This window comes from Streptomyces sp. NPDC002809 (genome assembly GCF_040295435.1).
GTDB lineage: Bacteria > Actinomycetota > Actinomycetes > Streptomycetales > Streptomycetaceae > Streptomyces.
Genome location: NZ_JBEOVJ010000028.1, coordinates 1 through 51700 on the forward strand (window position 1 = coordinate 1; position 51700 = coordinate 51700).

A 51700-nucleotide genomic window follows, 5' to 3' on the forward strand; every position below is an offset into this window, starting at 1 on the left:
ATACATCCAGTATGCGGACGCTCCTCCGCCTTGCGATGCACCGCATCTGACGCCGCGCGCTGATCCACCACGGATTACGGGACAGCCCTTAGGTCCATGAAGACCTCCCACAGTGCGCGTGCTGCAAGATTTGCGGCGATGCGGCGTACGAACGATTCCTTCGGCTGCTGCTCTGGCTTTCTCAAGCATGAGCCCCCCTTTCCTCTGAAGTACCCCGAGTTATCGAGGCCTTATGGCCTCTATCCAGCGGGTTCCCTCTGAGGAAGGTGATGCGAGGTAGAGAGTATCCGGATGTCGTCTGTGGCGGGAGGGGTTGTCGACAGGCGGTCAGGGGAGGTTGCCCGTACCGTCGGTGTGGGTGCCCTGACAGGACGGTGCTCGTGCGGCCTCGCGGCTCATTCGCACGTTTCGCGGGGCCGTCGCTCTGCCCGGCCTACTGAGCTGTTTTGCAGACTACGTTGCCTTCGCTGTCAGCAAGGCGATCCACCTGCGGGAAGGTCGTGGGCTGCAATTTTGGTCCACAGTTGGTCTTGAAGCCGCCGTAGTTGGACTCGTAGATGACGGGGTCACCACCGCCCAGGCCGCAAGTGGCGTGCACCTCGGCTGACGCTGATGGCCATTCTCCCGTGCACGCCTCCTCCGAGATGGTCCATGTGAAGGCCGTCTTCGGGGTGCTGGTGGGCGGCGCGTCAGCGGGCGTCTCGTCGCTGTCCCTCCAGACGGTGTTGCCGAGGATGAGGATGAGTAGCCACCCCACGCCAAGGGTTCCGGCCATTGCGATGCCGAGGCCATTCCCTATGAAGCTGATCACGCGCCTGGTTCGTCCCACGGTGCGACGGGGTTCGGTGGGGGTGGGTCTCGGGGTGTCCATGTGGTCTCTCTCGGTCCGGGGCGTGACGGGATCATCCCAGGTGCGGCTGCTGGTTCAGGTGCCGGGTATGGCGTCTTGGTCTATGTCGCGCGCTGGGGCGGGTTGTGGCCGGCGGGTGGGGTCGCAGTCGGGCCCGAAGCCTCGGCGGCGCGACCCCGGGGCCGTGAGTGGTTTCCCGCACTTCCGGCAGTACCGGTGCCGATAGCCGTTGTCCGGGGGCCCGGTGAGGGCTTGTTGCTGGTTCCGGTCGTCTCGGTCCATGTGGCCAGTGTCCTGGAAGTGGTGGCGGTGCCGGGTGGGATGGATCTACAATCACCGTTATCTGACGGGTACGCCCGCAGGAAAGGCCACCAGCCCGGTACGGGGCACGGTGGCCTTCGGTGTTTCTGGGGTCAGAGGGCTCCGAAGCGGTTCCGCTGCATGTTCCTTCGGACATGCTCGGGGAAGGGCTTGCCGTTCCGCAGCGCGCGCAGCGCATCCACCGTGTTGGCGTGCAGGCTTTCCATCTCGCCCCTGATCCCGCTCCAGTTTGCGATGGAGTCTTCGGCGCCGTGGAGAGTCAGGCCGCCGTCACTGGCATCGGCAAGTAGTCGAGCGGCCTCGGAAGGGTTCAGCTCACCGGCATCCACGGCCCGGCCGTAGAACTCGATGTCGTCCATGAGCGCCATGTCTTGAGTGTCCTTGTCTGCATTGAAAGTGGCCAGGGCTAGGCGACAAGCGCCGCGTCGGACTGGATAAGCGTACGGGGGGTGTAGTCGGCGTCGTCCTGGTCGCGGGCGAGCTCGTAGAAGAACAGGGCCTGCGCGTCGGTGGCGGGCGCCGGGGCCGGGCGGTCGTACTTAGTGGGGGCGGGGCGGTCCAGGACGTACGCCATGCGGTGGACCGTGTAGGCGCGAATCCCGGAGACCGCGAACTGGCGCTCGTCTCCGCGCAGTCGGCACATGGCAACGATGACGATGGAGCCGGCCTTCGTGGTGCGGATCTCGTGAATCTCGATGGTGCGAACGGTGGGCTCGGTGTCGCCGGGGGCGAGGTAGGTGATGGTCACGGCGTTGGCGTGATCCAGGGCCCGGTAGAGGTCGGCGAGGGTCTTGGTGGTGGTCTGCTTCGCCGTGTTCTTCATCCTGTGCCCCCGCGGTGTCGTCTTGGCGTTGATGTCACCTTGCCACAAAACACCTTGCGTACGCAATAGAATTACAGGTATTGTGGTCCCCATCGGGACGGACCCGGTAGCGGACACCCCATACCTGTATGGCGTCTGCGATACGAATGGAGGAAACTGGCGTGGCTACAGCCCCCAACACGCGCCCGCCGAACAACCGGTCCAGCGGGCGCTCCCCGAGAGGACCCCGCCCCGTGCCGACCAGCCCCGACCTGCGCAACCAGCTCAAGGCAGCCGCTTCCCTCCTCCGGGCCGGCGGTGACCCCAGCCCCGAACTCGCCAAGGCCGTCCGCCAGGTGCTGCTCCCCGGTGGGTGGAAGGAACTCCGCGACACCGACACGGCCAGCTCCGAGGCCAACCTCCCCATCCAGCTTTCGGAGCAGTACCGAACCCAGGTCGTTGACGCCGCCGAGAATGAGCTCATCACCGTCACGTCCGTGGTGAACGAGGGCTTCGAGAAGTTCCTGGCCGGCGAGTTCGAACCCCGCCCTCGCGTCCAGGGCCGGCGGGCTACGGGCGAGAAGAAGGTCAACCTGAACGTGCGCCCCAAGGCCGCCCTGCTCGCAAAGGTCCGCGAGTCCGGTGTCCTTCCCATGCACGTCGCAGGCGACTACCTGATGTACCGGTTCGAGGTCGGCCCGTACGCACCCGGGTACGTGGAGCCGCTCCGGTCCGGCGCCGACCGTGCCCCGTCCATCCCCCGCGCAGTCCGTGACCGGATCCGGGACAAGGCTGCCGAGCTCGGCCACGTGGTCCACCAGGACATGGATGAGGGCTTCCAGAAGTACCTGGCCGGCCAGTACACACCGGTCGCGCCGGAGTGGCCGAAGGGCGTCGACATGGCGCCGTTGAAGGTCCGCCCGAACGACGACTTGTTCGATCAGGTGAAGGTCGCAGCCCGGACGAAGTCGCCTGGCATGCGCCCGATCCAAATCGGCCTGGCCTACGTGATGGACAAGTACGGCATCGACCCGGCCGACATCGCCGAGTAGCCCCCGGCGGGTGCGCGGTCTACACGCCGACAACTAGGCCGCGCACCGGCCAGTACCTCGTGACAACCCCATAGGAGAGACCTCTCGTGACTGCCGTCACCGAGGCCCCCGCCAGCACGACGGCGGAGGGCCCCACCTCGCACACCCAAAACCAGCCCAGCCCCCGCCCGGAAAACACCTTCGGATACACCCGGGCCGAGCAGATCGACGCCCTCCACAAGCTCAGGGAGCAGTTCCTCCCCAAGGAAGTCCGACACCTGCCACGCGTGTGGTGCCAGGCATGCAAGAACTCCCGCGGCAAGGGCTGCCAGAACCACGCGATCGTCAAGTGCGAGAAGTGCAATCAGAAGATGCCCAGGAACGGGCACATCGACCTCGCCTACGTCGGTCACGCCGAGGCGACTAACCGGCTGCTGAACGTGGACCCGTTCTGGGACTGGGAGCCCCTGACCGTTGATGAGCGGGGTCTTCCGCAGGTCGACGGGTACTGCGGGCTGTGGATCCGCCTGACGGTGTGCGGCATGTCCCGGTTGGGCTACGGGCACGCTGGCGACAAGACGGGCGGCGACGCGGTGAAGGAGGTCATCGGCGACGCGATCCGGAACGCCGGAATGCGCTTCGGGATGGCGCTGGACCTGTGGACGTCGTCCGACCTGGAGATCGTCGAGTCCGGTGGTTCCGCCCTCGACTCCGAGGAGAAGCCCGCAGCGCCAGCGTCGCAGACGACAGTTGCACCGCCTCAGGGGCTGCACGTCGAACGCCTCGTTGACCAGGCCAAAAACTGCTGGGACAACGCCATCGCGCTGACGCGGGTCCTGGGTGACGCAGCCAAGCACAACGTCGCGGACGAGCAGGTCAATGGCCCCAACGGGTGGCAGTCGCTGCGCGAGTTGCTGAACGACCGAATCACCGAGCTGAACACCCCCGCCCCGGAGAGGAGCGTCGCCTGATGGCTGCCGTGGTCAAGGAGAAGGGCCGTACCGCCACGCACAGGCCGGCCGCCAGGAAGCGTCGCTTCCGGCACGACGACCTCATCGCCGTCGACCTGTTCTCCGGCTTCGGGGGCCTCACTGAGGGGATCAAGCGGGCCGGGTTCACCACGATCATGGCGGCGAACCACAACAGCTACAAGGTCGAGGTCCACGAGGCGAACCACCCGGAGGCCGAGCACTGGATCGCTGACCTGATCAACCCTGAAGCCGCGGACTACCACTCCGCCCGGGAACTCCCCGAAGCCGACCTCCTCGTCGCGGGTGTCAGCTGCGTCAACCACTCGCTGGCGAACACGACGAAGGCCTACGAGCAGGGCGGGACCCTGTTCGAGCTGGAGGACCCCGACTACGAGGCCCGCGTCACCAGGTCCGAGCGGGACCGGGCAACCGCGAACTGTGTCCTGCACTACGCCGAGCGGCACCGCCCGCGGCTCATCCTCGTCGAGTGCACCACCCAGCTCACCTCCTGGGGGCCTGCGCTGCCCGGCCGTCCGAAGGTTGGGGACGGGTCGACCTACCGGTGGTGGGTCAAGCAGTTCGAATCGCTCGACTACCGCCCGCCCAAGGTGCTCTACCTGAACAGCCAGTTCTTCGGGGTTCCGCAGTCGAGGGATCGCGGCTACTGGGTGTTCGTCCACAAGTCCCTGCCGATGCCGGACCTGGAGCACCGCCCGGTGTCCCGGTGCGGGGGCTGCGACAAGGACGTCGAAGCGGTGTGGACGTGGAAGACGGGCATCCCCGCAACTGGAACGGTGATGTATGGCAAGCAGTACGAGTACCGGTGCCCGTCCTGCCGCCGCCCTGTCGTTCCGCCGATGACGCCGTCGCTGGCCGCGCTCGACCTCACCAATCTCGGCACGCGCATCGGCGACAAGCCGGTCAAGACGTTCAAGGATGGGTTTGTCGGGCCGCTCGCCCGGTCGTCGATGGCCCGGGCGGAGCGGTGCCGTCAGCGGTTCGCTGACTTCCCGGCGATCCTCATGCCGGCGAAGGGTGTGCACGGCTCGGAGCGGCTGTTGCGGCAGCCGATGGCGACGCAGACCAGCCAGCAGGAGACCGCGATCCTGTCGACCGGGCCCGTCGTCGAGCCGCTGTGGGTACCCGGCGCCGCGGCTGCCGCACCGGCGATGGCGCTCGCCGTGGACAACTACCAGGGGGCCGCGCGCGGCGCCGGAGAACCGCTGCCTACGCAGGTCGGGTCGGAGACCCTCGCCGTACTGTCATCCGGCGTCATTCCGTACCGGAAGAACACGCTGCCCACGGTGCACAGTGAGGCGATGCCCACCTTCACCTCGGAGCAGATCCCGGCGGTCCTGACGGCAGCCGGCTGGTACAAGCAGAACGGAACCAGCCCCGAGCACGGGACCGCGCCGCACCCGCTCACCGACCCGCTCGGCACCCTCACCACCACCGACACCACGGCACTGCTCATGGCCCAGTGGAAGGCATCGCTCGCCGAGCTGCCGCTGGACGACTGCTTCTACCGAATGATGGCGGCGCACGAGATTGGCCGCGGGTGCGGCTTCGACGTCGACTTCAACGACTACCGCGGCACCTTCACCGTCTGGGGCTCGGCCCGCAACCAGGTCGACGGCTTCGGAAACGCCGTAAGCCCCCAGGTCGGCACGTGGATCGGGACCCGGCTCCGGGCTGTCATCCACACCGCACAGGACGACCTGACAACCGCCGCGTAGTCGCCGCCTGGTTCATCTGCACCACCGGCCGGTCCCGATCTGGGGCCGGCCGCAGTCTTCTCCACCCCTTGTTGGGAGGCCCGCCATGGGCGCCGTTGTTTTGCTGTGCCTGGCCCCGAGTGCTGCCGCTGTCGCTGTCGCCGCGTTGCGGTGCCGCCCGGCCCACCCGCGCCGCCTGCCCGAACCGTACGTCCGGTACCGGCCCGAGCTGCACCCCGCGGTCGTTCTCGCCGAACTCGAAGTCCGGCAGACCTACGCCGGCCTGGCCGAGCTGTACGACACCCCCACCCTGTCCGGGCCGCCCGCCCGGTGAACCCACCCATCCAGCAGTTCCGGCGCCCCAAGGAGGCGATGACCGTGTACCCGATAGCCGAGGCCATGGTGGCCGCCCTGGTGGTGGCCAGCGGTGTGACGTGGTGGAGGCTGCGCCGCCTGCAGCACCTGGTGAGCCGGGAGCGGGCCGCGGTGCGGCTGACGGACGCCGCCCACCACCGCGACACCGAAGCGTTCCAGGCCCGGATCCGGGCCGCGGCCGCCGAGCACCGCGCCGCTGAAGCCGTCAACCGGCTGCTCGCCGAAGCCGAAGCCATCGTCACCGCCGAGTTGGCACGCACCACCCATCACAACCCGCAGGAGGGGGACACACCATGACAGACCCGAAGACAGCCCGGCAGGACCTGGTCGATCACCGGCACTACCGGTACCGCGGCTGCGCCCCCGACCCCGACGACCCCGGTATGGCCACGGCCGGCGGGATGAAGAAGGTGCCGCTGGATGTGTGGGGCCCGTACACCGACGACGGCGCGGAGCCGCAGAAGGTTCGTATCGACCGGGAACGCCTCGCCAAGACCGTGTGCGGCCGCTGCCCGGTTCTGGCCGCGTGCCGCATCTACGCCAACACCACGGCAGTGGACTCGGACGGGGTGGAGCACCTGGTGGAGCCGGAGGGGGTGATGGGTGGGGAGCTGGCCCTGACCCGACACCGGGCGCTCATTGCCCGCCGGCACGCCACCACCACAGGCACCCTGGCTGCCGCACCCGGCAACACCGAGGCCGCCACGCCTCCCGTAGGCCCCGCCGCACCACCGGTCCGGGACATGGCCGAGGGCCGCACCGCGCAGAAGCGCGCCGTCCTGGACGCCCTCGCCCGCGAGACCGACCCGGAACTCGTCGCAGCCCGGGCCGGGATGGACGTACGGACCGCGAACTGGCACCGCTCCGCCCTGGTCACCCTGCTCGGTCTCGACAAGGAACGGGCGACCCGCGACCAGCTGCTCGCCGCCGCAGTCGACCAGGGCCTGCTGCCTCCCTCGACCCGGATCCGCCCCGACGGCCGGTGGGCGTACGCCGCGGCGCCGACAACGGACGGGGCACGGCAGCGCCGCATCGCCCCCGGCCGCCCCGTACAGCTGCTCCTGCCCGGCCTGGAGCACATGCCGCGCACCCGCCGACCCCTCACCCGGCCCGGGCGGCCGCCATACGGGCGCGGCCCGGCACGGCTCCTCGGGCAACGCACCCGCCTCCGGCACCTGGCCGCCGTCCGCACCCTCACACCACCCCTCATTCCGACAACCGTGCTGGAGCCTGCCGCATGACCACCCACCACACCCCAGCACCCACCCCGGCCGTCGGCACAGGCGCGGACGCCTCCACGGACCGGACTGCGGCCGCCGACCAAGCCCTCGCCAACCGGTGCCAGACCTCCGGGGACTACCTCGCCGGCCTCATCACCAAGGGCATGCTCGACGCCGTCAGCCGCCCCAACAAGCTGCCGGAGCTGATGTTCCCCGACAGCGACCCCGCCGTGGTGCGGGCCGTGTGGGAGGCGGCGTTGGCGGTCGGGTACCGGGCCGGGAAGGAAGCCGCCCGCCCGACATGGACACCGGATGCGCTCCGCCACCTCCGCGCCGAACTGGATACGGCCGGGTTCGTGTCCATGGGGCGCCTCGCCGGCAGGTCTGCGTCCCTCCACTCACCCCGGCACCCCGCCGACACCGATGTGCCCGCCCAGCCCGGCCCGGTGGTGCGGGGTGGTGGTCACCCGTGACTGGACGCCCGCCCCTGTTCGACGAGACCGTGCGGCAGCGGTACCTCGCCCACGTCGCTACCGGCCTCACCCTCGCCCAGGCCGCCGCAGCCACCCCCATCCACCACAACGTCCCACCCCGTCACGCCCGCACCGACCCGGCGTTCGGCCGGGCCCTCGCCGACGCGAAGGCCGAGGGGAAGAAGGTGCGGCAGGAGAACATCCCGCACGGCGAGTACCGGTACAACTGCCTCCAGTGCCGGTGTGACGTGTGTTGCATCGCGGCGACGAAGGGCCGCGCCGGCCGCCGCGCCGCCGCCGAACAGGCCGAGAGTGAGGGGCAGTCGACACCCCCGGGCCAGGTCCACGAGATCCGGCCCGAGCCCAAGTCCCTTCCATCCTTTTTGCTGGCCAGGGCGTCTTGAGGGGTGCCAGGCCAGCCGCGCAAGATCATGTTACTTCGTGTGAATTTTTATAGGACAGAGATCAACTCCCGCACGGCTGTGCGATGAGCTGCCTATCTGATGACAAGTCGGATCTTCGACACGATGACCGAGGGGACAGACAAGTGGTGACCCGAACGAGTAAGCTGCGCTTGGCGCCAGACGGCTACTCAGGAATGGGATCGGCCGGCCGGTATCCCAAGACAAAGGGAAAGGCCCCGCTGCTGGGTGTGCAACCACCCAGACCACCAGCGAGGCCGGGCCGACACACAACACTCACGAAGGTGCCGACCGATGGCTAAGAGTACCCGGGGATCTTCCCCCCGCGACAGTAGGACCTCACGATCCGGCGTGAAGATCACACCGCCGACGCAGCGAGGCCCTGTCACCGCTACTTCACTCATCGCGTGACCGCCCAGGGCGAGCGGACCGCTCCCCGCTCGTACTACAGCGACGACATCGTCACGCTGCTGCTCGGCGACTCCCTTGCCCAGTTGCGCACCCTCGGCGACGAGTCCATCAACTGCATCGTCACCAGTCCGCCCTACTTCGGACTCCGCAACTACGAAGCTGACGGCCAATACGGTCTCGAGCAGACACCTGCCGAGTACGTGGAGACAATGCAATCCGTCTTTTCCGAAGCCCGCCGGGTCCTCACGAACGACGGAACCCTGTGGCTCAACCTCGGCGACAGCTACTCCGGCTCCTGGGGCAACCAGGGCCGCGGGGAGCCGCGCCCCATGAAGCAGCAGGTGCACGACGGCCGCTACCCCAACAAGGGAACGCACACGGGATCCATCCGCCCCGGACAGCCGCCCGCTAAGAACCTGCTCGGCATGCCATGGCGTACCGCGTTCGCACTTCAGGACGACGGCTGGATCCTGCGCAACGAGATCGTGTGGCACAAGCCGAACGCCATGCCGGAGTCCGTTCAGGATCGCCTCAGCAGCAGGCACGAGCACCTGTTCATGTTCTCCAAGCAGCCGCAGTACTGGTTCGACTTGGACAGCGTTCGCGAACCGCACAAGGCTCCCTCACGGAAGGCTGGAGCGCGCGCTTTCCGTGCCCGCGACCTCAACCACCAGCGGACTGCCACGGGCTCCTACGAGGGCCCTGACAGTCGCGGCCGCAATCCTGGTGACGTCTGGGAGATCGCTACTCGCCCATACCCGGAGGCGCACTTTGCGACGTTCCCAATCGACCTGCCGCTGCGCTGCATCAAGGCTGGCTGCCGACCGGGCGGAACCGTGCTCGACCCGTTCTCGGGATCAGGCACCACGGGCGACGCGGCGCGCAGGCTCGGCCGGAAGTACGTCGGCATAGACCTCAACGCCTCGTACCACGACCTCGCCGTGCAGCGTTTCGCGCAGGGCGTCCTCGACTTTGGGCCCGCAGCATGAGCGCGGCCCAGCACGCAATCGAAAGGACCGGGATGACGTAGCGACTTCCTAAGCGGGAGGTCCTGGGCCCCTTGGCGGGGGCGCTTCCTCTACCGCTGGCCGCTGATGTTGGCGCATCGTGCGCGGCCACTTCCTACGGCTCGGTTTGGCGACCGAGCTAAGGCCCGACTCTCAGATCCGGTTTGGCGACCGGGGCCGAGCAGGTCGAGCGACTTTCAGGTTCTTCCGGAACCAGCACCCACCGAAGCGGGCTTTTTCGTGTCCGCAGAACGGAACGAGGTCCATAGTGCCGTACGCGCACAGCGCTTGTCAGCTTCCGCACGCCCGGACGGGCGATTCGCGGCAAAAGTCCCCCGATCAGGGCGGCATCCCGTGCCAGCAAACTCCTAGCGACACGATCACCCCACATGACACGTTCGAACACGTGTACGAGTACAGTGACGCTCCCGGTCGTGGGGGAGCCCTGGGAGTGCTCGCAGCCGCTCAGTGGGTCTCCACCACGACCGGCCGCATCGCCCCGGACCCCTACTCCTGGATGCAGTCCGTCCACTGGGTAGGCGGCTCCGGCCTGTACACCCCGTCGCGCAGCTACGGACCGAAGTGGGGGCCCACCACCGTGCTCATCGCACAGGAGCTGTCCGCCCTCACCGAGTGCCGGCCCGGGGTCGAGTACCTCGCCCGGAAGTTGAAGCTGTCCAGGCGAACGGTGCAGTACCACCTCGACATGCTCCGGGAGGCCGGACTCCTCGTGTACCGGTCCAAGGGCACCCGGCTCACCGGGCACATCCGTCAGGCGTCCGTGTACGAGCGGGTCATCCCGGCCGCGTTCGACGAGGCCCTCGGGATCCGTACGGTGCAGCGCGACGAGACCGCACCCGCGTACACCCGCGTCCCCGTCGGGATCGCCGAGGAGGGCCGGAAGCTCATCGGGAAGCTCGCGAAGAAGGCCGCCCGGAAGGTGCGCCGCCGTCGCAGCAGGACCCGTGTTTCGGGTCGGGGGCGTTGCACCCCAATGCAGGTAGGTACCTCAGCGCTCTCCTCTACCGGTGCTTCCACATCTCCCTCTGAGACAAAGCTCGCCAGCGGGAGCGACATTCACCCCACCCAGAAGAAGGCCCACCGCGGGCCGCAGAAGCTGAACCGGGTCGGGCGCCGCTACCAGCTCGCCCAGGAGCTCATCACCAACGTGCCCTGGCTCGCCGCTGCCTCCGCGCCCCGCATCTCGTGGATTGCCCGGCACTGCGCCGACGCCGGCTGGACATGGCGCGAGGTTCAGGCAGCTGCCGAGGAGCACAACCCCATCGACCCGGCAGATGCCCGCCGCCCGTCGGGTCTCCTCGCCCACCGCCTCAAGGGTGTTCACCGCCTGTACGCCGCCCCGGCCAGCCGCGCCCTGATGGTTACCGCGTGGGAGGACTCCCGGGCACAGGAGCACTTCCGGCACAGCTGCTACGACCAGCCCGCCCCCGTCACCGTTCCGACCCGCCACACCGCGGACCAGGCCATGCGCACCATCCACGCCGTGCTGTCGCAGCCCTCCACCGAGGACGTCACCCTCCACGCCGGAGGCAGCATCGACATCACCGCCCTGACCCGCGAAGAAGTCCTGCAGCACCGGGCGAACGCCCTGAACGACCCCGGCTACATCGAAGGGATGCTCGTCATCCTCGGCGACCGCGACACCCGCCGCCTCCTGACGAACCGACTCGTCGACCAGGCCCTCACCCTGCTGCGCCTGAACACCCCGACCTTCGCCAACGCCTTCTGATCGGAGAACGCCATGACCAGCAAGCAGCGCAACACCAGCAGCAGAACCGCGAAGCTCCGACACCAGGCCAAGGCGCGCGCCGAACGCAGCACCCACACGCCCTCTCCGAAGCTCGCCAGCTTCCCGGCCACCCTCGAAGCTTTCAAGGTGGGCCTCGCCATCGGCCACCTGCCCGTGCTGTGCTCTGACGGGCAGGTACGGCAGCTCACCTACGACAGACTCCGCGACCACCTCAACGCCGTGTTCACCAGCGAGGGCGAACCGCCGCTGAGCGCAGGAGAGCTGACCCGCTTCCTTGCCGACAGCCTGGCGTCCGGGGAGATGGGGATGCGCACTGACGGTGTGTGGTTCACCTCCGAGGACTTCTTTGCCACGCCGGGGGTCCAGTCGTGACCACCGAAGCGTCCGGCCAGGACCTCGCCCGCCTCGCCCTCGCCCAGTACAAGGCCAGCACCAAGAACCAACCCCCACAGCCCGCCAGACCACCCGGCGCCAACTCCGCAGCGTCCGCACCGGAGACTGACGAGCCCCCTCCGGCCTCGGCAACGTCCTCACACAACTCGCCGGCGACCTTGGCTGGCAGCAAGGCGTCCAGGGCGGCAACATCCTCGACCGGTGGGCCGAGCTGTGCCCCCAGTACGTCGGCCGTATCCAGCCCGTCCACTACGACGCGGAGCGCCGCGTCCTCGAGCTCCGCCCCTGCTCCCCGGCATACGCCGCCCAGCTACGACTCCTCGGCGGACAGCTCGCGAAACAGATCAACGACAAGGTCGGGTCCGAAGTCGTCCGCGCGATCAAGCCGCTGCCGGTTGGTGCTGTGACTGCCGGGTCCTCGAGCCGACCCGTACCCGCCTCAGAATCAGCAGTCCCGGCCGAGGCCCCGGCGAAGACCCGCGACACCGCCAGCACGGGCTACCAGGCCGCGCTGGCCGCAGTACGGCCGAAGGCGGCAACGGCGGTCGACACTCTCGTTGCCGCAGCCATCGACCGGCAGACCCGTACCGCCGCCCGCGAACCCGAGACCGTGCACGCCAACGCCATAGACGCACTCGCAGCCCTCCACGCCGGCCAAGAACTCAGCCGATCCGAAGAAGTCCACCAGGCCGCACTCCAGCGCAAGCACGGCGGAGACCGCCCCGTACGGACCGCGTTCGACATCGCATGACCACCTAGCGCGGGCTTTACCGCGGTAAAGAATCCATCGACCAGGGAGCACGTATGACGGAACAGCACACACCGGTCCGAGCCATCACGGAGTGGCCGAAGCCGGCGTTGATCTACACGGGCCTGTTTCGAGAGCCGGCCTTCCTGGTCGAGGTTGGCGCTACCGAGGCAGAGGTTGAAGACGGTGCGCTCGGGGGCTTTACCGCGGTAAAGCCCCCGCCGACACGCGCGGGATGCAACTAACGCCTCAATGCCTCAATAGATCATGGACGTTAGTAGGGTGTCCCCATGAGCTCTCCAGCCGGCGACCGCGAGAAGGTCGTATCGAAGCTGCCCGGATCCCTCCGGCAGACCCTCAAAGTGCGCGCTGCCCAGCACGGCATCGAGATTCAGGCCGCAGTCGAGCAAGGCATCACCACCTGGTGCAACCTCGCTTCCAGCCTCAACCCCGTCGATACGCGCGGCGCCGACTCCTTCGCCACGTTCCTTCCCAGCGGCCAGTGGGACGCCTTCCGCCAAACCGTTGCCGACCGCGGAGTCTCGCTTATCCAAGGACTTGCCCAGTCTGTACAACTGTGGCTCGACACCAACCCCGCCCCCCACATTGCACGCCCCGACATCACACGCCGGTTCATCGTCTGCAACCAGAAGGGCGGTGTGGGGAAAACCGCGATCACCGCAGGCACCGGCGAAGCGCTGGCGGAGGACCCCAACTCCCTCTACCCCGTACGCATCGCCAAACAGCTTGCCGCTGCCTCCGGCGAGGAGAGCCCCCTCGACGTTGAGAACCTTCCCGGGATCGGACTGCGAGTCCTACTTGTCGACTTCGACCCCCAGTGCCACCTCACCAACCAGCTCGGCGCCACCCCTCTCCCCATGACCGGGGACAGCCTCACCAACCACATGGCCGGCGACCCCAAGGGCGACCTGCGTGATCTCGTCGTATCCATTGAAGACGACACGTTCGGGGGGCGCCTGCACTTGCTGCCCGCGTGCAACGACGCCTTCCTGCTCGACGTACGCCTGTCCGCGGTCCGCGCCCGCGAAGCCGCCCTCGAGAGGGCACTCGCCCCGCTGGAAGGGGACTACGACGTCATCATCGTCGACTGCCCGCCCAGCCTCGGGCTCAGCATGGATGCCGCCGCGTACTACGGCCGCCGCCGCGACGGCGAAGCCCCAGGCCAGTCCGGCGCCCTCATCGTCGTTCAGGCCGAAGACAGCAGCGCCGACGCGTACGAGCTGCTCACCTCGCAGTTCGAAGACCTCCGGGGCGACCTCGCTATCGTCATCGACTACCTCGGCATCGTCGTCAACCTCTACGACGGGCGCCGCGGGTACATCGCCACGTCCTCCCTGCAAGGCTGGGTCGACATAAAGGATCCGCGCGTCGTCGGCCTCATCGGAGACCTGAAAGAGCAGAAGGAAGCGGTCCGCGTGAAGCGCCCACTTCTCTCCTACGCGCCACGCAGCCAGCAATCCGTTGCCATGCGGGCACTCGCACGGGAGATCTCATGAGCAAGGCCGACCAGCTTGGCGCAGGACGCTTCGGCGCCACCCAGGGCGTCAGCGCGCGCCGGCAGGCCGTTGCTGACGCCACCGCTAAGGCCACCGGAACCGCCACTGTCGGAGCCCCCGATAGCCGACTACAGACCATCCCCCTGGAGCAATTGGTCCCCACCAGGTTCAACCCGCGCAAGAACTTCGGCAGCGACCAGGACTTGCTCGAGTTCGGGCTCAAGGTCAAGAAGAAGCAGCTGGCACCAGCTGTTGCTGTCACGCGCGACGCATACCTGCGCCTATGGAAGGAGGAGGCCGACAGCGTAGGAACAGCCCGCTACGTCATCGCCAACGGGGAGAGGCGCTTCCGCGGCTCCAAAGAGGCTGGTAGCGCCACCCTCGAAGTCATCATCGACGACACCCACGCAAAGACCCGCGCGACCTTCCTGGACGCTGTCCTCTCAGAGAACAACGACCGGGAGGACCTTGACCCGATCGAACGGGCCCTGGGCATTCAGACCATGGTCGAGCAGCTCGGTGGCAAGTCCGAGGTCGCTAAGCACTACGACAAGTCCGGCGGCTGGGTCACCCAGCAGATGTACCTCCTCAGCCTCGCTCCGGAACTGCAGGCTCTGGTGAGCAGCGGAGACCTTCCCGTTCGCGAGACGCGGACCCTGGTGAAGCTGCCACACAACGAGCAGCTGAACGCCTGGCGGGACCGGGAGCGGGAGCGGGAAGAGGAGAAGGAACGCCCCAGGACCCGTCGCCCCTCCCCCACCGAGCAACAGCCCGCGGCGCCCCAGACGGCTGGAGGCTTTACCGCGGTAAAGCCCGAGATCGAACCGGGACTGCGGGGCGACAAGAGGAAGCCGGCAGGAAGCGCTGCCCCCCAAGCCACGGAGGAGAGCAGTCCGCAGAGCCCGCCCTTCAGTGCGCCAACCACGGGGGAGCGTCCGGAAGAAGGCGAGGCGACTCTGCCGGAACCTCGCCGAGGCCGCATCGACAACTCACCGACAACCGGCGGGCAGGCACCGGAGGAGGGTACTGAGGCTGACGATGCTCGTCCTGGTGCTACGTGGTTGCTGCCACCTGGCGGTTGGGAGGCAACGTTCAATGCGGTGGTTGCGCAGATGGGGGAGTTCGATCGACACATGCTGACTACCGCACTGAACAAGCGCCGGGACGAGGAGCTGGGCACGGCTGGCGGCTCGCCGAAGAACCCATCCGCCTGACAGCAGCACCGCGGCCCCGCCTCTCACCTTCACGGGTGGGGCGGGGCCGCTTTCGTGTGTGCGGTCGGATTCGGTCGAAAAGCTGCGCCTTGCCGGGGTTTTTCGGTCACACGACCGAGTGATAACCGGTCGCACCCCTTCCGTATGCGGTGACCACGGACTTGGTTGGGAGTGCCGTCGCCCTGCCGGGGGTGCCGGACCGCAGGGGCGGAGGTCTCCCACCCCGGGATCGCAGCGCCTCTGCCCCTGCACCCACACCCACCACCCACGATTCCCCCAACCACTCCCCCACCCAGGACCCGCCGGGCTACAATCACCGTCATCTGGCGGGTGTGTCCCGTGAGGTCTCAAGCCCCCACCGGGCACCGGGTTGTTGTCGGCAAAACTCCGGCCCTGAACGGTGGGGGCTTCCTCATGCCCAGTTCGTGTCCCCGTGCGAGGTTGGCCGGGACCCTACCCCCGCCAGGGTCACAGCGGTATCAAAACTCAGGCACCGCTTACCTGTGCGGCCGAAACGGTGTCACAGTGGCCTTCCCTGGTAGGCCCACCGGCAGCCGAACCGGGGGAGGCAGGGCACCGCGAATGCCCTGCCGCCCTTCCCGATGCCGGAGGAGCGGAGACGCCCCATGCCGTCATCAGCAGAACCCACACACCCCGCAGAGCCCACAGGGCCACCAGGCCGGGTCCTCAGCTTCGACCGCCGCAACCGCCGCCGGCCCGCCGCTGTACCGGCACACCTTCAAACCGGGCACCCTTCGGAACCGAGCGCGGAACAGCTGCTCGCCGAAACGATGGAAGCCCTGTTCCTGAAGCACGGGCACACCCTGTCCGACGATGCCACCGCGGACATCTACCGCACCACCCTCGACGCGCTGCAGATGATGCTCGACGGGTCGAAGGCGACGGGGAAGGTGGGGGAGGAGGAGCACCGGCACCTGTCGGGCATGGTCGCGGGGATGCGCGGATCACCTGACGAGTTGTGAATATGCCGGTTGGCAATGCGGGTTGATCTGTGACGAATCGACAACAGTCACACACGTACCGTTGATCAACTGCAACTTTCTGTTCAATGCGGGACATATTCGTGCCACACTGGGCGTCCGGAACTACCCGGAGTGACAGCCTCCGGCCACCGGCGCGCGCCCCGGCCCACACCGCACCGCTCCGCGCCCCCTGGCCGGCCACCGGAACGGGGACAGCATGCTGGGAGACGACACCACCGCACAGCGACTCCGCCTCCTCCAGGCGGAGTTCACCCAGCACGTAAGGACCGGACCCGGCGACGGACGCACAGCCACCCGCACCGAGGCACCCGCACCCATCGACCTCGACGTCGTCGACCGCATCCGCGCCGCCGTCTACGAGCTCGAAACCCACACCCGCGCCGCCGACTGGACCGCCGCGGCCGGCCCCGTCCCCGCCGACCCGGCCGACGTCTACGACTGGGCCCGCCAGCACACCGCCCACCTCGACCCCGAACGCCAACAGGCCCGCGAAGCGATCATCTACCGGCAGGGCCTCGAGCACGCCATCGCCATGGGCGACACCACCGCCATCCGCAAACACCCCTGCCCCGAGTGCGGGTGCTGGGGCCTGTACTGGCGGCCCGCAGCCCGGCGCGCGGTCTGCGTGAATCACTACTGCACCGACGACAACGGCGTCGCGAACACCTGGTCACTGGCCCGCCTCGCCCGCCAGCACGTCGCCGCGAAGGAAAGTACGGCCCGGCACGCAACCTGACCGCCTCATCAACGGTCTACTCATTGCCAGCACAACTCCATCACGAAACACCCCCAACCGGATTCACTGAGTCCGAACCCCTGTATCGGCCGCCGGAGCTGCGAACGACGGCCAAGCCGAGACCGGGAGCAGCCCGTGGCCATACAAACGATCACCCCGTACCCGGTCGCCAGCGACATGACGGACCTCAAAGAGATCCGCGACCAGCTCAAGGACACCGGGCACCCCATCTCGCTCGACGACATCAGGCGCTGGATTCAGGACCAGGACCTGTACACCGAGCGGTACCGCGGGAAGACCTACGTCAGCTACAGCGACATCCTGATGGCCCACCAGGAAGCCGTCACTGGGCGCAGTTGACCCGGCCGGCCGCCAGCACAGAGCAGGCCCTCACCTCGAGCGGGTGGGGGCCTTCCTCGTGCCCATCCCAGTTTTCTATTGCACGTGCACTAGAAATATGGGTACTCTGGCATAGCCGACAACAACCCGAGCACCACCGGGCCGAAGCACCCACCACCAGGAGTCCGCCATGGGCCACGCCGTGATGACGCACACCAAAAACCCGAACAGCGTCAGCCACTCCAGCCTTGAACAGGACCGGCGGGACCGCTTCGACAAGGCGATGGATGAGGCGGACAACACCGCTGACGCCCTCACCTACCACGCGCTCATGTGCGTCCTGATCGTCTTCGCCGGATTCACCGACCCCCGCGTCAAAGAAGTCCTCAAGTGCGCCTGCCAGGCCTGCTACTGCGACCTCATCTTCGACGCTGAAGCCCCTGGCGCCCTCGTCACCGAAGCGCCCACTGGCTACAACCTCGGCCGCCTCCAGTGCCCAGACTGCGCCGACGACCACCCCCGCCCCGTCGAAGACTGACCCCCAACTCCCGGTCCTGCCATTTGCGACGTGGCAGGACCGGGCCCCGGCCCCGAGTCGAGCACCACACCTGATGGGTGCGCAGTAGCTCCCGGGGCCGGGTGAACAACCCCTCCCACACCACCACCCGACCACCCGGGAGCCCGCCATGAACCTGCCCCGCACCAGCACCGGCACCATCCTCGACGTCGCCGGCCAGCTCCTCAGCTACTTCAGCCTTGAGCGCACCACCCTCATCAACACCGGCCGGGAAGCACTCAGCATCGAAGCCGCCGTATTCAGGGCCGTCACCGGACGCATCCCCAACGCCTTCACCCGCGACCCCAAGACCGCCGAGCTCCTCCTCGAGACGAACGAGCCCACGCAGGAAGCCCTCGCCTGGATCTCCGCCGTCCTGCCGACCGACTCCCCGTACGACGAGAACACCGACATCGACGACCACCTCGAGCACATCCGCACCTGGGTCAGCACCCCGGACTTCTTCACCGGCGCCCTCCCGGAGCCGTTCGAAGTCATCCGAGTCCTCCAGTGCGCCAAGCAGGCCGCCGAGGCCCTCGCCGCCGTACCCGCCCAGCGCACCGCCGCCTGACCCCCGCCGTCCGCCCCAACACGCAGAACGGACCCACGCCATGACGACCATGACCCTCGGCTCCGCCCTCACCGGCGGCCAGGACCCCGACTACTACGCGGGCCGCGCCGACGCCTACGACGACTCCAACACCCTCACCCTCGACCACCTCACCGTCCGCGCCGGCATCCACGCCGACTACGCCCACCTCCCCTACGCCCTCGGCTACATGGATCGCGTCCTCGAACTCCGCATGGAACACGACGCCGTCACCGCCGCCGAGACCGAGCTCGCCCACACCGATCTGGTCGACGCCCGATGAACGCCCGCGACGAGCTGTACGCGTTCGCCACCGCCGCCTTCAAAGACGCAGGCGTTCCGCCGCTGGTCGATGAGCTGCTGAACAAGCTCCTCGACAACACCCGCTCCGAGTCAATCGCCGAGCGGGACGCGCAGATCATCGCGTGGCTGAAGAAGAAGGCGGGCGAGGAGGGGACCAGTAACAAGGAGTCCCGCGCCCGCTCTGCCGCCATCGGGCGGATGGCGGACAAGTTGTCGCGGGGCGCGGTTCGACCGCCGCTGTCGAGCGACGCGATCAGGAACAAGCTGCGCGCCGAGGGTCTGGCCGAGGCCGCAGACGCGGTGGCCGACCTCCTCAAGGACACGCCCGAGTACGGCGAGTTCGTCGCCGACTTCCTCCGACGCCGAGCTCGCGAGGCCGCCGACCAGTGACCTGGCCGACCGTACCCGAAGTCATCGCCCTCGTGCTGGGAGCCGTAGCCGCCGCCATGATCTGCGCTTCCCAGCACGGCCCCGGCACCACCAACCCGCAGGACCCTCCGGACGGAGACGAACCGTGAGCCGCAAGACCGCCACCAAGAAGCGCCCCACCACCCGCACCACGGCCACCCCCACGCTGACCGCCGCCCGCGCAGCACTCCCCGTCCGGCCCCACCCCGGCCCCGAGTTCATCACCCAGCAACAGATGGCCGCCGCGTACGCCGCCCGCCTCGCCAACCTCCCCCTCATACCCATAACCGCCTGGCAGCCGCAGCCCGACGGCACGGTCTGCGCCACGTTCCCCGGCGGCGCCACCCTCACCCGGACCGCAGACAGCACCGGGTTTGACGCCCTCACCCCCTGCGCCCAAGGCGCCCACCACCACAACCGAGTCACCACCGGCACCCAGCTCCGCCACGCAGCCACAGCCGCCGACCAGTGCACCAACCTCCACGGCCGGCCCCGCACCCTCACCCTCCACCAAGCCGCCACCACCGCCGCCGACACCCAAGCCCTCACCCGCAACGACATCGACACCGGACTCGCCCAGCGCACCGCCGATACCGAGACACCGAAGGAGCACCCCCAGCCGTGAGCACGAACCGAGAATTCTGGATCCGTATCAACCCGGCAGGCTGCGTCACCGGCTCCGTCCTCGCTGGCTACGTCGGCCTGCTCGCCGAAGACGCCCACAAGGAGTTCACCCCGCGCATCGCTGACCGGCGCAAGGAAGCCGCCGCTGGCTGGCGACACGAACTCATCAGCCACGACGAGTGGACCAGCCGAGCCCAGCCGAGCCTCACCGGCCACTGCGACCACCCGCGCCGCGCCGCAACCACGGCAGCGGCCTCGTGACCGCCACCGACCAGACCTACCTCGTCGTCCTCGGCGCCGGCGTCCTCCAAGCCAGCCACAACGCCCGCATCCTCGCCCAGCACGGAGACAACCAGCTCGGACGGCCCTGGTCCGCCCGCCCCGGCCTCCGCATCTGGAACGGCAACCTCACCCGCATCGGCCACCACGACCAGGCCGCCTTCGCCACCGAGGCCAACACCCTCCTCCCCGCCCACATGTCCGTCGAAATCGCCGACCACCGGCACGCCCGCCTCGACGACCACGGCACCTGGACCCGATGCCCCGCCACCGCCACCGCCGACGGCGCCGTCCCCATCACCGTCGCCCTCGCCGCCATCCACAACCAGACGACGGAGACGTGATGGCCAACACCCGGCACTCCAAGCACAAGCGGACCGGCCACGCCAAGACCAGCCTCTCCACCCCCGAGAAGTACCGACTCCTCATCGTCTTCCCCGGACAAACCCGCACCCGCCACTTCACCACCAGCGACCTCCCCCGAGCCCGAGCCGTCGCCCGCCGCAACGCCCAACTCGGCGCCACCGTCACCCTGCAAGACCACGAGGGATGGGGCCGCTACACCACCACAACCACCTACACCCCATGACCGAGTACGAAATCGCCTGCCTCGGCAAGAAACCGTTCCCCAGCCGCGCCAGCGCCCGACGCCGCGCCCGACAGATACGCGGCGAAGGCGGCCCCGCCTTCCGCGACTACCGCTGCCAGTTCTGCTGGACCGTCCACCTCGGCCACACAGCCGGCCACGCAACCTACCTCCGCGCCGGACGACACGGCCCCATACCCGTACAGGAGTACGCAGCATGACCCTCTCCCTCTGCAAGCACCGCTTCCCCCTCATCGCACCCGGCGGATCCTTCTTCCACCCCGGAGACTGCGACCGCTGCGGCCTCACCTGGGCCGCTGGTCAGGCCGAACTGGACAGGCAGACCGAGCAGATCCGCCTCAACACCGCCCACGAAGGCAACTGCGAGTACTGCACCAAGCGAGCCGTCATCTTCCAGTTCCAGCGCGAGTCCATGCCGTGGGACGAAGCCGACCCGCCCGTGCACTGGCTCTGCCCAGGCTGCTGGAGCGGCGCCTCCGAAGTCGCGGACGGTCTCACATACAGCGAAATCTCCGCAGCCCTCGACAGCCCGCACGGCACCTCCCTCGAACGCTTCGTCTTCGGAGGGGCCAAGTGACCACTGCCCCCACCCTCACCGGCGCCTACCTCTGGAACCCCAACCCACGCCTCTGCATCGCCGTCCACGGCCTCGCGGGACCCCAAGGCAGCAAATCCCCCGTGGGGTGGGGGAAGAGCCGCAAGACCGGCAAGGCAATCCCCCTCATGCGGGAGTCCTCCCTCAAGGTCAAGCCCTGGCGCGACAAGGTCACCGCCTCGATCCAGGCCGCGCTCCTCGCCGGGGAAGCCCAGCACCTAGCCGGCCCCGTACGCGCCGACATCACCTTCACCATGCCCAAGCCCACAAGCGCCCCCAAGCGCCGCCGCACCTACCCCGCCGTCAGCCCCGACATCGACAAGTTGGAGCGCAGCACGTACGACGCCATTACGACGTCAGGGGTCTGGGAAGACGACGGCCGCGTCATCGAATCCCACACCCGCAAGGTCTACCCCGGCGAACACCCCGACGCCCTGGACCAGCCCGGCGCCATCATCCGCCTCTACACCCTCGGAGACCCGACATGACCATCACCGCGCCGGAGACGCGCCGCCCCACAACAAAGGCCGTAAGCCCCCGCGAGCCCGGTAACTGGAGGCTCAGCAGCGCATGCCGTGACGAGGACCCCGACCTGTTCTTCCCGCAGGGCGGCCGCGCGGCGGTTCGTGTCCAGGTGGAGCAGGCGAAGCAGGTCTGCGCCCGCTGCCCGGTTGTCGAGCAGTGCCTGCAGTGGGCCCTGTCGGCCAGGGAGAAGCCTGGGGTGTGGGGTGGAACGTCGGAGAGTCAGCGTCGTCGTATGCGGCTCAGGTCGGCCGGTGTCACCCAGACCGTTGAGGCGGAGGGGTGGACCGTGAACCCGGCCGCGGTCGAGGCGTACCTGGCGGGCACGTTGAAGGACGCGCGGGCCGTGGACCGGGTGACGGCCATCGGCGCTGGTGTGGCGCAGGGGATGCGGCTCCGGGAGTTCGACAAGCTGTACGGCTTGGCGCCGGACACGACGTCGTCGTTCGTGGCGCGGATGCGAAACCTGTTCGCGGATCACGGCATGGTGTTCCCAGTGCGGGAGATCAACCCATCGAATCAGCGGGCGTTCAGTCCGGATGAGGTGGTGAAGATCCGTGAGCGGGCCGCTGCTGGTGGGGAGACGGACGTGCAGCTGGCTGCGGTGTTCGGTGTCCACAAGAAGACGATGGCGTCTCTGCTGACGGGGAAGTCCTATCGGGGTGCTGGTGGGCCTGTGCGTGCCCGGAAGGGTGCAGCGCCCCAGGAGCTGCGGCCGCTGCCCGTTCAGGGCGACATGGGGGTGGCGGCGTGAAGGGCGACTCGATGGCTGTGCGGGCTGCGTCCGCACGGTGGCAGACCCGGCGCCGACAGCTGGTCGCCGCCGGCCAGTGGGAGCCGTTCGTTGACGCGGAGCCGGTCCGTGAGCACCTGCGGAACGTGAACGCTGCGGGCATGCCGTACATGGCGATCTGTGAGCGTCTGGGGCTCGCGCAGAACTCTTCTCTGCAGCACGTGATGTGGGGGCGCGGGAAGTACGGGCCGGGGCAGCAGGTTCGCCGGGAGACAGCGGAGCTGGTCATGTCGTACTGGCCGTCGCTGGCCGACTTCCCGGACGGGGCACGGATCGACGCTACGGGGACACGCCGTCGGGTTGAGGCGCTGGCGGTACGTGGGTGGCCGCGTCACATGATGGCTGAGCGAGTCGGAGTGGACGAGTCGCACTTCCGGAAGGCAGTCGGGCGGGTGCGGGTGACTGCACGCCTGGCCCGCGGTGTGGCTGCCGTGTACGACGCGTGGTGGGACCAGGACCCGCTGGAGCACGGTGTGTCGCAGCATGCGGTGTCCCGTGTGCTGGCCGATGCGTCACGGCTGGGGTTCCAGCCGGCGCAGGCGTGGGATGACGACACGATCGACGACCCGGCCGCGGTACCCCTTACCAGCGTGGCGCCGGCTGGCTTCACCGAGGGCGACGACGTGGCGGCCCGGTTCCTGATGGGTGAGTCCGTGATCCTCAACAGGGAGGGTCGGCATGAGGTCATCACCCACCTCATGGAGTGGACGCAGTACTCCCTGGAGGAGATCGCGGAGCGGTTGGAAATGTCCCCGGACGCGGTGTCGCGGACGTGGGAGCGCATCAAGCGCAAGGCCCGTGACGAGGGCCGCAAAGCACCATGGCGGCGCGTGTACGTACCGCTGCGGGACCTGAACCTGAACCAAGACGACATGAGGAGTGCGGCCTGATGGCTGGCGAGACGGTAATCACTGTGTGCGGGAATCTGGTCGACGATCCCGAGCTCCGCTTCACCCCGAACGGTGCCGCTGTGGCGAAGTTCAGGGTGGCGTCGGTGCCGCGGGTGCTGAACAAGGAGACGCAGCAGTGGGAGGACGCGAAGGACGGGCTGTTCCTGACGTGCTCGGTGTGGCGCCAGGCCGCTGAGAACGCCGCTGAGAGTCTGACGCGCGGTATGCGGGTCATCGTGCAGGGCCGGCTGAAGCAGCGGTCGTACGAGGACGGGCAAGGCGTCAAGCGGACGGTGTACGAGCTGGATGTCGACGAGGTCGGGCCGAGTCTGAAGAACGCGACGGCGAAGGTAACGAAGGCGTCGGGTGGTCAGCGGCCGGAGGTGCAGCAGGCGGCCCGTCAGCAGGGTGCAGCGTCTGCGGGGGATCCGTGGGCGCAGAACACGCCGGGGGCGGGTCGGTCTGCCGGTGGCGGGTGGGGGAGTGGAGGGGATGAGCCCCCGCCGTTCTGACGTAGCGGCGTGCGGTTGAGGGTCCGGTCCTTCGGGGTCGGGCCCTTTGTCGTGCCCGGGGTTCACCCACTTCTGTCATTCATATTGCACGTGCACTAGAAATGTGGGTATTCTGGCATAGCCGACAACAACCCACGCACAACGGGTCGCAGCGAACAAGGGAACTCACATGGCCGCGAAGAAGCCCACCAAGCGCTACCCCTTCACCGTCTGGGTCGGGCGCTTCCCGCACTACTTCAACCTTCTGGAGAAGGCAGAGTCTTGCGCCCGCCTCTACGGCGTGAGCGTCACCGTGAACAAGGTCTCCGCGAAGTGAACTGCGACTGCGGAACCTGCTGCGATACCTGCGGACACGACACCAACTGCACCTCCCAGCAGACCCAGGCGTCCGACCCCAGCGACGACTACCACCACTGACCACCCCTCACGGTCTCCCCACCCCCTGGGAGACCACCGGGGCCGCGCCTCACCACCCCCACCGGGGCGCGGCCCCCTCCCGGACCTGAGACCTCGTGGAGATCCGTGATGAAGATCCGTGCCGACATTGCCGCCCTCATTCGTGAAGGCCACACCAACGACGCCATCGCTCACCGCCTCAGCTGCGACCGCACCACCGTGGCCAAGGCCCGGCAGGCGCTGCGCTTCCCGCCCGCGGACCTCCTCGGCCGCCTCTACGCCGAGGCTGTGCCCACGGGCCAGGTTCGTGACTACCAGCCGCCGTCGGGGCTCATGCCGTTGGCGCCGGCACGGCAGGCCGCGAACCGGGCGCAGCTCCTCGCCGCACTCCGTGGAGAAGCGGCGTGAAACCCCGTCCCTGGAGCAGCGCGCCGACATCCGCGCCCTGCTCGCCGAACGCCGCATCCGCCTCTACGCCCAGGCCCGGTTCACCGCAGCCGGCCGCCGCGCCGCCTGGCGCACCATCCACCAGCAGAAGGACAGTTCGTGAGCACGGAGACCCTGACCCGATTCCGATGCGACGCCCCGCACTGCGATGCGAACGACATCGGCTCCAGCAACATCGCCCCGCCTGACGGATGGACGGTCCTCAAGTCCACCGCCCACATCCCTGTCACGAAGGACTTCCTCGCCCCGCCACGTCGCCGATCGCGAGCTTTGTCGTACAGCGAGCGCTGCTACGGCGGGTTCTCCGTCCACCTGTGCCCCGAGCACCCGGAGGCGTTCAACGCCCACCATCCGATCACCAACGGGTACGGATACAAGTCGAACGTGGCGGTGTCCTGCTCCTGCGGGACGAACCTCGGTACGGCTGCGGCCGTCACGATGGTCGGCCAGTACCCGTCCCACGCACCCGAGAAGACCTGGTTCCGGCACCTTCCGGCCGATCTCCGCTGGTACCTGTGGCGCGGCGAACGCCAGTGGGCGACGCAGACCACGAACCACGGCTTCACCAGTACCCAGCAGTACGCCAGCGAGGAACGGGCCCGGGGCCGGGCGGACGGCGGCGCGTCGATGCACGGGCCTCCAGTGCTCGTGTTTCGGGATGCTGAGGGCGACGAGTGGAGCACGGCATGACCGCCCGCACTCCGTCGCCGAATGCCTGCCGTCACTGCGGGCTCGACCTGCGCGGCCACGCGCGGCAGTGGAAGACCGGGGTCGGCTGGCACAAGTGGACGCCGCCCACCCAGGACCAGATCAAGACCCGCATGCGTGCCCGGCGCTTCGCCCACAACAGTGCGCTCCCGACCGAGTACCACGCCACCACGGCTGAGTACACCGAGTGGAACTACGCCTGCGACACCCCGGACACCACCGAGTACTGCGCCGACTGCGGTGATCCCGAGTGCCCTCGGTGGGGCCGGATCCAGGACCGCCTCGAACAGCAGAGCTTCGACCGCATGATGGCCCGCTTCAACGCTCGGAAGGACACCCGATGACCACTGCCCTGCACCCCGACGCCGGCGCAGCGAAGTTCCAGGCGTTGAAGGACTGGCGTGACACCCACCCCAACCGGGCCTGCCGCATCGAGGAGCTGACGTGCTGGGAGACGGTCCGTCTCGACAACGGAGCGCTGCTGGTGTCGGCCCGCATCACGGGTCCTGACCCGGCCACTGCTCTGCGGGAGTTCGGTGTCCGGCAGCAGGAACGCCTCGGGCATCGTGTCGACCCGACCGCGGGGGATCAACCAGCGTTCCTCGACCTGTCCGTCCCGGATCGGACGGCGTTCTCGTGGCGGTTGGGCGGGGTGTGGGTGGAGGTGTGGCACCCGAACACCCCTGCACCGGTTCCGGCCCCGCCCCGGGCTGCACAGCCGGTTCCCCGGCCCGTCCAGCGCCCCGCCACTGGCACCCCACCGTCCGGGCGGCTCCCCCTCAGCCGCCTCACCCGCATCCGCCGCACCCTCACCACGAAGGAGAACTGACGATGCTCGTCTTCGAGCCCGTCGACCCGACCCACGTCGACAACGACGTCCCGGACGACGCGTACGCCACCTGCCAGTGCCCCAACCCGGACGACCAGTACTTGATGGAGATCGACGCCGGATCGGTAGGCCTGCGACACACCGCATGCGGGCGCCCTGCCGGCGACTGGACGGACGACGCGTACTCCATGGAGGCCGTCCCCGTGACCCTCCACTGGCACGTCGACAAGGACTACTGGACCAACGAAGTCGACGCATACGGCGACATCACCATCAACGCCCTGCCCGCCACAAAGGAGAACTGACCATGCCCAACACTCTGGAAGCGCAGGCGGTTGTCGGCCGCCGTGTCGAGTTCGCGTACTACCGGGACCAGGACACCTACCTCCCCGGCATCATCACCGCGATCACGGAGGACCCGGCAAGTCTCCGGGTCCGGCTCGACGGCGCCCGTTCCAACCTGGCGTGCCGGCCGGAGTACGACGGAATCCGGTACCTCGACGAGGTCGTACCCGTCCCGGACCTGCCGATGGGCCGCTTCACCCCGACCGCCGCGGACTTCGACGGCAAGTACGCCAGCATCCCCGTCGTTCAGTTCGAAGAGGGCGACATCGTCCTGCTCACTACGGACAACATCAAGGCGCGTGAGGCCCTGGCCGAGTTCGCCGAAGACATGCAGATCGCCCCGGACTACGCGGACCCGGCAGACCTGGTGACCCGCTCGGTGGTCTTCGAGTGGCAGCCCGAGGACGCCGAATGCCCGTGGCTCATGGACTTCGCTGCCCCGGACGCCGACCACGCCGTCCGCATCCACTACCTGCCGGCCTGAGAAGGAGACCCGAGCATGCCGATGCCGCAGCAGCCAACCATGTTCGCCTGGTGCTTCTCCCACGGCACCCTCCACCGGTTCGACCCCAGGAATCCCTGGTGCACCGCCACCTGGATCGCGTTCACAGCTGCCACCGAAGAAGACGCCCTCGCGGCCAAGAAGCAGGCATACGGCGACGCCCAGTTCCTCCATCACCTTCCGGCGGAGCAGCAGTTGGAAGTCATCGAGGCAACCAAGGCGCGCCCATGACCGCCCCCGTGCGGGTGGGCCCGTCGCCGGTTGGTGGCGGGCCCGCGGTCTCTCTCACCGCCCACGAACTCCGCGTCCTCGAGCTTGTCGCCCACGGCCACACGCAGGAAGAGATCGCCCGGCAGCTGTTCACCACGCCGAAGGGCATCACGCCGACGGTGAACCGGGCGATGCGGAAGCTTGGCGCAGCGAATGCCCCGCACGCTGTGCTGCTGGCCTGCCAGGCCGGGCTGTTGGACGGGCGGCCGCGCCGGCACGGGGACCATGCCGGGTTCGCCGCGCACGTGTATCGGGGTGAGGAGCCGTGCGAGCGGTGCTGGGAGGGCGAGCGGGCGTACCGGAGGGGCCGGAAGGTCGCCCGGGAGGCCGCGAAAGTCCACGCAGCGTAACGGAAGTCTCAACCACCCCTGGGCCGGTAACTACCCACCGTCACATCGCTGCCTTTGGAGGGCTCATGTTCCGTGAGAAGTTCAGCACCGCCCTGATCGTCATGTGGCTCGCCGCCGGCGCCGTGTTCGGTGGCATCTGGTACCTGGCCACCGGCCACCTGCCGCCCCTGTGGGTGCGCATAGCCGCCCCTATCGTCCTGTTGCCCATCCTGACGCCGCTGGAGGCCGCCCTGGCCCGACGCAACCGGCACCGCGGAACTGTGTCGTGACGCGCCGCGCGGATTGCCGGTACTGCCCGCAGCGCGTAGCCGTCACCCAGGACGGCCGACTCTGGGCCCACGGCCCCCGCACCGATCGCTGCCGGGGCTCCCAGCGGTGGCCCGCCACCCACGACCAGCCCCGCCACTACTGGCCGACCCGGCACCACGGCCGGCGCGTGACCACCATCCCCGGACCCGACACCTGGAACCCGACCGAAGGGGCAGCGGCATGACCGAGCAGGAGACGCATCAGGGCCCTGGCGTGTACGGCGGCCTGGAAACGCACCGAGGACAACGGCACGAGTGCCCAGCCCCGGACTGTGGCCCGCAAGGGGTTCACATCACCCCGAACCCCGACGGTGAGGACAGCGCCCTCATCCACTTCCCTGAGGTGGACTACGTGGACACGCAGACCTGGTGTGTGGACATCGGCATCAGCGCGGATGCGTTGCGGGAACTCCGGGACGCCATCGACAAGCACCTCGCCGCGAAGGAGACCACAGCATGACGGAGAAGACCCCGGAGGAGTTGCGGTCCCAGCGGGCGCAGCTCATCGCCTCGACCGGCATGACCGAGACGGTGCTGCGGGAGCGTGCGGCAGCGTTCCAGCTGTACCCGGAGCACGCCGACGTGTGGGCGACCGTGGAGGGCATCGACTACCTCCTCGATGGCGTCAGTCCGGAAGCGGGTGCCGTTCCCACCCAGGCCGGGGAGACGCTTCGGGAGTTGGCCCCGATGTTTGAGGGCCTGGCCCGGCTTCTGTCCACCAGCTCTCGCGACTGGGGCGAGTACCGGGTCGACGCGTGGCTGTGGGCAGTGCTGCTCGGCTGGGACTGCGAGCGGGATACCCACGACGAGACGTGTGTCCACGGGACGATGGCAGAGATGCAGCGGCTCCACGGCTGGGACGACGCCGCTGTCGCGAAGGCCCGCCGGTACAGGGCCGCTGTACAGGCGGTCATGGAACTCAACGAGGGGAAGATGGCATGACCGAGACCGTGGAGGACCGGGACCGCCGGTATCTGGTGCCCGTGGCCCGGCTGAACCTGCCGGACCAGCCGGACGAGATCCACCTGTCCGTGTACCGGTGGCTGCCTGAGTTCGACGCGTGGGCGACGGGGATGGCGATCTGCGGTTGCTCGACGCAGCAGGGGCCGCTCCCGAAGGCGACGGTGACGTGCCCGGAGTGTGTGGCGTACCGGCCGCGGTACGAGCGGATGCTCGCGCCCGGGTACCGGCCCGAGGACGACGACCCGGACATGCTGCGTGAGAGGGCTGAACGCGCTGAACGGCAGGTGGAGCAGGCCAAGGTGTTGGCGATGAAGTGGCACGAGGCTGCCGCGGTGAAGAGCGACGCGGTGATCCTGGCCGGGGTTGCTGGGGATGTTCTCCTGGCTGCTCTGAACGGTCACCTCGGGCCGGCTGGGGAGGTCGACCGGTGAGCGCGCAGAACTCGGCGGCTGCGAAGGCCGCAGCGATACGAGCCAACGCCCGGAAGGGGCTGTGGCGGCGTCTCCTGGCCGCCCTGGGCTTGGGTGGCGCGCGGGTGCGGTGTGCTGACGCTGCGGCAGCCCGGTGGGCGCACGGGGCCGCGGGGGAGGACGTCACCGCAGGGCTGCTGACCGCGCTCGAAGCCCGCGGGTGGGCGATACGGCACGACGTCCGATTACGGGGCCGGCGATTCAACGTCGACCATGTCCTCGGGTCGCCGTGCGGGACCGCAGTCGTGGCGGTGGAGACGAAGAACTGGCACCGCGGCCGCACCACCACGGTGCGGTCGGGGCGGGTGTTCTGCGGGGGCGAGGACCGGCACGACCAGGTCGAGAAGGCGGTGAAGTACGCGCGGCTCATTGAGGCGGCGCTGGGCATGCCGGGGGTGACGGTGCTGCCTGTGATGGTGGTCCACGGCTCCCCGGTGGCCGGCGGGTTCCTCGACGCGCGGGTGCAGGGCTGGGAGGGTCCGGTGTACGTGCTGGGCCCGGACCGGCTGCTCCCCACCCTGGCCGCCGCCCCGAAGATGACGAACCCCGCGCGCGCGGCTGCGGTCGCGGCGAGGATGGATTCGGTGCTTTCGCCGTACACGGAGCAGCCCTGAGTCGTACGGTGCAGGTAGAAGGTGCCGCCTGAACGAGTGGCCCGTTGTCCCTGGGGGGACGGCGGGCCACTTTCGTGTGTTCAGCGCAGGACGTTCGGGGTCGGTCCGGATTCCTCGTCCTCGTAGCCGGGGAGGGGGCGGTGGCCTTCGCTCCAGGGGTTGGACCATCCGCACAGGCCGCAGGCGTAGCGGCCGTCGAGGCCGTGGACTTCGGCGTCGCAGCCGCGGCAGCGGGTCGTGGTGATTTCCGGGGTGGCGGGGGTGACACCGGACGACCAGCCGCATTGGTTGTTGCAGGTCCAGGAGCCGTCGGGGCCTTGGGTTGCTCCGGCGCCGCAGTTTCCGCATTGCATGGCAGGCCTCCCCAGGGGTGGTGGCCTCGCCGACGGGGGTGGCGGCGAGGCCGGTTTCAGCATGGCAGGGGGTGGTGGGGGTGGGTAGGTGTTTCGCCGGGTGGGTGACGTGTCGGCGTGCCGTTCGCATCCGATATTCGAACAGACGTAGCATTGGTGCGTGCCGAAAACGTACCCCTTCCCGCAAGACCTCCTCGACGCCCAGGCCTCCCTCGCTGAGACCCGTGCCGCATCCGAGGAGTACGCCAAGACGCTGCCGTGGTCGGCCGTACCGATGCCCGGGTGGGAGGCGAACAAGCAGCTCCACAGCAACTACATCTCCTCGAAGCCCGACAGCCCCGGGTACACGGACGAGCAGGCCGCTGAGGTGGCCCGGTTCCGGGCCCGGCTGCTGGAGCTGTCCACCACGGTGATGACTCACCCGTTCTGGGCCACGGTCGGTGACGACGTCGTCAAGGCCCGGATGGCTCTGCAGCACGCCCACGAGCAGCCGGCCGAGGCCGGGGCGTAGCCGTGCCCGCTGACCCGTCGCAGGTGTCCGACCTGGAGAAGAACCGGATCCTTGCCGAGTGGCTGCGCTGGCAGCTGCGGCAGACGGAGAACCGGATCCGTGAGCTTGAGATCGCGGAGGAGCAGGAGCGGCGCCGGCGGGAGCGGGCTCGAGCTGAGATGTCGTGGAAAATCCAGCCTCAGCGGGCGGGGCGTCCGGCGATGCTGCACCGCGGGGGCTGCACTCTGTCTGCCGGTGAGCATGGGCTGATCAACCGCGAGGAAGCGATGATCGCGTTGGCTGAGCCGGATATTGAGGCGTGTGAGGTCTGTCGGCCGGAGACTGGGCTGGCGGGCGGGTAGCGGGTGGGGCGGGCTGGGCTTTTCTGGTGCCGCTCACTCTTTTGGGTGATACCCCTTGCCACTATGACTCACGTGAGTCATAGTGGAGTCATCGCCAAAGGGGAGGGAAACCCGATGAACACCACCACCGCCGCCAACACCGCCAAGGTCACCGTCGCCACCATCCGCGACTGGGCCCGCCGCGGCATCATCGCCGCCACCAAGGTCGCCGGCCGGTGGGTCATCGACACCAACTCCCTCACCCACCGCATCAACATCGGCGCCATGCGCACCAGGAAGACAGCACCCGTGATCAACCTCGGCGCCACCTACTCCTACACCCCCGTCGGCAACGACACCCCCCGCGCCATCACCCCGGTCGTGAAGCGCCGCATGAACGGGCGCGGCATCAACATCATCTCGGTATCCAACCTCACCGCCCTCTTCGCTGACCGGTTCGACGCCATCACCGACGAGGGCGACCGCCTCCACGCCCTGACCGTCTTCGCTGGCGCCACCATCGCCATCTGGGAGAACGGGGAGCTGCGCACCACCTACCGCGGCGGCGCTGCTGGCATCACCGTCGATGACGTCCTGGGCCTCGCCGCCAAGCTCCGCACGCAGCTCGCCGCCTGACCCTCACCTCACCCGGTACCTGAAGGAGCCCCACCATGGCCGTCACCACCACCTACGGCAGCTGGCTGAACAAGACAGGCGAACTGACCATCGGCCACACCATCCAGGCCGCGGTCGGCGAATACGCCGACGATTTCGACCTGGATGCCATCAAGGACGACTATGTCACCGCGATCAACGCCGCCCTTCCCGACGGGGTGTTTCTGGCCGGTGACGAGTTCCACGGCCCGTACTACGACGCCGACGCCGACTTCGACGGGTACGACCTGGACGAGGACGGCCGGCTCGACATCAAGGCGATCGTCGCCGCCGTCGACCTGATGCCGATCGTTGAGGCGAACGAGGTGTGGACGATCGACAGGGTCGCGGAAGAGCTGGGCTTCAAGGGCGACTCGGCGAAGGGGACCGCCCGCAAGACGCTGTCGCGGTGGGGTGTGGAGCGGCACGACATGGTCGACCACCCCGACAGCGGCCGCCCGCAGGCCCGGTACAAGGCCGCCGACGTGAAGGCCGCCCAGGCCGCCGCCCCGCGCCGCAGGGTCCGGCCCTGACGCAGCCCCCGGTGTCGGCCGCTTTGTGCGGCTGGCACCTACTCGTTCCTGATCGTTGCCACTGGAGAAGAACGCGTGATACCGACTGCATGCAAATCCCCTCGTGCAAGTTGCGGTACCCCGTCAGGGTGGCGGGCCGGCGGGCGCTGCCCCCAGTGCCGTTCCGCGCACAATCAGGCCGATGCCGCCCGCCGTGGCCTGAGCGACGAACAGCGGACCCGGGCCCTGAGCGTGCTTCGGCGCCCCGACGGAACGCCAGAGAAGGCTGCCGAGGCGGCCGGGGTGAGCCCACGATCGCTGTCGCAGGCGGCCAGGGCGGACGGAGAGCTGCGTGCGGCACTCGACGGGATGCCTGAGGCCGTCCAGGTCATCGCCCGGCAGGGGGACTGGCTGGCGGCACTCACACGCTTGGGCGGAGACCAGAAGGCGGCGGCCTTAGCTATCGGGATCAACCCCAACGCACCCAACAATTGGCGGCAGCGCGACCCGGAGTTCGATGCTGTGGTTGTTGCCGTTCTCGCGTGGGTTGATTCGGCGAACGCCCGCGTAATCAAGCGACGCCGCGTCGATGGGCGGCCCCGAGCCGTCACTATCGATCAGCTCGATGCGGCCGCCGCCCAGTTGGAGCAGGGCGCGAGCATCGCGGCGGCAAGTCGGCTTGCGGGGATGTCGAGGCCTACCCTCATAAGTCGGGCTTCGGACAGTCCTCGTCTGAGTGCCGCTCTGGCGGCTTACAGGAACAGGCTCCACGGCCGTTCCTGACCTCTGCAACGCAGGGCCAGGGGCAACCCGGGCCACCGCCCGTACTCCGATCCTCACGCCAGAGTGCGGCTCCCGCATCTGAGCTGGGCGGTGGAGGCCGTCGCTACTGTGCGACTTCGTACTTCACGACGGTGTCGGGGCAGTCTGCTGCCAGCTTGTCCAGAGCGGCCCGCTCCTTGCCGTCCGCGGCCAGCTTCCACCGCAGCTTTGTTCCGACCCAGTCGGCGCCGTAGGTGCACTGGGCGGAGGCGGCCGGCGGGAGCCACTCGGCCGGATCCCGGTCGGCCTTCTGTCGATTCGTCCGTGCGGTGACAGCGACCAGCGACCGGTCGGCGTCGAGGTCGTTGGCGTACCGCTCGCGCCGGTCCGCGTCCCACTGGGATGCCCCGGAATCCCAGGCTTCGGCGAGCGGCACGACGTGGTCGATGTCGAGCTTCGTGGCGGCGTCCACGGTGACCTCGTCGTAGTACGACAGCCACTCGCCAGCGGTCAGGGCACACCGGGCTCCTTGCTCGGGTGCTTTGACGGCCTCGGCGAGCAAGACTTCCTTGCGGGTGTCGCAGCCGTCCTTGTCGGCATCAACCCACAGGTGGAAGCTGTCGCGCTCGTACCCGGTGCGGTTCTCGGTGCCGTTGGGGATCTTCGCGATGGCGTCGGCCAGAGACAGGTCACTCCCTCCAGCCGGGGCGCCGGGGGCGGCCGACGCCTTCCCAGGCGCCGGCGAGGAAGCGGCGGCCGAAGGCTTCGAGTCGGCCTCCGATTGCGCTGCTCCGGGGTTACACCCGACGAGAGACGCGATGAGAAGAGCGGTGGCAATCGGGGCGGCGGCGGTGAGACGGTGCGCTGTCACAGCGGAACTCCGGCTGATCAGAGGCTGACGGGCCCTCATAATCGCAGGCCAGGCGCCCCGGTGACAGGGGGTCATGTGTGCAGGTGGTACGCCTTGCCGCCCGGTGATGGCATCGGCTTCGAGGTGAGGACACCACCGGGCGCGTACAGCGTGGCACGAGGCACTGACAACGCCGCGGTGGTCAGGACTCTTCCGCCGCTTGCGGTAGAGAAGTCGACCGGTGCAGGGGCGTGGTGGCGATGTCGCCGGCCGCGGTCTGCTCGGACAGCAGGTAGTACGTCTTCCCGCCGTCGGTGGAGAACGCTTCGGAGTTGCGGATGGATTGCCACAGGGGGAGTGGCGTCATCCCTTCGGCGTGCCGGTCCAGCCATTCCGCAGGGTTGTCGGTGAGGTCGGTGAGGGGCTGGTACCGGAGGAGGCGTTCAAGGTAGGCGATGGCGTGCGGGGCGCTGCCGCCGCTGTGGCCCATGTCGGCGAACGCCTGGACGACTTTGCAGAGGCCGCGGATGGTGTCGCGGTCTTCGCCGAGGATGCGGAGTTCGCGGCGGGCGTGCGCGACGAGGTTCGACTCGGTGCTGGCGCGGCGCCGTGTCGGCTTGGCCTGCCGTGCAGATTCAAGGGCGCCGGGGATGGCGGGGGCTTCGCTTTCGGGGCAGGAAGGGGTCATGTCTTCCATGCTGCGCCCGGCATGGCGGTTCGTTGCCCCCGGTCGGGTGCGGGCCGACGCGGGGGCTGGTGGCGCGGTGGGTGGGGTCAGTCCTGCCATTCGCCGCGGAGCGCGGACAGGGTGAACCCGGGCCCGAACGCGGCGGCGACGCCGAGGGCCCCACCGTGGGGTGGGGTTGTGTGGGTGCGGGCGAGGATGTCGAGGACGCTGGCCCCACCCAGGTTTCCGTTCTCCGACAGGGAGGCGTAGGAGTGGTGGGCGTCCACGTCGTCGAGCCCGAGCGCTTGGGCGACGTCGCGGATGATGCTGGGCCCGCCGGGGTGGATGACGGCCCAGTCGACGATGTCCTGGCCGAGCCATTCGCGGAGGGCGGGCATGGTCTGGCCGGCGGAAGCGGGGGCTTGGCGTGTGCTGTCGAAGTGCATGCCGGTCGCGTCGAGGCGGCCGGCGTACCGGTCGAGGCTGTCGGGGAGCCAGTATTCGAGGGTGTCGTCGATGCGGAGCCCGGGCTGCAGCGGGGTGGCGGTGACGATGGTTGCGGCCGCGGAGTCGGCGAACAGCGCCTTGTAGATCATGCTGGGGATGCTGGTGTCGGCGTGATTGTACGACGTGGACAGGGCTTCGGTGGCGACGACGAGGACGCGGTCGGTGGGGCGGGCGGTGACGTAGTCGTGTGCGCGGATGAGGGTGTGGACCCCGCCGGCGCACGCGAGGGTCGTCATGGGGAGGCGCCGCGTGGTGGGGGGTAGGCCGAGGGCGTTGATGAGGTGCACGTCGAGGTTGGGGACGCTGTACCCGGTGGCGTGGGAGGTGATGACCGCGTCGATGTCGGAGGGGTGGAGGCCGGCCGCGGTGATGGCGCGGGTCGCGGCGTTGGTGGCCATGGTGACGGCGTCATCGAACGCAACCTGTGTGCGGGCGGCCACCCCGGCGGTTCCGGCGACGGTGGGGGACTGCAGGGGGCGGGTGAAGTGCCGGGTGGACACCCCACAGTTGCCTATCGCCCGGAGGATGACACCGAGCCTCGGGTGGTCGTGGTGGCGGGACCGGATGTCGTCGAGGATTTCAGCGGTCGTGACCTTGTGGGCGGGAAGGGTGACCTGCGGGGCGGTGACATAGGCGGGCACGGGTCCTCCACGGGCTCGGGGCAGTCCGCCCAACCTACGGCCGGGTGGCTGAATCATTGCCCCTGGCTGATTCTGGTGGTGCTGGTGTGGCGGGTGGGAACTACGGCCGCCAGTCGTCGCGGTAGTCGGCGTACGACAGGGCGAGCAGGCGCAGCGCGAACCGCCAGGAATCTACCTTGGCTCCCGAGACGTCCCGCTGGTCTTCGTGGGGCGCGGTGCGCTCGCCGTGGGTGGCCACGTCGTAGGCGTGAAGCATCCGCTTTCCCGCCTCGACTTCGCGGAGGACGCGGGCCGGGTCATGGCGGGCGATGTGGCGGCTGTCCTCGGGCGGGACGAACGCGATCTGCTGCTCGGGGTCGTAGTCGTACCAGCCGGAGCCTGCCGCACGAGCGATCCGCTCGTCTTCGTCGAGGCGGTCGCGGAGGAACTGCACCAGGTCGTCGGTCATCAGGGTCTCCACTCAGTTGCGGTTGGTGTCGGGGGCGGCGTGTCCGGGTGCGCGGAGTGGGGGCCGTGCCGTGGCGTGGCATTCCCCGGCCCAGAACAGCAGGATCATGAGGCGGGCGCCGGGGCTGCTGTCCGGGGAGGCTGAACACATGGTGACCCAGCCAGGACCGTGGATGGGGTGGCGCAGGGGCCGTTCGTCGCCGTCGGGGTGGTTCACGACACCGGGCGCCTGGTAGAGGGGGCCGACGATGGGGTCGGCGAGGACATCGGTTTCGAGCTGCTTGAGGGTGGGGTCGCGGCGTGCGGCCAGCGCGGCCCGGAGCTGGGGGAGGATGCGTGGCGCCCATGCCGTTTCCCAGTCGGTGAGAACGGTGCGGGCTTCGTCGGCCAGGCACATCCATCGCAGGACGTTGGCGGGGACCTGCCGGGAGGGGAACATGCCTGTGAACTGTGGGTTGTGGGTCAGGACGTTCCACGCGGCGTCGCACACGTACGCCATGTGGTCCATGCCCTCGACGGCGTCCGCCCACGTGCCGAGGACCTGGTATCCGGTGTCGGGGTTGAGGGGGCCTGGGGGTTCCTGCTCGCGGGCGTACCGGTGGAGCATCACCCACTCGTCCTCGGTGAGGCGGAGGAGTTTCCCGAGGTCACGGAGGAGGTCGGTGGGTGGGTTGGGGTACTTCCCGGCTTCGAGGCGGTGGCAGGTGTGGATGCCGCGGCCGAGCAGTTGGTCGACTTGCTGTTGTGACAGGCCGTCGGCTCGCCGGCCTTGCTTCGCGGGGCGGGACAGTCCGACTGTTTCTGGATTAATTCGGGCGCGGCGTTCGCTGAGGAACTGGCGCAGCGACTCTTTGTGCATGTGCTGATTCCCCCGTGCTGATGTTCGTGTTGACGGTGACGAAGTCTAAATAGTCATCAGTTGTTTTGTAATAAAAATTGGCCGAAGAAAAACGGGTGCTGGTCCGGCATGATGTGCGAAGCGGGGCTACGACCAGCACATTTGATGGTCCGTCACCTTGCTGGATGCGCCGCCGATCGGGATCCCACACAGCCCGGCGGCCAGGTACGGGGAGAGCGTAGAACTGGGTTCGTATTCCGGTGTGTGGTACCGGAAAGCTTCGCAGCACGACCCCGATTTCTACGCTCTCCCTACTCTTTCCCCGACTTTCTTTGGGGTGAAGTTCACTGCGTGTCAGATTCCGTGGTGAGTCCGGCCGGGCGGTGGGTCAGGCGGTGGGCCGTTCGGGGTGGTGCCGGATGAGGTGCTTGGTCCAGTGCGTGGACGGGATGGGTGCCGCGTCCGGGCCGCAGTGGGGGCAGGAGACCGGGGGCCCGATGGTGGTGAACAGCCCGGCGCGTACTTCGTCCGGTGTGGGTCCGTGGCGGTCGCCGAACGGTGCGGCCTCCGTGGTGGTGGTCTGCTGCTCGTCGAGGGCGGTGGTGATGTCGCTGAGGGCTTCGCGGTAGCCGTTGCCGAACTCGCTGCGGGCGGTGACGGGCTCTCCGGCGATCCAGGCACGCACGCGTTCGATGGCGGCCTCGGCGGTCCAGGCGGCCTGGATGGCTCCCTTGTAGGCGCGCTTGTTGCTCTCGCAGACAGCGCGCAGCGTGTCCCGCTCGGCCTGCATCTGCCGGATGAGGGCTCGGAGGTGGTCTTGCTCGCCGTGGAGGATGACGCCGTCGAAGGATCGGGTGAGGAGGTGGTGGATCATCTCGTCGTCGGTCATCGCGTCGGCTCCTCGGTGGCGTCGGCTGTGGTGGCGGGGAGTTCGAGGCGGGCCGTGATGATCAGCCGCGTCCCGGGCGGGTAGTCGGCGGCGATGGCGCGGAAGCCGGGGCCCTGGACGATGCCGTGGTTGCCCTTCTCGGCGCCTTCCGGCCCCCAGAAGTGGCCGATCAGCTTGGGCGGGTCGTCGCGCGTGTAGCCGGTGACGTAGCTGGGGTGCAGTGCGAGGACTGCGGTCGTCTGGGCGTTGTCGACGGACAGGACCTCGTCCGGCTTGGAGTGGCGGTAGCACTGCCACTTGGCGGGGAGGTCGGCGATATCGCGGCGGGCGATGTACTCGACGAAGCTGGTTTCCCGGCACCCGGTGGTGGCGCAGGTGCGGGTGATGGTTCGGCGGCGGGTCATGTCGTGCTCCTTGATGGCGTCTCGGTCGTGCTGTGCGGTGCCGATGTGCTGGCTGTGTGGCCGCTGTTGCCCGTGTCCGGGCTTGCGGCGTCCTCGGTGGCCCTCCCGGAGCAGCAGGACCGTGCAGGCGGTCAGTGCGGCCAGGAGAGCCACCGCGGGGGCGGCATGGGCCAGGGTCACGGGAGCAGTGGGGCCCACGTGTCGCGGAGCGTGGCCGCGCACGAGATGAGCCAGGAGCGGACCGCGTCTTCGTCAGCCTCGGTGATCGGCATCTCGGCCGAGCAGGCAATGGCCTTCCGCTGGAGGATGAAGAACAGCTTCAGCGTCTCCGGCGCGTCCTTCTCCCAATCCCAGCGGTAGAGCAGATTCATGTCCCGGTCGCCGCTGTAGAACGTCGTCTCGGTGAACTCGGCCCATGACGAGAACAGGTTGTGCAGCCCGCCCTTGTAGAAGTTGCCCTCGGCTGCGTAGTACGGGTGCTCGGTCTCCCAGAGGGGCACGACGGTGCTCGGCTGCTGCGTCACTTCGCCGCCTCGGTCTCGGTGTCCGGCCGGTCGGCGGCGGGCTTGAACCCGTTGCGCGTCACCGCCCTGCGGACCGCCTTGGCCTGGTGCTCCCAGTACGAGCGCTGGTCGTCGTCGAGGTTGCCCCAGACCGTGGGCCCGGTCACCGCGAACCGCTGGTGCAGCCACGCGGGGAGGGTGTCGGCACCCGCCTCGGTCTTGGGTAGGTCCAGCCCTCCGTTGCGGCCGGTACGCTCGCGCTCCTCGTAGCTGAACGGGTCCACCACCTCGGGCTGCTGCGCCTCGTCGGCCATGCGGCGGAGGCCGTCAGCCTCGTCGCGGTCTGGGCGGGGCCCGGCCAAGTCGTCGGTGATCGCCTGGTAGTAGGCGTAGCCGGTAGCGCCCTGGTCCTTCAGGGTCCTGATCGTCGAGCGGATGCGGCGGAGCGTGGACGTGGCCTCATTGACCTTGGCGAGCAGGCCGTCCGGGTCGTCGGCGGCCTCCCGCAGCACGGCGGACCGGTCGACGGACGCGGGCAGGACGGCCAGGACGGCGTCGGCACGCTGGTGGTAGTCCTCAATGAGGCCGCTGTGCAGGCTGTTGCGGCCCGGTCCCCAGATGATGCCGTCCGCCGTGGCCAGCACCTCGGCGATGCGGTTACGCAGGTCGGTGTCGACGGGCGTGGTCTCGGGCTGCTGGTCGGTGGTGCCGAGGACCTGCCGGGCCGTCAGCGCGGTAGTGAGTCGCGTCCGCAGCTGGCAGCCGCCGCAGGTGAGGTCCATACCGACGGTGTCGTGACGTCCCGCGTGGTCATGAGTGACAGTCAGGTACGTCTCCGCCTGCCGAAGCAGTGTGCGGTGGTCGGTGGTGGGTGTGGTGTCGAGCATGCGGGGTCTCCTGGGTGCGGGCCGGCCGGAACCGGATCTGCGGGCGTGGGTGGTTAGGCGGCGTCGCCGAAGAACGACGGGGTGTGGTGCAACTCGTCGAGCCAGGCGAGGAGTGGCGGCAGGTTGGTGTCGGGACCGAACGCCAGGTAGGTGCCGTCGGCGGTGTCGCAGCCGAACCACTCGGCTATGCCGAGGCGGCGGGCGGAGTTGACCCGGCCCATGTGGACTTGCTTGCCGCGGGTCTTGGCTTCCCGGGCCAGGGCCTCGGCTGCGGGGCCGATCTTCCATTCGGTGGATCCGGCAATGAACAGGACGTCGAGCTCATCCCAGGGGACAAGGCCGTGTTCGCATCCGTCTTGTGCGGCAAACGCGGCGGGGATTCCCAGCTGCCGGATGCGGGGAAGCCAGGGCAGGGACTCGGTCAGGGTTCCGGCTGCGTCGAACGGGACGTCGGGGGCAACGGCCCACAGGCACCGGTCCGCGCCGTACCGGGCGACGGTGTTCTCCAGCCAGTCGAACCACCGCTCGGCTCCGGGCCAGCCCTTGCCGAACTTCCCGTTGTCCGCGGCGTACAGGGCGCCGTCGGGGATGCGGTTGCCTTGGGCGGGGGTGGTCATGCAGCCGAGGAGTCCGGCCGTCATGGCGGCGCGCACGTCAGGCCCCGAGGGCGTGGCCAGGTACAGCACGGCGCCACCTCCTGACGGTGACGACCGCAGCGACGGGGAGGAGCGTGGCCCAGGCGAGTTTCCCGACGAGTTGCCCGCCGACGGTGGCCGCGGTGATGGGGAACCCAGCCAGCAGCAGGAACAGCAGGGTGTCGACGACCGCCCCGACCGCGTTCGAGGCGAGGACGGCGCGGGCCCAGCCACGGTGGCGGAGCGGGGTGTACACGCCCATGTCGGCGAGCTCGGCGGCGAGGAACGCGGTGGCGGAGGCGACGGCCAGGGCGGGGCTGGTAGCCCACGTGAGGGCGGCGCCCGTAGTGATCCCGGCGAGGACCCAGCCGCGGCCCAACAGGTCTTGCACGGTGTCGCGGAGGAGGAGCGCGGCCCCGGCGGCGAACGTGCCGGCGGTGGTGAGCAGGCCGGCACCGACGGGAACCATGCCGTATCGGGCGGTCAGCCAGTTCGCTGCGGTGATTGCCCCGACGTATCCGGTGAGTGCGGCTGGTCCAGTGATGCGAGCGGTCATGAAGGGCTCCAGGGAATGGGTACGGTGTCGGGGCGCCCCGGCCGGCTATGACCCGGCCGGGGCGTACTGCGTGTCACGGGGTCACGCGGCGTGGCCGGAGCGGCAGGACCAGGGCGAGCAGCCGTCCGGGTCGCCTTCCTCCAGCTCGGCGTCGGCGATCTGTCCGAACACGTCGGTCTGCTGCTTGGCCCACTCGAACGCGGTAACCCTGCCGATGGGGGCTTGGTCGAGCGGGAGCCGGGAGCGGTGGAGGTATGCCTCGCCCAGCAGGGGTTTGCCGTTGGCGTTGCCGCGGGCGTTGCCAGCGCGGATCGCAGCGTCGAACTCCACGGCGTCGGCCCACTCCTCGGGGTTGCCATCTCGGAGGGCGCGCCACTGGGCGTTGCCGTGGAAGGGGCAGCCGATGCAGGCGGACTTGGGCGTGGTGGCCCAGCCGTTGGCGTTGAGGTAGCGGGTGCAGTCGTCGCGGGTCCAGCCCTCGCGGCCGTCGGCGGCGCCGTCCATGTCGAGGAGCGGGAACGCGGACCGGAGGTAGTTGATGCCGGAGTCCTTGGCGCGGCCGATCTCGTCGCGGCTGATCCCGATCCACTGCTCGGCATACAGGCCGCGCGGGACGGGGCTGGGGTGCGGGTAGCCGAGGAGCTCCCGAACCTGGCGCTTGATGGGCTTCAGCTTGTACTCCGACGTGCACTGGCGCCGGGTCATTCCGTCGCCGCCGTCGGGGTTCTTGATGAAGAGCGGCATCGAGGCGAACCGGTGCTCGGGGTCGAGAGCGTCGTCGCGGATGTTGCCGGCCGAGACCCGGTGCAGCGGGATCCCGGCGGGGATGAGGACTTCGCGTTCGAGGCGGTCGAGGTGGGTGTAGACGGCGCGCGGCTCCCAGCCGGTGTCGGCGAAGATCGCAGCGTCGAGGCGGGGCAGGTCTCCAGCCGCAGACAGCAGGACCACGGTGGTGGACTGCACCCCGGCTCCGAGGGAGAGAACCCGCAGCGCGGGTTTGGTGTCGGCCATCAGACGCTCCCCTCAGTCTCGGAATGCTGCGCCTTGGCGGCCTGCGGGCAGTCGGCGTAGTGACCCGCCGGGACGAAGGCGTCGCCCGCGTCTCCGCAGGTGCACCGCTCGTGCTCGAACTCGCAGGGCAGGTCGTGGTCATCAACGGCGCGGGTGCACTGCCCGTACAGGGCGTCGGTGTGCGCGCACCGGCGGGGCTTCGTCGCCTCGGTCTCGGTGTCCGGCCGGTCGGCGGCGGGGCGGTGGTTGAGCAGGGTCAGGGCGTGCGCCATGTCGGCTTCCGTGGGGTGGGGCTCGCGTCGCTCGTCCGGGGTCCGCTTCGTGCCGCAGGTGCCGCAGTGCGTCCGGGTGTGGCCGTGCTCGTCGAGGGCCGGGAGGTCGTCGCCGTCGAGGGCGGTCACCCACGTGTGCTGGTGCGCCTCGGTGTCCGGCTGGTCGGCGGTGGGCTGTCCGGTGCAGGGGCAGCGCGCCAGGTCGAGCGCGGTGGCGCTGAGGATCGCGTTGCAGGGGGTGCGGTCGCGGCAGCTGATGTGACGGCAGTGGGGGCACGGGCCACCCGCCTCGGTCTCGGGCTGCTGCGCCTCGTCGGCCAGGCGGCGGAGGTGGTCGACGGCGGCCCACAGTCCGGCCCGCCACGTGCTGGTGAGGCTGCTCATCTCGGCGCAGTCGGGGGTGGGCATGGTGAGTGCGGCGTCGGCGGCTTCGCGCAGCACGGCGGCCCGGTCGGCGGGCACGGCCTCGGTGCCGTCCAGCCCGGCAGCGGTATGAATCGCGTCGATCAGAGTTCGGGCGTCCGGCCACGAGTCGGGGAGGATCATCGGCGCGCCATCCACCTCGATCCACACGCAGTCCTTCTGCCGCTCGGCAACCCGGTCCCGGATTACCTCGGCGGTCGTGGGCGTGGTTTCGGGCTGCTGGTCGGTGGTGCCCTCCAGCGCGTCCATCACCCGCAGACCCGTCTCGGCGAGTAGCCCGCCCGCCGCTTCCCTGATCTGCTCCACGGCCGCGTCGTGGCGAAACTGCCGGTACTCGGTCGGGGCCATGTCGAGGGCGGCAGCCTTGTCGGCGGTCGTGGGCTGCTGGTCGGTGGTGCCGGGAACCTGCCGGGCCGTCAGCGCGGTAGTGAGTCGCGTCCGCAGCTGGCAGCCGCCGCAGGTGAGGTCCATGCCGATGGTGTCGTGACGTCCCGCGTGGTCGTGCGTGACAGTCAGGTACGTCTCCGCCTGCCGGAGCAGCGCACGGTGGTCGGTGGTGGGTGTGGTGTCGAGCATGCAGGTCTCCTGGGTCTCATGCGGGTCACATGCGGGCCGCATGTGGGTCTCCTGCGTCCGGGCCGGCCGGAACCGGATCTGCGGGCGTGGGAAGGTGGCGGGGCGCCCCGGCCGGCTAGTCCCCGGCCGGGGCGTACTGCGTGTCACGGGGTGGGCTGCCACAGCGGGCAGTTCTGGACGGGGAACCGGTAGTCCTCGGGCCCGTCGGGGTGGGTGCAGGCCTCGTCCCAGTCGTTGCACCCGCAGTGGTAGCCGGGGTGGCACTGGTGGCCGTAGTCGGTGGACTCCTGCTGGTGGTGTTCGCAGGTCCCGCAGTTGCGGGCGGCCGTGCTCTTCAGGCAGCGGGCCATGTGCCACTCGACGCGGGCGGGGTCGGCCCGGGTGTAGCGGCGGCAGTGCGGGCACTGGTGCCGGGTGACGACGATGGGGGCGGGGAGATCAATGGCGGGCATGTGGCGGCTCCTGGGGGAGGGGGCTGTTTTCAGGGTGGCGCCGGATCGGGCCAACGCTCCCGCCGGTCTGCTGGGGGTTGGTTCAGCCTACCCTGAAATACATTGCACGTGCCATAGGAAAATGGGTATTGAGTGTCACGGTTCGGCCATCAACCCCCCACCCGCACAGGGCCAGTCCCGTCCGAACCGTCCCCGAGCAGCCCCACCGCGCCTACGCTGAACCCGGGGCACACCCCGCCGCCCCGCGCACCCCTGGGAGACCTCGTGGCACAGCCCGTGGAAGCCGGCCCGACCCCGCCGTCGTTCCCGCCGAAGACCCCACCGCCGCCGAAGAAGCCGCCGTCGCCTCCCCGCCCGAATCCGCAGGACCCGTCACAGACGCGAGGGACCGCCGAGGATGGCCCGGGCGCGGCCGCGGGTGCGGGCACGGTGATGCCGACCGCACGGCGCGGTGTGGGCATGCGGAACCGGCGCGGGAGGAACTGGGTGCTCGAGTCCGCCCCGTGGGCGGCAGGCAAGGCCCGGGCCGCGGTCGTCGAGCAGTTGGGGAAGTGGGACTACCGGCCGGCCCCGGCTGTGCTGGACGCGGTCGAGGAGGTCACAACACTCCTCGTGCAGGCCGCGGTCGCTGACGGCGGGTCTGCGGTGTCAGTGCACCTGTCGGACCAGGACGGGCAGGCCTGCATCCTCGCCCTCTCCCACCACGTCGGACTGACCGCCGGGCTCGACGACACGGGTGGGGACGTCCTCCACCGCATCACGAAGCACAAGCCCGTCACCGGGTGCGGCACCGATGCTGGGCCCGACGGGCGCCGCATCTGGGCGGTCATCACCCTCTGACCCAGACCAGGATCAGAACTCGGCCCGGTACAGCCTGATGAAGTCGTTGGCGGCCTTGTGGTCAGCAAGGATCGTCCGGACGCGAGCAGCCTCCTCGGGCGGGCTCTCCTGCGCGTAGGGCTCCATGAGGCGCAGGATGGTCTGGAACCTTCGTCCCCGCGCTGGCCCGGGGGAAGTTCCCCACCACGCCTCGATCGCGGCGACAAGCTCACGTTGCACCGGCGTCGGGCAGGCGGATTGCGTGATGAGGGTGTGGCATTCGTCGATGTCCGCCCAGATGTCCGCAGCCGACGGCGGAAGTTTGCCGGGGCTGGGACGGTCGGGCTGGCCGCCTGGCGGTCCGATGTGCGTCATGCCTGAGTAACGGCATCCGGCCGGGGCGGTCACTGCCTGGCTTGCTGCGCTAGGCGTTCCGGGCCCGGTTCTCCGCGTGGCTGAGCTGGCCCGGTTCCGTGCGGGGCGCCGTCTCGTACCAGCAGAACGGGCGGATCGTGTCCGCGGCCGCCAACACTCGGGTTGCTGCGCCGACCACACTGCCGGGCTCGACATGGGCCTCGTCGATCGAGGCGAGCATTCGGGCCCCGTGGTGCTCGCACCCGGCTGCGGCACCGCCCTGCCCGTCGAGGATCGTCACCGCGTCACGCGGTCCAGCGCACGACGTCCGGTCATCTGTGTGGGCGGCAGAGCAGCGGCCGGGGTCGAACACAGCGGTCTCCTTGGTGCGGGGGCTTGTCCTGCCAGTGTCGCAGCGGCCACTGACAGGCCGAGGAGGGTCAGTCGCCTAGGCTCCGGGCCCAAAACCCGCTGGGCCCGAGAACGTACTCGTTCACCTTTCCGATGACACGGTCGATCTCCGCTTCGTCGCCGTCCCCGATCGCTCTCCAGAGGTCGCCGAAGCCGACGCCGCTGCGCCGGAAGACGATGACATGGGAGGCGTCGTCGTCGGGCAGCGGCCAGGCCGGAAGCGCGGCAAGGCCGAGACTCCGGAGGTAGAGCTCCGGAGCCATCCCCGGCCGTTCCGCGAGCGCGGCGCGGACCTCGTCCGCCGCCATCACGATGGCCGCGTTGCCGACCGCGTTCATCATCTTGATGGCGGCGGGGTCGTCCCACGCGTGGCGGTACTGCTGACTGGTGACGAACGTGTCGCTGGCCCGGTGAGCGATCGCCCGTCCGAGGCTGACGAGGAGCTCGGCCTCGTCCCGGGTCGCGCGGCCGACCGCGACTGTTCGGGAGAGGGTGACGGTCTGCTGTACGAGATCGGGTCCGGTCGGCTGCTCGGTCATGGCAGGTCCTCCTTATCGGTGACTACAGAATGCGGGAGCGTTGCCTGTACGGGAGGCCATGTCGGGGTATTACGCGAGAAGGCGCCGTGCAGGGGCTGGGACGACCGGTTTACGTGAGGGAGGGGATGGGGTGAACTTCGCGTTCGAGTGCTGGCGGTGCTGGGCCGACTGTGTCGTGTACGGGAGGCCCGTCGGGTTCTGGGTTGAGAAGTACCAGGTCGATGCGGAGTGGGACTGCTGGAATTGCGGTGCTACCAACGTCACGCATGACCCACCCTGGGAACTGGCCGACTGAGTCCGGGCCACCTCGGCGCAACGTGGCTGGCGCGCACAAGTCGGGTGAGCTGTGCGCGCCAGCGAATTGCCTGCCGAATCAGACGGCGTCCTCTCGGCAGTCGCGGCACAGAGCGTCAGTGGCGGAGTCTTGCAGCGGCCTATGACACTCGGAGCACTTCGCCCGGGGGAGCGTTGCCACCGCTCCACCAAACCCCTGGCTAGCAGTCCACGACGGTGGCGTCCATGTCTCTTCGGCGGCCTTGGGCGAGCTGCTGGCGGCCTGGGACGGCAGCCTCGGGGCCGTGGCGGGCGGGGGGCTGGCGATGGCGTCACGCAGCCTCCTGGCCACAATCGCCCCCACCGAGGTCTTCACCTGCTCCGGCAACGGCCGACCAGCAACGACGTGACGGAGCTGCTCCTCCGTCCACCCCTCCAGCAGCATGCCCGTCACCGTCAGACCCTGATCCCGGAGCGTTTTCCCCGTCAGCAGGAACTGGGGGCTCGCCGCCCCGATCGCGAGCAGCAGGTCAACTCCTGAACTACGACTCGACATCCCGCTGCCGTCCTTCCCTCCCGACCCGCTGCCCGACGAGCCCGCAGACAAGGAAGGACGGCTAATGGCTTCACCTGGTGGATCACTAATGGATTGCAGGTCAGATTGACCCCTCTCACAGGTCAGATTGACCTGTCCGTCAGTGCAATCTGCCCTGTGGTCCAGGTCAGATTGCACTGTTCGCAGGTCAGGGCCCTGTTTGAGTGACAGGTCAGATTGAACTGTCTGCTGGTCAGAGCCGGTTTCCGACTCGCTGACAGCAGGGGAACCGTCGAACGACAGGCGGTCGATCTCGTTGTCGTCGTACGCCCGCCGCGCCCGAGCCATCGATGCCAGCAGAGGAAGGTTCACGCGCGCCAGATTGCTCGTCTCCGGCCGGCGAACCGAACGCACCAGGTTCTTGCCGACCAGCTTCTTCTTCGTGCGACGGACCGTGCTCACGGACGTACCGGTGTCCTCAGCGAGACGCTCCTCGCCGGGCCAGCAGTAGCCGTGAGGGTCGGTGTAGTTCGTGTAGGCCAGGAGCAGCAGCTTCTCGCCGCCCTCCAAGCCTTCTGCGGCGAACACCATGGCCATGTGCTCAACGCTCATGACGTCACCCCCGCCGTGCGGAGGATCACGGAGCGTGGACTTGTTGGCGTGACTCTCGGACCCGATACTGTGTTCATCGAGATCTGCTCTCTGAAGGTATGACTCGTTGATCCAGCGGGCTGCGATCCGCTGAGGTGCTTGGACGGCCGGGGTAGCTGCGAACTTCCCGGCCGTTCGTGCGTTCTAGGGCTGGTCGTTTTCCTGGCCACCCGCAGCGCCGGGCCGCTTGTACGTGTGGCGGAAGAACTCGAGGAACGGCCCGGTGGCCATAAGCAGGGCATTGCCGGCCTCTCCGTACGGGTACGGCTTGTCAACGCCGAAGGGCCAGGTCTCGGCGTAGAGCTTTGACGTGGCGATGTGGCGGATTCCCTCGCGGGTGATGCTCGGGACGATGCCGAGCTTGACCAGCAGCTGCGCCCCGGATGTGAAGGTCACGGCGGGCGGGAGCCTGGTCTCTTCCTGGTCGTTCTTCTTGCGGGCGCTCATCGGCGCCCCTGGACGTTCCAGCCACTTGGCAGACCGCCAAGTGAAAGCCATAGACTCATGGCGAACCCTTCTTCGCGGATCGGTTCACGTAGCCGCTTGTCTTCGCAGGTCGGCGGCTATAAGGGCGGTCGGCCGGTCTGATGAACCGGTCGACCGTCACAGCCTATGCAGGAGCACTGACCACCCTTCCCTTTCGTCTGCTTTGGGGAGGCGGGGGTGACTGCACGGCCAGGTCTATCCTAAGCTCCCCTAGGGGAGTGTGTCACGCTACCCCTAACGAGCAGGGGGAAGGCCCCCTGAGCGAGACGCTAGATGGGGCGTTAGCGTGGTCCCCTAGACAAGCTACGAGGAGGATTTCTTGCCAGGCGAGAAGACGCCAAGCGATCGCGAGCAGCCCGCGTTCCAGCGGATTGCTGCGGAGTTGCGCGCCCAGATCCTCGACGGGGTGCTGGAGCCTGGCCAGAAAGTTCCCAGCGAGATGGAACTCAAGGAACGCCACAGCGTGTCCAAGATGACCGCTCGCAACGCGCTCGTCTCCCTCCGGGACCAAGGTGTCCTCGAGAGCCGTCACGGCAAGGGCTTCTTTGTCCGCTCCTTCGAGCCGATCCGCCGCAACGCGACCAAGAGGCTTTCCAAAGAGCTCTGGGGTGGCGGGCAGTCCATGTGGTCTGTTGACGTTCACGACCGCCCCATGATCCCGCTGAACGAGGAACCCGAAGAGATTTCCCCGCCGGCCGAGGTTGCCCGCACGATGGGCCTCGCTGTCGACGCCACGGTGTGCAAGCGGGCCCGGGTCTACACGGTCGAGGGTGTGCCGGTCATGGCGGCCGTCTCCTACCTCCCGATGGATGTCGTTGCAGGGTCGCCCATTGTCCAGATCGACACTGGTCCCGGGGGGATCTACGCCCGCCTCGCCGACCTCGGCCACGAGCCGAAGCGATTCAGGGAGGAACTCCGCTCGCGGATGCCCAGCCCCGAGGAGGCGGCCCAGTTGGGCATGGGTGCCGGCACTCCGGTGATGCATATCGTGCGCACCGCCGCAGACGAGTCTGGCCGCATCGTCGAGGTCAACGACATGCTCCTCGATGCCTCCCGCTTCGTCATGGAGTACGACTTCACCGACTAGATCAACCTCCTGAGCCCCTGCCAGCAGCCGCTGGCAGGGGCTTTTTTGCGTTCAGGGGGCGTGCTCGCTCTGCGCGCTTGACTCCCATAGGGGACTGGGCTTCAATGGAGCCATCGAACTCCCCTAGGGGAGTTGCCTCTCTCTCGCGCTGGAAGGAGATTCCCATGAGTAACGGAGATCTGCTGGACGCGATCGAGGTAGCGCGCATCCTGCGCCTGCACCCCCAGACCGTTCGAAGGCTGGTCAGGGAGAAGCAGCTTGACGGCCACCTCCTCGGGACGGGAACAGCCCGCCGACGCGGACTCCGCATCCCGAAGACGGCCGTCGACAACTACCTCAGCCAGACCGCCGTCGCCTAAGCAGCAAAAGGCCCCGAACCACCAGCGACGCAACCGCCAGTGACCGAGGCCTTTGAACAGAACCAACCCACCTGCCGTTAACAGGAGGTCGATCCGCGTGAACCAGCGTAGCCGCATCACCGGACAGCCCGCACCCACCACCCCGCCCATGCCGAGCAAGCTCGCCACGGACTCCGACCCGGACATGGACGAAGCCCTGCGCCGCGTCCGTAACCCCCGCAAGGCGGTCTCGTACACCGACGCCGCCCGCGCCCTGCACGACCAGTACTGCACCCGCTGCCGCACCCTCACCGAGGCCACCTCCGCCGACGCCGCCGCCTACGGCGAGTCCATCCGCCGCCGCGACCGCCGCACCCTCGGCCTCCACGCCAACCGCACGGCGGTGGCCGCATGAGCGCCAACGACCTGTCGCCCGCCCAGCAGCTCCTCGCCGCACTCCACCAGCTCAACCTCGTCGACTACAACGCGAACCCCACCGGCCAGCCCGTCGCCCGGATCAGCATCCGAACGATGGACGGCGAGTTCGTCGGCGAGCTCCAGGTAGGGCAGCGCGCCGCTGAGGAAACCATCAACGCCGTCTCCGCTGTCGCCGAGTACGCGGCCGCCAAGCCCACCGACTACCAGGCCGGCCGCAACGACCTCGCCCCCACGATCCACCCGGCACTGATCGCCGACCTTGAGGACCACTTCGCGGAGATCGACCCCGAGTCGTACCTCGCCGATGTGTTCGGCGGACCCGACGCCGAAGCATCCCTGTTCGCCTTCGAGCACCTGGTCACCGGCGAGTGGGACGGGGACGTCCTGTGAGCGCCATCGCGGAGCAGCAGGCCGCCGAGGCCCTCGCCGCCGAACGGATCGCAGCCGCCCAGGCCGCAGCCGAGGCAGCCCAAGCAGCGCACGACCAAGCCGCGCAGCTCACCGGGGGCCAGCAGTGACCACCAACCCGGTCCACACCGACGGCAACGCCGTACCCCCACTCGACGACACCCTCACCGGCCTCCTCGAAGACCTCGCCGGAATCCACCCCGGCATTGACCTCCTCCGCGACGGCATCCGACTCATCGCCCTCGACCGCCTCACCACCGACCAGACACAGACCCTCGCCGCGACCCTCGCCGGATCCTCCGACGGCACCGACGTCATCACCGCCATCGCCCACCTCATCGCACGCCTCACCAACCCCCACACCAACCCCTCCCTCCGCACCCTCCCCTTCACCCAGCAGAAAGAGACCCAGCACCACGGCGAGCAGGCCCTGTTCGCCCTCACCGACGACTGGCTCCACCAGCACGCATCCGAAGCCTCCGCCGCCATCAGCAGCTACTGACCCCGGAAGGACCACGTTATGAGCGCCGACCAGGCCGCCGCCCAGCTCCGCACCACACTCATCGCCGCCGGAATCCTCCACGACCCCGCCGGCATGACCGACACCGAAATCCAGGCCGCCACCGACGCCGCCCACCAGCTCCACACCGCCACCAACGGCGACCTCGGCCAGCTCCTCGACGCCATCAACAACACCTGACCACACCCCACGCGGGGGGTCCGGCCGAGCCGACAGACCAGACCCCCCGCCCACACCCCGAAAGGACCCGGCATGGCCACGCAGACCCTCACGTTCCAGAGCGTCGTCGCCGACAACGCGAAGACCCTCAACTACCTCCTCGACCAGGACGTCACCACCCTCACCCCCGCCGAACTCGTCGAAGCACTCGAGGACGCGGGCAACGAGTTCTCCGACAGCTTCGAGCACACCAACCAGAACAACGGCGAGGCACTCACCGCCGCCGCCACACTCCTCGCCGGCACGCTCACGATCCCCGCCGACGACCCCGACACGCCCGTCCTGCTCCGGCGCGCCCGAGCCCGGCTGCGGGACGCCGAGATCTGACCCGGCCCGCCCTGTCGCCCCCAACCCCCGCGGTTGGTGGCGGCAGAGAGGCCCGGACCACCCGGACCCGACACCTCAAGGAGCACGCATGGCCAGCAGCCGCCACTTCTTCCGCAACCAGCCTGTCGAGCAGACCCGCGCCGAAATCACCGCCGACATCAAGAACAGCCGCACGGCCCAGCGTGACCTCCAGGCCAACGGGCAGCACCGCCTCGCCGAAACCATGCGGGAGGGCGTCGACGAACACCTCGACGAACTGAACGCCCTGGACAACGGCACCTGGACCCCCCACCACGCCTGACCCGCGACGCGTGGTGGGGACGGCCGCCGAGCCGACAGACGACCGCCCCCACCACACTCCCGCCAGACACTCCGGAAGGACCCGCAATGGCCACCCAGACCACCACCCCCGCCCAGCCCGTCAC

83 protein-coding genes and 2 pseudogenes (1 of these 85 cut by a window edge) are annotated in these 51700 nt (G+C 68.9%); 62 read left to right on the forward strand and 23 right to left on the reverse strand.

Features of this window, described 5'->3' with window-relative positions; all coding sequences use genetic code 11:
• Positions 1-433 precede the first annotated feature (433 nt).
• The 4 genes from ABT025_RS18370 to ABT025_RS18385 all read right to left on the reverse strand — a co-directional run bounded on the left by ABT025_RS18370 (position 434) and on the right by ABT025_RS18385 (position 1994).
• Positions 434-811, reverse strand: coding sequence for a hypothetical protein (locus ABT025_RS18370; protein WP_350995175.1), 378 nt, complete (start codon positions 809-811; stop codon positions 434-436).
• Positions 812-925: 114 nt separating this feature from the next.
• Complete coding sequence (locus ABT025_RS18375) at positions 926-1132, reverse strand: DUF6011 domain-containing protein (protein ID WP_350995177.1); 207 nt, start codon at positions 1130-1132, stop codon at positions 926-928.
• Between the two features lie 131 nt (positions 1133-1263).
• The gene (locus ABT025_RS18380; protein WP_350995181.1) at positions 1264-1539 is read right to left on the reverse strand and encodes a hypothetical protein; all 276 of its coding nucleotides are present in this window, start codon (positions 1537-1539) and stop codon (positions 1264-1266) included.
• A 38-nt stretch (positions 1540-1577) separates the two neighbouring features.
• Entirely contained in the window at positions 1578-1994 is a 417-nt protein-coding gene (locus tag ABT025_RS18385; RefSeq protein WP_350995183.1) for a WYL domain-containing protein, read from the reverse strand.
• Between the two features lie 233 nt (positions 1995-2227).
• Here ABT025_RS18385 and ABT025_RS18390 point away from each other — a divergent pair, with 233 nt between their 5' ends.
• The 47 genes and pseudogenes from ABT025_RS18390 (at position 2228) to ABT025_RS18625 (ending at position 30200) form a co-directional block, all read left to right on the forward strand.
• Positions 2228-3025 carry a hypothetical protein gene (locus ABT025_RS18390; protein WP_350995185.1) on the forward strand — a complete coding sequence of 266 codons (798 nt, stop codon included), beginning with the start codon at positions 2228-2230 and terminating at the stop codon, positions 3023-3025.
• An 86-nt stretch (positions 3026-3111) separates the two neighbouring features.
• Positions 3112-3975, forward strand: a complete 864-nt coding sequence (locus ABT025_RS18395) for a hypothetical protein (RefSeq protein WP_350995187.1) — start codon at positions 3112-3114, stop codon at positions 3973-3975.
• Entirely contained in the window at positions 3975-5711 is a 1737-nt protein-coding gene (locus ABT025_RS18400) for a DNA cytosine methyltransferase (protein ID WP_350995189.1), read from the forward strand. The genes ABT025_RS18395 and ABT025_RS18400 overlap by 1 nt, the downstream gene beginning before the upstream one ends.
• Positions 5712-5796: 85 nt before the next feature.
• Positions 5797-6024, forward strand: coding sequence for a hypothetical protein (locus tag ABT025_RS18405; protein ID WP_350995191.1), 228 nt, complete (start codon positions 5797-5799; stop codon positions 6022-6024).
• Between the two features lie 38 nt (positions 6025-6062).
• Positions 6063-6362: a hypothetical protein gene (locus tag ABT025_RS18410; RefSeq protein ID WP_350995193.1), complete on the forward strand. Its 300-nt coding sequence runs from the start codon at positions 6063-6065 to the stop codon at positions 6360-6362.
• Entirely contained in the window at positions 6359-7306 is a 948-nt protein-coding gene (locus tag ABT025_RS18415) for a hypothetical protein (protein WP_350995195.1), read from the forward strand. The genes ABT025_RS18410 and ABT025_RS18415 overlap by 4 nt, the downstream gene beginning before the upstream one ends.
• The gene (locus ABT025_RS18420; RefSeq protein WP_350995197.1) at positions 7303-7758 is read left to right on the forward strand and encodes a hypothetical protein; all 456 of its coding nucleotides are present in this window, start codon (positions 7303-7305) and stop codon (positions 7756-7758) included. The genes ABT025_RS18415 and ABT025_RS18420 overlap by 4 nt, the downstream gene beginning before the upstream one ends.
• Positions 7755-8162 carry a hypothetical protein gene (locus ABT025_RS18425; protein ID WP_350995199.1) on the forward strand — a complete coding sequence of 136 codons (408 nt, stop codon included), beginning with the start codon at positions 7755-7757 and terminating at the stop codon, positions 8160-8162. Before ABT025_RS18420 ends, ABT025_RS18425 begins: the two co-directional genes overlap by 4 nt.
• Positions 8163-8587: 425 nt before the next feature.
• Complete coding sequence (locus ABT025_RS18430) at positions 8588-9580, forward strand: DNA-methyltransferase (RefSeq protein ID WP_350995201.1); 993 nt, start codon at positions 8588-8590, stop codon at positions 9578-9580.
• A gap of 469 nt (positions 9581-10049) precedes the next feature.
• Entirely contained in the window at positions 10050-11348 is a 1299-nt protein-coding gene (locus ABT025_RS18435; RefSeq protein WP_350995203.1) for a helix-turn-helix domain-containing protein, read from the forward strand.
• Positions 11349-11360: 12 nt separating this feature from the next.
• A complete protein-coding gene (locus tag ABT025_RS18440; protein WP_350995205.1) occupies positions 11361-11741 on the forward strand; it encodes a hypothetical protein in 381 nt (126 codons plus the stop codon).
• 157 nt (positions 11742-11898) lie between these two features.
• Positions 11899-12513, forward strand: a pseudogene (locus tag ABT025_RS39525) (DciA family protein); the annotation flags it as partial.
• Positions 12514-12800: 287 nt separating this feature from the next.
• A complete protein-coding gene (locus ABT025_RS18455) occupies positions 12801-14027 on the forward strand; it encodes a ParA family protein (RefSeq protein WP_350995209.1) in 1227 nt (408 codons plus the stop codon).
• Entirely contained in the window at positions 14024-15241 is a 1218-nt protein-coding gene (locus ABT025_RS18460; RefSeq protein WP_350995214.1) for a ParB/RepB/Spo0J family partition protein, read from the forward strand. The genes ABT025_RS18455 and ABT025_RS18460 overlap by 4 nt, the downstream gene beginning before the upstream one ends.
• 791 nt (positions 15242-16032) lie before the next feature.
• Entirely contained in the window at positions 16033-16224 is a 192-nt protein-coding gene (locus ABT025_RS18465; protein ID WP_350995216.1) for a hypothetical protein, read from the forward strand.
• A gap of 217 nt (positions 16225-16441) precedes the next feature.
• The gene (locus ABT025_RS18470; RefSeq protein WP_350995217.1) at positions 16442-16981 is read left to right on the forward strand and encodes a hypothetical protein; all 540 of its coding nucleotides are present in this window, start codon (positions 16442-16444) and stop codon (positions 16979-16981) included.
• A 135-nt stretch (positions 16982-17116) separates the two neighbouring features.
• Positions 17117-17341, forward strand: a complete 225-nt coding sequence (locus ABT025_RS18475; protein WP_350995219.1) for a hypothetical protein — start codon at positions 17117-17119, stop codon at positions 17339-17341.
• Between the two features lie 169 nt (positions 17342-17510).
• Complete coding sequence (locus ABT025_RS18480) at positions 17511-17858, forward strand: hypothetical protein (protein ID WP_350995221.1); 348 nt, start codon at positions 17511-17513, stop codon at positions 17856-17858.
• 148 nt (positions 17859-18006) lie between these two features.
• A complete protein-coding gene (locus ABT025_RS18485; protein WP_350995223.1) occupies positions 18007-18447 on the forward strand; it encodes a hypothetical protein in 441 nt (146 codons plus the stop codon).
• Positions 18448-18487: 40 nt separating this feature from the next.
• Positions 18488-18748: a hypothetical protein gene (locus ABT025_RS18490; protein ID WP_350995225.1), complete on the forward strand. Its 261-nt coding sequence runs from the start codon at positions 18488-18490 to the stop codon at positions 18746-18748.
• Positions 18745-19158: a hypothetical protein gene (locus ABT025_RS18495; protein ID WP_350995227.1), complete on the forward strand. Its 414-nt coding sequence runs from the start codon at positions 18745-18747 to the stop codon at positions 19156-19158. Before ABT025_RS18490 ends, ABT025_RS18495 begins: the two co-directional genes overlap by 4 nt.
• A complete protein-coding gene (locus tag ABT025_RS18500; RefSeq protein ID WP_350995229.1) occupies positions 19155-19286 on the forward strand; it encodes a hypothetical protein in 132 nt (43 codons plus the stop codon). Before ABT025_RS18495 ends, ABT025_RS18500 begins: the two co-directional genes overlap by 4 nt.
• Positions 19283-19801 carry a hypothetical protein gene (locus ABT025_RS18505; protein ID WP_350995231.1) on the forward strand — a complete coding sequence of 173 codons (519 nt, stop codon included), beginning with the start codon at positions 19283-19285 and terminating at the stop codon, positions 19799-19801. Before ABT025_RS18500 ends, ABT025_RS18505 begins: the two co-directional genes overlap by 4 nt.
• Positions 19798-20061, forward strand: a complete 264-nt coding sequence (locus tag ABT025_RS18510; protein ID WP_350995233.1) for a hypothetical protein — start codon at positions 19798-19800, stop codon at positions 20059-20061. The genes ABT025_RS18505 and ABT025_RS18510 overlap by 4 nt, the downstream gene beginning before the upstream one ends.
• Complete coding sequence (locus ABT025_RS18515) at positions 20058-20423, forward strand: hypothetical protein (protein ID WP_350995235.1); 366 nt, start codon at positions 20058-20060, stop codon at positions 20421-20423. Before ABT025_RS18510 ends, ABT025_RS18515 begins: the two co-directional genes overlap by 4 nt.
• Positions 20423-20668 carry a hypothetical protein gene (locus tag ABT025_RS18520; protein ID WP_350995237.1) on the forward strand — a complete coding sequence of 82 codons (246 nt, stop codon included), beginning with the start codon at positions 20423-20425 and terminating at the stop codon, positions 20666-20668. The genes ABT025_RS18515 and ABT025_RS18520 overlap by 1 nt, the downstream gene beginning before the upstream one ends.
• On the forward strand, positions 20665-20886 hold the full coding sequence (locus ABT025_RS18525; RefSeq protein WP_350995238.1) for a hypothetical protein: 222 nt from the start codon (positions 20665-20667) through the stop codon (positions 20884-20886). Before ABT025_RS18520 ends, ABT025_RS18525 begins: the two co-directional genes overlap by 4 nt.
• Positions 20883-21263, forward strand: coding sequence for a hypothetical protein (locus ABT025_RS18530; protein WP_350995240.1), 381 nt, complete (start codon positions 20883-20885; stop codon positions 21261-21263). Before ABT025_RS18525 ends, ABT025_RS18530 begins: the two co-directional genes overlap by 4 nt.
• Positions 21260-21769, forward strand: a complete 510-nt coding sequence (locus ABT025_RS18535) for a RusA family crossover junction endodeoxyribonuclease (RefSeq protein ID WP_350995242.1) — start codon at positions 21260-21262, stop codon at positions 21767-21769. The genes ABT025_RS18530 and ABT025_RS18535 overlap by 4 nt, the downstream gene beginning before the upstream one ends.
• Positions 21766-22056 (forward strand): annotated as a pseudogene (locus ABT025_RS18540) (WhiB family transcriptional regulator); the annotation flags it as partial. The gene ABT025_RS18535 and the pseudogene ABT025_RS18540, both read left to right, overlap by 4 nt.
• A 512-nt stretch (positions 22057-22568) precedes the next feature.
• Positions 22569-23486, forward strand: coding sequence for a sigma-70 RNA polymerase sigma factor region 4 domain-containing protein (locus ABT025_RS18545; RefSeq protein WP_350995244.1), 918 nt, complete (start codon positions 22569-22571; stop codon positions 23484-23486).
• Complete coding sequence (locus ABT025_RS18550) at positions 23486-23998, forward strand: single-stranded DNA-binding protein (RefSeq protein WP_350995245.1); 513 nt, start codon at positions 23486-23488, stop codon at positions 23996-23998. The genes ABT025_RS18545 and ABT025_RS18550 overlap by 1 nt, the downstream gene beginning before the upstream one ends.
• Positions 23999-24167: 169 nt before the next feature.
• Entirely contained in the window at positions 24168-24314 is a 147-nt protein-coding gene (locus ABT025_RS18555; RefSeq protein ID WP_350995247.1) for a hypothetical protein, read from the forward strand.
• 209 nt (positions 24315-24523) lie between these two features.
• On the forward strand, positions 24524-24802 hold the full coding sequence (locus tag ABT025_RS18560; RefSeq protein WP_350995249.1) for a helix-turn-helix domain-containing protein: 279 nt from the start codon (positions 24524-24526) through the stop codon (positions 24800-24802).
• On the forward strand, positions 24786-24944 hold the full coding sequence (locus ABT025_RS18565; RefSeq protein ID WP_350995251.1) for a hypothetical protein: 159 nt from the start codon (positions 24786-24788) through the stop codon (positions 24942-24944). The genes ABT025_RS18560 and ABT025_RS18565 overlap by 17 nt, the downstream gene beginning before the upstream one ends.
• Positions 24941-25531 (forward strand): hypothetical protein, encoded by a 591-nt coding sequence (locus tag ABT025_RS18570; protein WP_350995253.1) that lies wholly within the window; start codon positions 24941-24943, stop codon positions 25529-25531. The genes ABT025_RS18565 and ABT025_RS18570 overlap by 4 nt, the downstream gene beginning before the upstream one ends.
• Positions 25528-25893 (forward strand): hypothetical protein, encoded by a 366-nt coding sequence (locus ABT025_RS18575; protein ID WP_350995255.1) that lies wholly within the window; start codon positions 25528-25530, stop codon positions 25891-25893. The genes ABT025_RS18570 and ABT025_RS18575 overlap by 4 nt, the downstream gene beginning before the upstream one ends.
• Positions 25890-26378, forward strand: a complete 489-nt coding sequence (locus ABT025_RS18580; RefSeq protein ID WP_350995257.1) for a hypothetical protein — start codon at positions 25890-25892, stop codon at positions 26376-26378. The genes ABT025_RS18575 and ABT025_RS18580 overlap by 4 nt, the downstream gene beginning before the upstream one ends.
• Before the next feature lie 2 nt (positions 26379-26380).
• Complete coding sequence (locus tag ABT025_RS18585; RefSeq protein WP_350995259.1) at positions 26381-26683, forward strand: hypothetical protein; 303 nt, start codon at positions 26381-26383, stop codon at positions 26681-26683.
• Between the two features lie 2 nt (positions 26684-26685).
• A complete protein-coding gene (locus tag ABT025_RS18590) occupies positions 26686-27207 on the forward strand; it encodes a hypothetical protein (RefSeq protein WP_350995261.1) in 522 nt (173 codons plus the stop codon).
• A gap of 15 nt (positions 27208-27222) precedes the next feature.
• Positions 27223-27456, forward strand: coding sequence for a hypothetical protein (locus ABT025_RS18595; protein WP_350995263.1), 234 nt, complete (start codon positions 27223-27225; stop codon positions 27454-27456).
• Positions 27453-27845, forward strand: a complete 393-nt coding sequence (locus tag ABT025_RS18600; protein WP_350995265.1) for a LuxR C-terminal-related transcriptional regulator — start codon at positions 27453-27455, stop codon at positions 27843-27845. Before ABT025_RS18595 ends, ABT025_RS18600 begins: the two co-directional genes overlap by 4 nt.
• A 65-nt stretch (positions 27846-27910) precedes the next feature.
• Positions 27911-28114: a hypothetical protein gene (locus tag ABT025_RS18605; protein WP_350995267.1), complete on the forward strand. Its 204-nt coding sequence runs from the start codon at positions 27911-27913 to the stop codon at positions 28112-28114.
• 220 nt (positions 28115-28334) lie between these two features.
• Positions 28335-28613, forward strand: a complete 279-nt coding sequence (locus tag ABT025_RS18610; protein ID WP_350995269.1) for a hypothetical protein — start codon at positions 28335-28337, stop codon at positions 28611-28613.
• Positions 28610-29095, forward strand: a complete 486-nt coding sequence (locus tag ABT025_RS18615) for a hypothetical protein (RefSeq protein WP_350995271.1) — start codon at positions 28610-28612, stop codon at positions 29093-29095. Before ABT025_RS18610 ends, ABT025_RS18615 begins: the two co-directional genes overlap by 4 nt.
• Positions 29092-29547 carry a hypothetical protein gene (locus tag ABT025_RS18620; RefSeq protein ID WP_350995273.1) on the forward strand — a complete coding sequence of 152 codons (456 nt, stop codon included), beginning with the start codon at positions 29092-29094 and terminating at the stop codon, positions 29545-29547. Before ABT025_RS18615 ends, ABT025_RS18620 begins: the two co-directional genes overlap by 4 nt.
• Positions 29544-30200 (forward strand): nuclease-related domain-containing protein, encoded by a 657-nt coding sequence (locus ABT025_RS18625; RefSeq protein WP_350995275.1) that lies wholly within the window; start codon positions 29544-29546, stop codon positions 30198-30200. The genes ABT025_RS18620 and ABT025_RS18625 overlap by 4 nt, the downstream gene beginning before the upstream one ends.
• An 80-nt stretch (positions 30201-30280) precedes the next feature.
• On the opposite strand, the gene ABT025_RS18630 is transcribed toward ABT025_RS18625, so the two are convergent.
• A complete protein-coding gene (locus ABT025_RS18630) occupies positions 30281-30553 on the reverse strand; it encodes a hypothetical protein (RefSeq protein ID WP_350995277.1) in 273 nt (90 codons plus the stop codon).
• A 160-nt stretch (positions 30554-30713) separates the two neighbouring features.
• Between ABT025_RS18630 and ABT025_RS18635 the strand changes: the two genes are divergently transcribed.
• The 4 genes from ABT025_RS18635 (at position 30714) to ABT025_RS18650 (ending at position 32571) form a co-directional block, all read left to right on the forward strand.
• A complete protein-coding gene (locus ABT025_RS18635; protein WP_350995279.1) occupies positions 30714-31064 on the forward strand; it encodes a DUF8825 domain-containing protein in 351 nt (116 codons plus the stop codon).
• Between the two features lie 23 nt (positions 31065-31087).
• A complete protein-coding gene (locus ABT025_RS18640; protein WP_350995281.1) occupies positions 31088-31405 on the forward strand; it encodes a DUF6233 domain-containing protein in 318 nt (105 codons plus the stop codon).
• 114 nt (positions 31406-31519) lie between these two features.
• On the forward strand, positions 31520-32020 hold the full coding sequence (locus ABT025_RS18645) for a helix-turn-helix domain-containing protein (RefSeq protein ID WP_350995283.1): 501 nt from the start codon (positions 31520-31522) through the stop codon (positions 32018-32020).
• A 35-nt stretch (positions 32021-32055) separates the two neighbouring features.
• Positions 32056-32571, forward strand: a complete 516-nt coding sequence (locus tag ABT025_RS18650) for a hypothetical protein (protein ID WP_350995285.1) — start codon at positions 32056-32058, stop codon at positions 32569-32571.
• A gap of 865 nt (positions 32572-33436) precedes the next feature.
• Here ABT025_RS18650 and ABT025_RS18655 read toward each other — a convergent pair.
• The 14 genes from ABT025_RS18655 to ABT025_RS18720 form a co-directional block, all read right to left on the reverse strand.
• Positions 33437-34183 (reverse strand): HNH endonuclease family protein, encoded by a 747-nt coding sequence (locus ABT025_RS18655; protein ID WP_350995287.1) that lies wholly within the window; start codon positions 34181-34183, stop codon positions 33437-33439.
• Positions 34184-34364: 181 nt separating this feature from the next.
• Positions 34365-34859: a hypothetical protein gene (locus ABT025_RS18660; RefSeq protein WP_350995289.1), complete on the reverse strand. Its 495-nt coding sequence runs from the start codon at positions 34857-34859 to the stop codon at positions 34365-34367.
• A gap of 77 nt (positions 34860-34936) precedes the next feature.
• The gene (locus ABT025_RS18665; RefSeq protein WP_350995290.1) at positions 34937-35977 is read right to left on the reverse strand and encodes a type III polyketide synthase; all 1041 of its coding nucleotides are present in this window, start codon (positions 35975-35977) and stop codon (positions 34937-34939) included.
• 100 nt (positions 35978-36077) lie between these two features.
• The gene (locus ABT025_RS18670) at positions 36078-36425 is read right to left on the reverse strand and encodes a DUF6221 family protein (protein WP_350995292.1); all 348 of its coding nucleotides are present in this window, start codon (positions 36423-36425) and stop codon (positions 36078-36080) included.
• A 12-nt stretch (positions 36426-36437) separates the two neighbouring features.
• A complete protein-coding gene (locus tag ABT025_RS18675; RefSeq protein WP_350995294.1) occupies positions 36438-37283 on the reverse strand; it encodes an MmyB family transcriptional regulator in 846 nt (281 codons plus the stop codon).
• A gap of 367 nt (positions 37284-37650) precedes the next feature.
• The gene (locus tag ABT025_RS18680; RefSeq protein WP_350995296.1) at positions 37651-38151 is read right to left on the reverse strand and encodes a hypothetical protein; all 501 of its coding nucleotides are present in this window, start codon (positions 38149-38151) and stop codon (positions 37651-37653) included.
• Complete coding sequence (locus ABT025_RS18685) at positions 38148-38735, reverse strand: hypothetical protein (RefSeq protein ID WP_350995298.1); 588 nt, start codon at positions 38733-38735, stop codon at positions 38148-38150. The genes ABT025_RS18680 and ABT025_RS18685 overlap by 4 nt, the downstream gene beginning before the upstream one ends.
• A complete protein-coding gene (locus tag ABT025_RS18690) occupies positions 38732-39079 on the reverse strand; it encodes a hypothetical protein (protein ID WP_350995300.1) in 348 nt (115 codons plus the stop codon). Before ABT025_RS18690 ends, ABT025_RS18685 begins: the two co-directional genes overlap by 4 nt.
• A complete protein-coding gene (locus ABT025_RS18695; protein WP_350995304.1) occupies positions 39076-39945 on the reverse strand; it encodes a hypothetical protein in 870 nt (289 codons plus the stop codon). Before ABT025_RS18695 ends, ABT025_RS18690 begins: the two co-directional genes overlap by 4 nt.
• A 53-nt stretch (positions 39946-39998) precedes the next feature.
• A complete protein-coding gene (locus ABT025_RS18700; RefSeq protein ID WP_350995306.1) occupies positions 39999-40631 on the reverse strand; it encodes a hypothetical protein in 633 nt (210 codons plus the stop codon).
• Positions 40600-41136: a VUT family protein gene (locus tag ABT025_RS18705; RefSeq protein ID WP_350995308.1), complete on the reverse strand. Its 537-nt coding sequence runs from the start codon at positions 41134-41136 to the stop codon at positions 40600-40602. The genes ABT025_RS18700 and ABT025_RS18705 overlap by 32 nt, the downstream gene beginning before the upstream one ends.
• Positions 41137-41217: 81 nt before the next feature.
• A complete protein-coding gene (locus ABT025_RS18710) occupies positions 41218-42084 on the reverse strand; it encodes a hypothetical protein (protein WP_350995419.1) in 867 nt (288 codons plus the stop codon).
• A 62-nt stretch (positions 42085-42146) separates the two neighbouring features.
• Positions 42147-43418 carry a hypothetical protein gene (locus ABT025_RS18715; protein ID WP_350995310.1) on the reverse strand — a complete coding sequence of 424 codons (1272 nt, stop codon included), beginning with the start codon at positions 43416-43418 and terminating at the stop codon, positions 42147-42149.
• 143 nt (positions 43419-43561) lie between these two features.
• Positions 43562-43870, reverse strand: coding sequence for a hypothetical protein (locus ABT025_RS18720; protein ID WP_350995312.1), 309 nt, complete (start codon positions 43868-43870; stop codon positions 43562-43564).
• 486 nt (positions 43871-44356) lie between these two features.
• Between ABT025_RS18720 and ABT025_RS18725 the strand changes: the two genes are divergently transcribed.
• Positions 44357-44710 (forward strand): hypothetical protein, encoded by a 354-nt coding sequence (locus ABT025_RS18725; RefSeq protein ID WP_350995314.1) that lies wholly within the window; start codon positions 44357-44359, stop codon positions 44708-44710.
• Between the two features lie 403 nt (positions 44711-45113).
• On the opposite strand, the gene ABT025_RS18730 is transcribed toward ABT025_RS18725, so the two are convergent.
• The 4 genes from ABT025_RS18730 to ABT025_RS18745 form a co-directional block, all read right to left on the reverse strand.
• Positions 45114-45344, reverse strand: a complete 231-nt coding sequence (locus ABT025_RS18730) for a hypothetical protein (protein ID WP_350995316.1) — start codon at positions 45342-45344, stop codon at positions 45114-45116.
• Between the two features lie 139 nt (positions 45345-45483).
• Complete coding sequence (locus ABT025_RS18735; RefSeq protein WP_350995317.1) at positions 45484-45993, reverse strand: hypothetical protein; 510 nt, start codon at positions 45991-45993, stop codon at positions 45484-45486.
• 373 nt (positions 45994-46366) lie between these two features.
• Complete coding sequence (locus ABT025_RS18740) at positions 46367-47413, reverse strand: helix-turn-helix domain-containing protein (protein ID WP_350995319.1); 1047 nt, start codon at positions 47411-47413, stop codon at positions 46367-46369.
• Positions 47414-47596: 183 nt separating this feature from the next.
• Positions 47597-47899: a hypothetical protein gene (locus ABT025_RS18745; RefSeq protein WP_350995321.1), complete on the reverse strand. Its 303-nt coding sequence runs from the start codon at positions 47897-47899 to the stop codon at positions 47597-47599.
• A 358-nt stretch (positions 47900-48257) separates the two neighbouring features.
• Between ABT025_RS18745 and ABT025_RS18750 the strand changes: the two genes are divergently transcribed.
• From ABT025_RS18750 to ABT025_RS18795, 10 genes are all read left to right on the forward strand, one after another.
• On the forward strand, positions 48258-49025 hold the full coding sequence (locus tag ABT025_RS18750) for a GntR family transcriptional regulator (protein WP_350995323.1): 768 nt from the start codon (positions 48258-48260) through the stop codon (positions 49023-49025).
• 164 nt (positions 49026-49189) lie between these two features.
• The gene (locus ABT025_RS18755) at positions 49190-49384 is read left to right on the forward strand and encodes a helix-turn-helix domain-containing protein (RefSeq protein ID WP_350995325.1); all 195 of its coding nucleotides are present in this window, start codon (positions 49190-49192) and stop codon (positions 49382-49384) included.
• A 97-nt stretch (positions 49385-49481) separates the two neighbouring features.
• Complete coding sequence (locus ABT025_RS18760) at positions 49482-49778, forward strand: hypothetical protein (RefSeq protein ID WP_350995327.1); 297 nt, start codon at positions 49482-49484, stop codon at positions 49776-49778.
• Positions 49775-50191 (forward strand): hypothetical protein, encoded by a 417-nt coding sequence (locus tag ABT025_RS18765; protein ID WP_350995329.1) that lies wholly within the window; start codon positions 49775-49777, stop codon positions 50189-50191. The genes ABT025_RS18760 and ABT025_RS18765 overlap by 4 nt, the downstream gene beginning before the upstream one ends.
• Positions 50188-50319 carry a hypothetical protein gene (locus ABT025_RS18770; RefSeq protein ID WP_350995331.1) on the forward strand — a complete coding sequence of 44 codons (132 nt, stop codon included), beginning with the start codon at positions 50188-50190 and terminating at the stop codon, positions 50317-50319. The genes ABT025_RS18765 and ABT025_RS18770 overlap by 4 nt, the downstream gene beginning before the upstream one ends.
• Positions 50316-50711: a hypothetical protein gene (locus ABT025_RS18775; RefSeq protein WP_350995333.1), complete on the forward strand. Its 396-nt coding sequence runs from the start codon at positions 50316-50318 to the stop codon at positions 50709-50711. The genes ABT025_RS18770 and ABT025_RS18775 overlap by 4 nt, the downstream gene beginning before the upstream one ends.
• A gap of 18 nt (positions 50712-50729) precedes the next feature.
• Positions 50730-50909: a hypothetical protein gene (locus tag ABT025_RS18780; RefSeq protein WP_350995335.1), complete on the forward strand. Its 180-nt coding sequence runs from the start codon at positions 50730-50732 to the stop codon at positions 50907-50909.
• Between the two features lie 72 nt (positions 50910-50981).
• A complete protein-coding gene (locus ABT025_RS18785; protein ID WP_350995336.1) occupies positions 50982-51275 on the forward strand; it encodes a hypothetical protein in 294 nt (97 codons plus the stop codon).
• 88 nt (positions 51276-51363) lie between these two features.
• Positions 51364-51576 carry a hypothetical protein gene (locus ABT025_RS18790; RefSeq protein ID WP_350995338.1) on the forward strand — a complete coding sequence of 71 codons (213 nt, stop codon included), beginning with the start codon at positions 51364-51366 and terminating at the stop codon, positions 51574-51576.
• A gap of 86 nt (positions 51577-51662) precedes the next feature.
• Positions 51663-51700: the 5' portion of a hypothetical protein gene (locus ABT025_RS18795; RefSeq protein ID WP_350995340.1), read on the forward strand. 322 nt of this gene lie beyond the right edge of the window; only the first 38 of its 360 coding nucleotides appear in the window; it begins with the start codon at positions 51663-51665; the stop codon falls past the right edge of the window.

Coding starts and splice junctions, on each gene's coding strand:
- ABT025_RS18375 (WP_350995177.1), bottom strand. CDS start 1,132: ATGGACCGAGACGACCGGAACCAGCAACAAGCCCTCACCGGGCCCCCG.
- ABT025_RS18380 (WP_350995181.1), bottom strand. CDS start 1,539: ATGGCGCTCATGGACGACATCGAGTTCTACGGCCGGGCCGTGGATGCC.
- ABT025_RS18385 (WP_350995183.1), bottom strand. CDS start 1,994: ATGAAGAACACGGCGAAGCAGACCACCACCAAGACCCTCGCCGACCTC.
- ABT025_RS18400 (WP_350995189.1), top strand. CDS start 3,975: ATGGCTGCCGTGGTCAAGGAGAAGGGCCGTACCGCCACGCACAGGCCG.
- ABT025_RS18405 (WP_350995191.1), top strand. CDS start 5,797: ATGGGCGCCGTTGTTTTGCTGTGCCTGGCCCCGAGTGCTGCCGCTGTC.
- ABT025_RS18410 (WP_350995193.1), top strand. CDS start 6,063: ATGACCGTGTACCCGATAGCCGAGGCCATGGTGGCCGCCCTGGTGGTG.
- ABT025_RS18415 (WP_350995195.1), top strand. CDS start 6,359: ATGACAGACCCGAAGACAGCCCGGCAGGACCTGGTCGATCACCGGCAC.
- ABT025_RS18420 (WP_350995197.1), top strand. CDS start 7,303: ATGACCACCCACCACACCCCAGCACCCACCCCGGCCGTCGGCACAGGC.
- ABT025_RS18440 (WP_350995205.1), top strand. CDS start 11,361: ATGACCAGCAAGCAGCGCAACACCAGCAGCAGAACCGCGAAGCTCCGA.
- ABT025_RS18455 (WP_350995209.1), top strand. CDS start 12,801: ATGAGCTCTCCAGCCGGCGACCGCGAGAAGGTCGTATCGAAGCTGCCC.
- ABT025_RS18460 (WP_350995214.1), top strand. CDS start 14,024: ATGAGCAAGGCCGACCAGCTTGGCGCAGGACGCTTCGGCGCCACCCAG.
- ABT025_RS18465 (WP_350995216.1), top strand. CDS start 16,033: ATGGAAGCCCTGTTCCTGAAGCACGGGCACACCCTGTCCGACGATGCC.
- ABT025_RS18470 (WP_350995217.1), top strand. CDS start 16,442: ATGCTGGGAGACGACACCACCGCACAGCGACTCCGCCTCCTCCAGGCG.
- ABT025_RS18480 (WP_350995221.1), top strand. CDS start 17,511: ATGGGCCACGCCGTGATGACGCACACCAAAAACCCGAACAGCGTCAGC.
- ABT025_RS18485 (WP_350995223.1), top strand. CDS start 18,007: ATGAACCTGCCCCGCACCAGCACCGGCACCATCCTCGACGTCGCCGGC.
- ABT025_RS18490 (WP_350995225.1), top strand. CDS start 18,488: ATGACGACCATGACCCTCGGCTCCGCCCTCACCGGCGGCCAGGACCCC.
- ABT025_RS18495 (WP_350995227.1), top strand. CDS start 18,745: ATGAACGCCCGCGACGAGCTGTACGCGTTCGCCACCGCCGCCTTCAAA.
- ABT025_RS18520 (WP_350995237.1), top strand. CDS start 20,423: ATGGCCAACACCCGGCACTCCAAGCACAAGCGGACCGGCCACGCCAAG.
- ABT025_RS18525 (WP_350995238.1), top strand. CDS start 20,665: ATGACCGAGTACGAAATCGCCTGCCTCGGCAAGAAACCGTTCCCCAGC.
- ABT025_RS18530 (WP_350995240.1), top strand. CDS start 20,883: ATGACCCTCTCCCTCTGCAAGCACCGCTTCCCCCTCATCGCACCCGGC.
- ABT025_RS18545 (WP_350995244.1), top strand. CDS start 22,569: ATGGCTGTGCGGGCTGCGTCCGCACGGTGGCAGACCCGGCGCCGACAG.
- ABT025_RS18550 (WP_350995245.1), top strand. CDS start 23,486: ATGGCTGGCGAGACGGTAATCACTGTGTGCGGGAATCTGGTCGACGAT.
- ABT025_RS18555 (WP_350995247.1), top strand. CDS start 24,168: ATGGCCGCGAAGAAGCCCACCAAGCGCTACCCCTTCACCGTCTGGGTC.
- ABT025_RS18560 (WP_350995249.1), top strand. CDS start 24,524: ATGAAGATCCGTGCCGACATTGCCGCCCTCATTCGTGAAGGCCACACC.
- ABT025_RS18575 (WP_350995255.1), top strand. CDS start 25,528: ATGACCGCCCGCACTCCGTCGCCGAATGCCTGCCGTCACTGCGGGCTC.
- ABT025_RS18580 (WP_350995257.1), top strand. CDS start 25,890: ATGACCACTGCCCTGCACCCCGACGCCGGCGCAGCGAAGTTCCAGGCG.
- ABT025_RS18585 (WP_350995259.1), top strand. CDS start 26,381: ATGCTCGTCTTCGAGCCCGTCGACCCGACCCACGTCGACAACGACGTC.
- ABT025_RS18590 (WP_350995261.1), top strand. CDS start 26,686: ATGCCCAACACTCTGGAAGCGCAGGCGGTTGTCGGCCGCCGTGTCGAG.
- ABT025_RS18595 (WP_350995263.1), top strand. CDS start 27,223: ATGCCGATGCCGCAGCAGCCAACCATGTTCGCCTGGTGCTTCTCCCAC.
- ABT025_RS18600 (WP_350995265.1), top strand. CDS start 27,453: ATGACCGCCCCCGTGCGGGTGGGCCCGTCGCCGGTTGGTGGCGGGCCC.
- ABT025_RS18605 (WP_350995267.1), top strand. CDS start 27,911: ATGTTCCGTGAGAAGTTCAGCACCGCCCTGATCGTCATGTGGCTCGCC.
- ABT025_RS18610 (WP_350995269.1), top strand. CDS start 28,335: ATGACCGAGCAGGAGACGCATCAGGGCCCTGGCGTGTACGGCGGCCTG.
- ABT025_RS18615 (WP_350995271.1), top strand. CDS start 28,610: ATGACGGAGAAGACCCCGGAGGAGTTGCGGTCCCAGCGGGCGCAGCTC.
- ABT025_RS18620 (WP_350995273.1), top strand. CDS start 29,092: ATGACCGAGACCGTGGAGGACCGGGACCGCCGGTATCTGGTGCCCGTG.
- ABT025_RS18630 (WP_350995277.1), bottom strand. CDS start 30,553: ATGCAATGCGGAAACTGCGGCGCCGGAGCAACCCAAGGCCCCGACGGC.
- ABT025_RS18645 (WP_350995283.1), top strand. CDS start 31,520: ATGAACACCACCACCGCCGCCAACACCGCCAAGGTCACCGTCGCCACC.
- ABT025_RS18650 (WP_350995285.1), top strand. CDS start 32,056: ATGGCCGTCACCACCACCTACGGCAGCTGGCTGAACAAGACAGGCGAA.
- ABT025_RS18660 (WP_350995289.1), bottom strand. CDS start 34,859: ATGGAAGACATGACCCCTTCCTGCCCCGAAAGCGAAGCCCCCGCCATC.
- ABT025_RS18670 (WP_350995292.1), bottom strand. CDS start 36,425: ATGACCGACGACCTGGTGCAGTTCCTCCGCGACCGCCTCGACGAAGAC.
- ABT025_RS18675 (WP_350995294.1), bottom strand. CDS start 37,283: ATGCACAAAGAGTCGCTGCGCCAGTTCCTCAGCGAACGCCGCGCCCGA.
- ABT025_RS18680 (WP_350995296.1), bottom strand. CDS start 38,151: ATGACCGACGACGAGATGATCCACCACCTCCTCACCCGATCCTTCGAC.
- ABT025_RS18695 (WP_350995304.1), bottom strand. CDS start 39,945: ATGCTCGACACCACACCCACCACCGACCACCGCACACTGCTTCGGCAG.
- ABT025_RS18705 (WP_350995308.1), bottom strand. CDS start 41,136: ATGACCGCTCGCATCACTGGACCAGCCGCACTCACCGGATACGTCGGG.
- ABT025_RS18715 (WP_350995310.1), bottom strand. CDS start 43,418: ATGCTCGACACCACACCCACCACCGACCACCGTGCGCTGCTCCGGCAG.
- ABT025_RS18720 (WP_350995312.1), bottom strand. CDS start 43,870: ATGCCCGCCATTGATCTCCCCGCCCCCATCGTCGTCACCCGGCACCAG.
- ABT025_RS18735 (WP_350995317.1), bottom strand. CDS start 45,993: ATGACCGAGCAGCCGACCGGACCCGATCTCGTACAGCAGACCGTCACC.
- ABT025_RS18740 (WP_350995319.1), bottom strand. CDS start 47,413: ATGAGCGTTGAGCACATGGCCATGGTGTTCGCCGCAGAAGGCTTGGAG.
- ABT025_RS18745 (WP_350995321.1), bottom strand. CDS start 47,899: ATGAGCGCCCGCAAGAAGAACGACCAGGAAGAGACCAGGCTCCCGCCC.
- ABT025_RS18755 (WP_350995325.1), top strand. CDS start 49,190: ATGAGTAACGGAGATCTGCTGGACGCGATCGAGGTAGCGCGCATCCTG.
- ABT025_RS18765 (WP_350995329.1), top strand. CDS start 49,775: ATGAGCGCCAACGACCTGTCGCCCGCCCAGCAGCTCCTCGCCGCACTC.
- ABT025_RS18780 (WP_350995335.1), top strand. CDS start 50,730: ATGAGCGCCGACCAGGCCGCCGCCCAGCTCCGCACCACACTCATCGCC.
- ABT025_RS18785 (WP_350995336.1), top strand. CDS start 50,982: ATGGCCACGCAGACCCTCACGTTCCAGAGCGTCGTCGCCGACAACGCG.
- ABT025_RS18790 (WP_350995338.1), top strand. CDS start 51,364: ATGGCCAGCAGCCGCCACTTCTTCCGCAACCAGCCTGTCGAGCAGACC.